Genomic DNA, 57,376 nt, shown 5'->3' with positions numbered 1-57,376 from the left:
CGTTGGTTGCTCCCTCACGCGCAATTGTAGTTGCTTGCCAGCCGGAAAGCGCGCACCACATCAGTAGGTGGCGCGGCCGCCCGAGACGTCGAAGACGGCAGCCGTCGTGAACGAGCATTCCTCCGAGGCGATCCAGCAAATCAGCGCCGCCACCTCGTCGACCTCGCCAAAGCGCGCCATCGGTATCTTGGAGAGCATGAAATCGATATGCTCCTGGCTCATCTGCTTGAAGATCGCCGTGCGCACCGCCGCCGGCGTGACGCAGTTCACGGTTATCCCGGTCTTGGCCAGTTCCTTGCCGAGCGACTTGGTCAGGCCGATCACCGCAGCCTTGGATGTGCTGTAGGCGGAAGCATTGGGATTGCCTTCCTTGCCGGCGATCGAGGCGATATTGACGATGCGGCCGTAATTGCGCTCCAGCATGTGCGGGACGAGCGCCTTGTTGCAGTAGAAGACGCCGTTGATGTTGATATCGATGACCCGGCGCCAGTCCTCCACCGAATAGTTCCAGGCGGTCATGTTGGGACCGGTGATGGCGGCGCTGGTGATCAGGATGTCGACCCCGCCAAGCGCCTCGATCGTCGACCGCGCCGCGCGATCCACCGCGGCCGGGTCGGCGACATCGATGGTCTGGCCATGCAGCGCCGGGATCGAAGCCCTGGCCGCTTCGATCTGGGCGGGATCGCGGTCCCAAACCGAAACGCGCCCGCCTTCCTCGACCAGCCTCTGTGCGACGGCGAGGCCGATGCCGGATGCGCCGCCCGTAATCACCGCCGAGCGTCCGGCAAACCGTTCCGCGAAAATCGTCGGCATCTCATTTCCCCTGTCCTGGCGCAAATCGGCTCCGCTCGGCGAAACCATGTTCGGGGATGACTGTGAGGTCGCCGCCGGCCAAGTTCAAGCCGGCATGCAACTCGATCGTCTGAGCCAATCCCTGAGACGCGTTATGCCGGGTTCTCCTCGAGCTGCCTCTCCAGCGCTTGCACCATCGCCAGCGCCGGGCCTATCTGTCCGAGCGGAACAGGAAGAACTGCAGGAACAATTCCCGCTCGGTGGTGATGTCGAGTTTCTCATAGATGCGCCGACGATGGTTCTTGACCGTGCCGACGGTGATGCCGAGCCGCTCGGCAATGTTGGCGGTCGGATGGCCGGCCAGGATCAATTGCACGAGTTCCCTTTCTCGGAGCGACAGCTCCGGCCACAGGCTCGCCGGGATTGTGGGTTGCTGGCGCGGCGAGGCCCCGGGGCTGGAGGGCGCCGAGCTGCGCGAGAAATCGCTCCCACGCGTCTTGATGTCGAGCGCGTGCAGCGCTTCGAATGCCGGCAGCCGCTCGGCCAGCAGGGCGATCTCGCTGTCCTTGAACGTCGTGGTCGAACGATCGAGGAAAATGCCGAGGCACCAGTCCCCGCCATCGGCCAGCATGATGCCGACTTCATCGCAGATCTCCGATTGCGCGAGGAAGCCGGCTATGTACTGGCCGCGTTTGGCCTCGTCGTCGGCCAGCCGCTTGAGCGGCATGATGCCCAGCCGGCGCTCGCGCCGCCAGGAAGCGTAGAAGGGGTCGAACACGTAATAATTATCAAGGTAGCGCCGCACCATCTCGTCGGAGAAGCGCCGGTGCTTGACGAATTGCGGTGTCTGCGTCGCCGAGTAGCGCGTCACCGTCACCAGGTCATGCGCGATGTCGGCGCCGATCAGGTCGATCAGGCAGTCGACATGCCTGTCGGTGCCGGTGGCGGCGATCGCCATGGCGAGCGGCGCCCAGATGTTGCCCATGCGCATGCCTCTTTTTCGGTGACGAGCTCCCGCCCGTCATTGTGCCTTTAGGCATATGGCGCGATCCGGTACCGCGAATCTAGCCTGTGGTCATGCTCGGCAAGGGAAGGCGACCCGTGGACCATATCTCTACCAATCCCATCGTCATCGGCATCGACGCCGGCGGCACCATGACTGACACCATCCTTGTCGATCAGGACGGCCGCTTCAAGATCGGCAAGTCGGCGACGACGCCGAAGAATGAGGCCGAGGGGTTCCTCGCCTCGGCCGAGGATGCGGCGGACGCCTGGGGCATCTCGCTCGAGGCGCTGTTCTCGGGCGTCAATGTGGTGCTCTATTCCGGCACCGGCATGCTCAACACACTGCTGTCGCGCACCGGCAGGAAACTCGGCCTGATCACCACCAAGGGCCTTGAGGACATGATCCTGATGGGTCGCGGCCTGCAGGCCTGGGCCGACTATTCCTATGCCGACCGGCTGCACGCGGTGACGCATCATCACCCCGATCCGCTGGTGCCGCGCCGCCGCACTCACGGCGTCACCGAGCGTATCGACCAGTTCGGCGACATCATCCTGCCGCTCTATGAACATGAGGTCCGTGCCGCGGCCAAAAAGCTGATCGCCGACAAGGTCGAGGCGGTCTGCATCATGACGATCTTCTCGCATGTCAATCCAGTGCATGAGAAGCGCATCGCCGAGATCTGCCGCGAGGAGATCGCAGCCGCTGGCGCCGACATCCTCGTCTACAGCAGCCATGAGGTGCGCCCGGTCATCCGCGAGCAGTCGCGGCTGAACTCGGTGCTGATCGAGGCCTACGCCACCTCGCGCGGCCGCAAGCAGCTCAAGGGGATCGAGGACGTCTCGAAGAAATACGGCTTCAGATATGGCGTGCAGACGCTGCTCTCCTTCGGCGGCCTCACCTCGATCAACCATCCGCGCCTGCACGAAACCATGATCTCCGGCCCGATCGGCGGCATTTTGGGCGCGGCCTATGTCGGCAAGCTGATCGGCAATGACTCGCTGATCTGCTCGGATATGGGCGGCACCTCCTTCGATATGGGCGTCATCACGCGCGGCCAGACACGGATCGAGAACGAGCCGCTGATGGACCGGTTCAAGCTCAACGTGCCGACGCTGCATCTCGACACGATCGGCGCCGGCGCCGGCATGATCCTCAAGGTCGATCCGCTGACGAAGAAAGTCTCGCTCGGGCCGGAAAGCGCCGGTGCCGATCCCGGCCCGATCTGCTTCGCCAGGGGCGGCACCGAGCCGACCATCGCCGATTGCGACGCCATCCTCGGCCGGCTGAACCCGCATTATTTCCTTGGCGGCAAGGTCGTGCTGCAGGTCGAGAAGGCTCGGCATGCCTTCGAGGAGAAGTGCTCCAGCCTGCTCGGCGTCGGCGTGGAAGAGGCCGCCGAAGGCATGATCGAGATGCTGGAGGCAGACGCCAACAACGCGCTGCGCCGCGTCATCTCCGGCCAGGGCATCCACCCTTCGGAGTTCACATTGCTTTCCTATGGCGGCTCGGGGCCGCTGCATCTGGCCGGCTGTTCCAGGGGCATCGGCTTCAAGGATATCATCACCTTCCAGTTCGCAGCCGCCTTCTCCGCCTTCGGCTGCACCACGGCGGATTTCATGCGCCGCCATTCGGTGTCGACGCAGATCGACATCGGCGCCCGCGCAAGCGACGATGAGCTAGTCGCCTTCGGCAGCAAGGTCACCGCCGTCTGGAACGACCTGACCAAGGCCGCTGTTGACGAAATGGTCGCCGACGGCCATGCGCTCGGCAAAATCAAGACGGTGCCGTTCCTGATGATGCGCTACACCGGCCAGCTCGAGGATGTCGAGGTGATGGCGCCGCTCTCGGCGGTTCATTCGGCCGACGAGATGCGCAAGGTCATCGACGAGTTCGAAGCGGTCTACGCCAAGGTCAACCATCGCGTCTCGCGCTATGGGGAAGCCGGCTTCTCGATCACCGAGCTCGGCCTCATCGCCACCGCCGACAAGGTCAAGCCCGTGCTGCTCAAGCGCCCGCTCGGCCGCTCCAGCCCCGCATCCGCGCACAAGGGCGTGCGCGAGGCCTATATTGGCGGCCGCTGGCACAAGGCCGATCTCTACGAGATGGATCTCCTGCTGCCGGGACATGAGGTGACCGGCCCGGCCATCATCGAACACCCCGCCACCACGCTCGTCGTCCATCCGCAGGACCGTGTCTTCGTCGACGAATGGACGCTGCTCCACTACTCCCACGCTTGAGAGGGCGAACGCCATGCTGGACAAACCCGCCTCCGCCCTGCGTCTGCGCGAGCGGCTGATCGAATCCGAACGGCTCATGGACGAGACCGGCTGCTATGACGGCATCACCGATCTCGAACTGCGCAACCAGGATCCGCTGAAATTCGAGACGCTGCACACCAAGCTGCGCGCCCACTGCGTCTCGGCGCGCGAGATGGCGCGTCGCATCTCGGCTTCGCCCGGCGTGCGCGAGGTCGGCGAGATGGTCGTCGCCATCTACACGCCCGAGGGCGACGCCATCGCGCTCTCCAACGGCATCATGGTGCATGTGCACACGATGAGCCGCTTTATCAAATGGATGATCAGACAAGGCTACGAGGAAAATCCCCGCATCGTCGACGGCGACATCTTCGCCAACAACGACGCCTTCATCGGCACCGTGCAGGTGCCCGACGTGATGGACGTGGTGCCGATCTTCCACTCGGGCAAACTCGTCGGCTGGGCGGGCGCGGTCTGCCACGAACTCGAGGCCGGCGGCATCACGCCGGGCGGCGACGTGGCGCTGGCACAGGAGCGCTTCACCGAAGGCCTGTTCGTCTGTGCCGAAAAAGTCGGCCAGAACGACGAGTTGCGGCGCGACTACGTGATCCGCTGCGAGCGCAATCTGCGCATGCCCATCTACTGGGTGCTGGACGAGAAGGCCAAGGTCGCCTCCTGCATCGACATGCGCGAAAGCGTCAAGGCGCTGATCGACGAGATCGGCCTCGACTACTGGATGAAGGTGTCGAAGGAATTCATCGAGGAGGGCCGCCGCGCGCAGCTCGCCCGCACGCGGCAACTGACCGTTCCCGGCATCTATCGGGGGCATACTTTTTACGGTCACGTCACCAAGGGCAAGCCGGGCTACCAGCCGCTCGGCGATCCCGACTGGCTCTACAACATTCCGATCGAGATGGAGATCACCACAGGCGGCAAGATCATCATGGATTTCGAGGGCACGCAGCCCTGGGGCTACCATTCCATGAACTGCACGCCGGCCGGCATGGATGGCGGCATGTTCGTGACGCTGACCCAGCACATGAATTTCGAGGGCCTGGTCAATGACGGCGCCTGGATGGCAACGGAGCTGAAGCTGCCGCATGGCACCTGGACCAATCCCGACAATGAGATGGTGGCGACGGCCACGTCCTGGGCGCTGCTCCTGCCGGCCTATGGCGTCTTCCAGCGGCTCCTGTCGAGATCATTCATCGCCCGCGGCTTCGTCGAGGAGGCCTTCGTCGGCCAGGTCAACAGCCCGATGATCGAGATGGGCGGCACCAGCCAGTACGGCACGCTGTTCGGCATGGCGCATTTCGAATGCGCGGCCGCCGGTTCCGGCGCGCTTGCCATCAAGGACGGGCTGGACACCGCCTATGTCGGCTGGAACCCTGAATCCGACATGGGCAACATCGAGATCTGGGAACAGAACATGCCGATGGTCTATATCGGCCGCTCGATCGTTGCCAATTCCGGCGGCGCCGGCAAATATCGCGGCGGCTGCGCCTTCCTGTCGACCTGGCTGGTTTCGAAGACCGACCATCTCCGGCTGGTCACCTCGGAACATTCCTCGCGCGTCTTCGACAATGGCGGGCTCTGCGGCGGCTATCCCGCGCCGACCTGCCAAAAACACCGCGCGGTGCGCGACAGCAACATCTTCGAGCTTGCGCAGAAGGGTGCGCCGCTGGCGCACCATACCGGCACCAATCCTTATCGTTCCGAACTCGAGGTCCGGCTCGAAGGCCAGCACGTGACGATGGAAGGGCCTTATATCACCGCGCCCCACAAGACCGGCGACGTGTTCACCCATTCCTACAATGGCGGTGGCGGCTATGGCGACGTGCTGGAGCGCGACCCGCTCAAGACGGCATCGGACGTCGAGAACGGCTATCTCACCAGAGAAGCCGCCGAAAATGTCTTCGGGATCGTGCTTGACGAGGACGAGGACGGCTATCCCGTCGCCAATCTCGAAGCCACCAAGCGCCACCGCGCCGAGATGCGGTCGCGCCGGCTTGTTCGGGCCAGGCCGGTCTCGGAGTGGATGGCCAGGGAGCGCGAGCGGGTGAAGGCGGCCGATTTCGCGCCCGAGGTGAAGAAGATGTATGCCAGCGCCTTCAAGCTTTCGCCGCGCTTCGCCAGGGATTTTTCAAGCTTCTGGGATGTCGATGCCAAATCGACCTTCGGCGTGGAGTCGGGATCATGACCTCGTACAGCAAGGAAGTCATCGCCGATCTGGTCGCGGGCACGCTGCCCTGGCCGCAGACGCGCCGCATCATGAGTGCCTACAAGGACGACGACCGTTTCTTTAAATACGTCGCGGTGCTTCAGAACCGCGTCGGCTGGAAGGATCCCATCCTGCTCCCCGTGGGCGACCACCTCTTCATCTGCCAGAGCGGCGACGAGCGGGTAACCCGTTGCGAATGCGGCCATTCCTTCGGCGACTACCGCAAGAACTGGAAGCTGAAGGCTTCGATCATCGTGCGCGACACAGAGGAGGCGCTGCGTGAGATCTATCCCAACAGCGACCTGCCGGATCCCGAATGGATGGAAATCCGCGAGTTCATCTGCCCGCAATGCGGCACGCTGCACGAGGTCGAGGCAGCGGCGCCGGGTTATCCCATCGTCCATGATTTCGAACCCGACCTGGAAGGTTTCTACCGCGATTGGCTGGGCAAGCCGCTGGAGCCGATGGACAAGGAAAGCTGATGGCAAGGACACGAGATTCCTCACCGGCTCCGAAATGGGCTTCGATCGAGGCTATCTTGCCGTATGAAGTTCAGATCCTCTCGGGACTGATGGACCGTCCCGTACCGTGCGGAGCCTATGCCCGATGACAAACCTTTCCGGCCGCAGCGCAATCGTCACCGGCGGGTTCTCCGGAATGGGCCTTGCGATTGCGACGGCATTGGCGCAGGCCGGAGCCAATGTCGCCGTCGGCTCCTATATCGCTCCTGCCGGCGCCGAGAGATCCGACGCCGCCTACTATCCCGGCGCCGACGAGATCGAGCGCGTCCGTTCGGATCTCGGCGTCCATGGAACGAGGATTTACGCCGCCCATCTCGACGTGCGCGACAGCGACGTGACGAACCGTTTCGCGGCCGACGCCCAGGCGGCAGTCGGCCCTGTCGACATCCTGGTCAACGCCGCCGGCACCACGGCCGAGCAGCCGGTCTGCGGCCATTCCGACGCGCTGTGGGACAAGATCGTCGACACCAATCTCACCGGCGCCTTCCGCGCCACGCGCGCCGTGCTGCCCGGCATGATCGAGCGCGGCTGGGGTCGCATCGTCAACATCGGTTCGACCGCCGCCTCGGTCGGCTGGAAGGACAATCCTGCCTATTGCGCCTCCAAGGCCGGTCTCCTCGGCCTCACCCGTTGCGTGGCGCTCGAAGGGGCTGCGCATGGCGTGACCTGTGTCATGATCAGCCCGACCTGGGTCGAGACCGAACTGATGCGCCGCAACGTGGCGCAGGTCGTCGAGCGCGAGGGCAAGGGCCGCACGGCCGAGGACGCGATGGCCGAGATCGCCAGGGGCAACCCCCAGCAGCGCATCCTCCAGCCGCAGGAGATCGCGGCGGTGGCCGTGTTCCTCTGCTCGGATATGGCCAAGGGCATCACCATGGAAAACATACAGATCACCGGCGGAGCACTTTGGTAGCGCGCACGGCTGGCTATGGCCTCGGTGGAGGAGGCCGGCACCGAACGAGAACTCCAATTCCGTCCGGCTGTCCCGGACTTGATCTCTCGGCGCTCGCCTGGCTGTAAGACAAGGTGACCGGATTTGCCATTGAGCGCAGGGCGCGATAGGTTATATTGCACTGCACAATGGAGATGCCGTCGATTGCACCCTTCTTACGGAGATGCCTGCCGGCTACCCGGCGGTCCGGGGTAGGCTCGGCGAGAACCTGAGATGAAGATTCCAAAGTCCTTGCTGGTCGATCCCGAGAGGAACTCGGTCTACGGCAGTTTTGCCGTTGCCGTTTCGGTCTGGGCATTCTCCTACTCCGTCATATTCGGCCAGGTGCTGATCCTGGCCTACTATGCGGTGTGGCTGCCCCTCATCATGGTCGACTACAGGCGGTTTCTGCGGCATCTGTCCAGCGCCTGGCTGCCATTGTCGTTCGCGGCCTATGTATGCTTCTCCGTCTTTTGGTCGGACGCTCCCGGAATTACCGCGAGGACGGCCGTCCAGTACTTTTCCCACATCGCCTGCGCCTATGTCGCGGCGCGAGCCGTCAGTGTGCGGACCCTGACGATAGGCGCGCTGGTCGGCATATTCGTCGTCCTGCTCTATTCTCTCAAGGTCGGGGCCTATTCCGAGGACGTCCTTGACGGCACCTACAATTTCGTCGGCGCCTTCGCCTCCAAGAACCAGATAGGCTTCGTCGCCTCGCTCGGCATCTATTTCAGCGTCGTCTTCATAGCCTTCCTCAGGCATGGCCGGCTGAGCCTGTTCCTGACGGTGCCGGTGGTGCTTTTGTCGGCCTATCTGCTGGTCATCTCGCATTCGGCCACCTCGATGGCCTCGACACCGGCGGTGCTGGCGCTGGTGATGCTGCTTGCCATGAGCAAGGTGCTGTCGCGACGCTACCGCCGGGTGATCTTCCTGGTCGGCACCGGCATGCTGGTCGTCACTATCCTAGTGGCGCTGAACCTCGGCCTCATGGACTTCGTCCTCGGCCTGTTCGGCAAGGATTCGACGCTCACCGGGCGCACCTATCTGTGGGAGCAGGGCTGGAACGCCGCGCAGAGGGCGCCCATGCTCGGCGTCGGCTATGCCGCATACTGGGTCCAGGGTTTTGCCGAGGCCGAGCGCCTGTGGAACGAGTTCTACATCACCACCCGCACCGGCTTCCACTTCCACAATACCTACATCGAAGCCCTTGTCGAACTCGGCTTCGTCGGGGCGACGCTGGTTTCGCTGGTCATCCTGCGCACGCTCTACGGCCATGTCTCGACGGTGGCGTTCGGAACATGGCGGGCGGATTCGGTCGTTCTCGCCGGCGTCATGGTGCTGCTCCTGATCCGCTCCTTCGTCGAGGTCGAGATCCTCAACCCCTACATCATGGGTTCCTTCCTGATGTATTTCAGCTTCTTCAAGCTGGCGCGGCTGCCCGTTGCCCGTCCTCGCCGGTCTGCGGCAAGGATCGAGGAGGCGAATGCCGCCAGAGGCTGGAGCGGGCCGGAGCCTGGCACCGACGCGGCTCGATGAATGCGGATCGGTTCCCCGTTTGGGCTTGCGTCAAAACAAGGCGATAGAGCGGCTGGCGATTCGCTCAAACGCCGCCCCGCTCCGGCAATTTCAGGAAAGTGTGTACGGCTTCCCCGGGAAACGCACGCAGCGGTTTTCGTCCGGAATTGCGCAAAAACAATGACATAGAGCAGCTCGCCGTTTCCGTGAAACGGTGAACTGCCCTATTTCAAGCTGCCTACTGGCTCGCCATTGGAGCCAGCTTGACCTTGATCACATCGCCCGGCAGCACGGGCGTGTCTTCCTTGACCGCAATCTCGCTCGTCTTGCCGTCGGCAGCGCGCAGCAGTGAATAGATCAGGGTGGGCTCTTCGTTGGTTGCGCTGGCGGCCACGGTGGCGGGATCGGTGGCCTGGGCCATCAATCCTTTCTGCATGTTGACCCTCAGCGCGGCCTCGTTCAGGTCGGCTTCGGTCTGCTGCCGGTCGGCGGCGAGGCTCGAGCTCAGCGTGTTCTGGGCATCGATGGCATCCTGCGTTGCCTTGCTGATCGCTTGCTTGGCGGTGAGGATGGCCGTTTCGTAGTCCAGGATCTTGCCCTGAAGGTCGGTGACGGACTGCTGCGAATCCAGCAGTCTTGCGTTGGCGACCAGGCCTTTCTGGGCCAGCGGACCGATGCTGGTGAGTTGCTGCTGCGCCAGATCGACCTGCTTCTGCTGGTTGACGATCTTCTTCTGCAGCGATTCGATCTCGGCCTGCAGAACCCCTTTCAGATCGCTGAGCGCCTCGAGCTTCAGCTTCAGCGCCTTCTGGTCAGCCGTGAGGATCGTCATCTCGTCCGCGACGATGGCCTGCAGTCTCGGATCGCCCTCCACCTCCTTCGGCACGTCGAAGCTCGACTTGCCCGCAAGGTCGGCATCGATGCGCGCGCGCTTGACGATCAGTCGAACGCGCTGATCGTCATATATGTCGAAATTGCCTTTGGCGGTGACCAGGTCCTTGCCGAGCTGCGGGCCGTAGTCGGCGCTTCGCCGGATGCCGCCGGCGATGCTGACCGCCTTCAGCACCGTAAGATCGGGCACATAGGGGAATTGGCCGGGGTTCTGCACCTCGCCCGAAATATAGAACGGCCGGAACTGCGCCATTTCGACCGATGCCTCGGGCCGGTCCGACAAAGCGAGCTTGTGCTGCAGCGCCTCGCCGATCGCCGCCGCGACTTCGGCCGTTGTCTTGCCGGATGCCGGCAGTTCGCCGACGAAAGGCACCGACAGCATTCCGGCCGGCCCGACCGTGTATACGCCATTGACCGCCGACCAGTCACGGAACGTGCCTTCGACGGTCTGCCACTCCGCGATACGGATGGTGAGCTTGTCTTGCGATCCGAGATGGTACTCGTCGGCAATGGCGATCCGGGGCAGGGCGAGCGACAGGGCCAGGCAGCTGGCCACGAGCCGCAAACGCCGCGAGCGGCCCGAATGCGGGCCGCTGCAAAAAACTTCGAACATGTCTATCTTCAACTGAACGTTCCGATCCGCTTTGGCCCCACCAGCCCGATGAGCCTGCGCCCGATGCCTGCCGGGAGAGATTCCCCGCGTGCGATCCGGTTCGCGACCGCTCAGTAGCAGCCGCGCGACATCCAGACAGCCGGAACTGTCTTGATGATGATGCGAATATCCTCAAAAAGTGACCAATTCTCGACATAGTGGCGATCGAACGCGACGCGGCTGTCATAGGAGACGTCGTTGCGGCCGCTGACCTGCCACAGGCCGGTCAGGCCGGGGCGGGACTTCAGGTAATACACGGCGGCGCTGCCATAGATCTCCAGTTCGTCGCGCACGACCGGACGCGGTCCGACAAGGCTCATGTCGCCCTGAAGGATGTTGATGACCTGCGGCAACTCATCGAGACTGAGTTTCCTCAGGACCGCGCCGACCCTGGTGACGCGCGGATCGTTCTTCAGCTTGCGGGTGGCTATCCATTCCGCCTTGGCTTCCGGATTGGCCGCCAGATAGGCGGCCAGCACCCTTTCACCGTCAGGGACCATGGTGCGGAACTTGAGACAAGGGAAAATCCGTCCGCCACGCCCGATTCGCCGGTGACCGTAGAAAATCGATCCGCCATCGGAGAATTTGACGAGCAGCGCTATCATCACGAACAGCGGGCTGAGCGCGATCAGGGCGGCCAGTGAACCGGCAATATCGAAACTGCGCTTGATAAGGCCGCCGATCGGCGGTGGAAAATCGACGCCAGCCTGCGAAAACTCCGCTGTGGCCGACTTGGCAACGTCCCTCATGCCAAAACTCCATGCGTTGACCGGATGGTTTACCGCACGATATCAAAAAAATGTTGCAGCGCAACACACAATTTCCCGTACCCTTGAAATAGTCACGTCATGAATTGACTAAATAATAAGCGAGCCCTGCACAAATTTCGGAATATTTAGCACATTTATGACAATAAATGGGCATAGCCGGAAAAATAGAGGCCCTTTTGGGGCAACTTCTGGGCGGCGCGTTCTTTATGCCCCTGAGCCGAGCCCGTTGGTGCTTTATCGTGACGCGATATTCGAGGGTATTCATATAAAATACTATTCAATATTGTAGATTTTACTGAAAAGCACCGAAGTGCCGAAGTTGCACATAATCCCCCGTGTGCGTTGCAGCACGAGCGAGTCGAGCGCAAAAGCTCACCTAAAAATAAATTCGGTTGCCCTTGCGGCCATTTGCCCGCCTTAATAGAATTGCAAATTATACCTGTCAAAGTGGCGGCAGGTTGAAAGGCCGGAAGCAACCGGCCGGGAGCGGGCGACTTAACAAGCCCGCATGACAAGGGACGACGCTCGGGTGGGGCAATGATTTGATATACCCGGGCCGGTTTGTGGGCTGTTGGGTATGTCGCTTCCAAAATTCATCGTTGGGATGATTTTCGCTCTTGCGATCGTCGTCGGCTGGTCATGGCTGGGCGGCGCTTCAATAGGCACGACGCTGCTGCGCGTCATCATCTGTGCCGTGGTCATCCAGGCGGGCTACTTCGTGCTTGTCTATGCCATGATCGTCAGAAGCGCGCCGACGCCGGCCGACAGGACGCGCGAGGCCGAAAGAAAGCTGAGTTCGGCCGAGGTGGCCGAGGGTGAAAAGCTGGGCGGCGCCGGGCGAAGCCTTCACTGACCAAGCCGGGCCGGCCTCAGGCAACGTCGGCGGGTTCGGACTCTGATTGTTCGCCCGAAAGCATCCGGGACAGTCGGCTTCCGGCTTTCGCCTTCAGCTGCCGATAGTGCCCGACTTCGACGATACGGCCGTTTTCCATCGCCACCACCCAGTCGGCGAAGGCGATCATCGATGGCCGGTGCGCGATGGTCAGGATCGTCATCGAGCCGCGCAGCCCGTCTATCGATTGCGCGATCAGCGCCTGGTTTTGCCAGTCGAGCGCGCTGGTCGCCTCATCGAGGATGAGCAGCGAGGGCTTGCGCAGCAAGGCGCGCGCCAGCGCGATCCGCTGGCGTTCGCCGCCCGACAACCGCACGCCGCGGTCGCCGACCACCGTTTCGAGCTTGAGGTCGAGCCGTTCGACGAATTCGGCCGCATGGGCCGATCGCAATGCGGCCCATAATTCATCGTCGCTTGCTTGCTGCGCGGCCAGGCGAAGGTTCGCCGCGATCGTGTCGTGCAAGAGAAACACGTCCTGTGGCACGTAGGCGACCTGGTCGCGCCAGCCCCGGCGATTGGCGGCGTCGATCTCGACGCCATCGACGAGGATCGTGCCGGCTGTCGGCTCGAGCAGGCCGAGCAGCATATCGGCGATCGTGCTCTTGCCTGATCCCGAAGGGCCGATAAGGGCGGTGACCTTGCCGGCCGGAAGGCCGAAGGTAATGTCGCTCACCACCGTCTTGGCGGCGCCGTCCTCATAGGCGAAGGAGACGCCGCGAACATTCAGTCCGAAATCGAGCGATAGCTTTCGAGCGTCCTCGATCCCGGCATGGCCAGGTTCCCGCTCGGCGTCGAAACGCATCTGGAGGCTGCGCATTGCGGCATAGGCGGGCAGGTTGATCAGGACCTGCTGCGCCTGCGTCTGCATGTCCATGAAGCGCGGCGCGATGCGCATGAAGACCAGCAGCAGCACCACGATCTCGGCCAGTGAGAGGTCGAAGCGAACCAGCGCCACATAGATGAACAGGCTCAAGCCGATCACGCTCGCCACCTGGAACAGGGCGGTGCCGGTCGAGCTGTTGCGTACATAGGCGATGTTGTCGGCCTTCATCCTTTCAAGTGTCGCCCGCAACTGCGCGAAATAGGTCGCCTCGACGTTCAGGCTCTTGGCCACCTTGATGCCGCCGAGGAATTCCGAGACCGTCCGGTACTGATCCTGACGGTTGGTGGTCAGGATCTGGCCAAAGGCGGTGGCCCGCGACCGGAATGGCCGCAGCGCGAGGAACATCAGGATGCCGATGATCACGGCGAACAGCGTCATGACCGGCGAAATGAATAGGGAGATCACGAGATAGCCGGCCAAAAGCACGGCGATCTGCACCAGCATCAGCAGCGAGAAGGCCGCGCCCTGGACGCGGTCTATGTCCCCGGTCAGTGCATGGTCGAGGTCGGAGCCGCGCATGCGCGTGAAGACGCCCCACCGTGCCTTGCCGATGCTTTCGAACAGGTTCATGCGCAGGCGGTTGATGAAGTCGAAGAGAAGCCTGGCCATGTAGACCGACTTGAAGCGGTTGAAGGCGGCCTGCAGCACGACCAGCGCGACCAGCATGCACAGCATCGTGGTCAGCTTCAGCGTGCCGTCCGGCACCAGCCAGCGCATGAAATCATTGTCGGGCAGCCGGATCGCGAAGTCCTGGCCGGAGCGCCCGACCAGCTGCAACAGCGGAACCAGCAACAGGATGGAGATGCCTTCGGTCAGGCTGCCCAGGATCAGGAAGAGCAGTGCCGTCCAGGCACGCCGCCCGCCTATCTGGGCGATAACGCCGCCGAACCCGGCGATTTCCCGAAACAATGACGGGCGGAGGAACGATGATTTCGACATCTCCTGCTACCCCTGTCCGGCCATCAGGTCATGCTCGACGAGGCTCACGACCTCGCCGATCCTGTCGAGCCCCGTCGGCACTTCGAGCCTGCACACGCCGACGCGATCGGCGAGCCGTGCGCAGTGCCCGAGATGCGCCGCAGCGAAATCGCCGACCAGGGCGGCTCGGCCGAAGCGCGTGACGTATGAAAATCTGATCACGGCCGGCAAAGCGGCGATGCCGGGCATGGGCGAGATCTCGGCCTTTTGGCCGCGCTCGAGAATGTAGATGCGGGTCGCCGGAACCCTGTCGCGCGAAAATGCCCCGTGCAAGCGGTGTTGGGCCTTGTTGATGGCCGGATGCACCGGCGGCCGTACTTGTGCCCGTTCAAGCGAAATCGCGGCAGCCGCGTCGGCCGCCAGCTTGATCTGGGGAAAACCCGGCACGATCATCGGCTCGTCCGGATGGCTGAGATCGAGCGCCACGACATCGTCGGTAAGCAGTTCGTGTCCGGCACGGATCATGGCGCTTGCCGTCGTCGATTTGCCGGCGCCCTTGTCGCCCATGAAGATGGCGCTTTTGCCGGCAATCGCGACGGCGCTGGCATGCAGCACGAGCAGGCCGCGCTGGTGCAGGATGAGCGCCATCACCGGTCCCAGCAGCGGGAACGCGATCAGCGCGTCGTCGATGCCGGGCGCCGGCTCGACCTCGATGCGGCAGGCGTCGCTGATCAGGAACGCGCCGACGGCGTGCCATGCCAGATATTGCCGATCCGGTTCGAAGCGGAAAATGGTCGCGGCCTCAGGCGAAGGCTTCGGCATATCGATCGCGCCGACGGTGATCAGGATATCCGCCGCTGCCGGTTCGGCCGGCTCCAACTCTGGCAAGGCCACCTCGGAAGCGATGGTCAGGCCGTAGGCCCGATAAAAACGGCGCTGTCCGCGCGGCCAGCCTTGCGCGTGCGGGCCGAGGACAAGCGGCTCGTTCAACGGCGTCATGCGGCACTCCCGGCGCGCTGCACCTGCCGCAGCCAGAGCGACAGCGACGCCGAGCGCCAGACATACTGGACATCGAGCGGCGCCGGCCGGTCGGGCCGGCTGAGCAGCCGGGCATAGGCAGCCTTCACGGCCGGCAGGTTGATATAGGGCTCGATGCGGCCGGCATCCGGGCCGAGCACCTGTTCCAGAAGGTCGCGGTGGTTGCGCAGCATGCCGTTGACGAGATTGCCGGTGAAATCGATCTTGTCGCGCCGCCACTGGACCGCCGCCGGCAGCACGCCTTGCATGGCGCGGCGCAGCACGTAGCGGCCAAAACCGCGGCTGAGCTTCTCCTTGCCCGGCAACCCCAGGCAGAACTCGACCAGCGGCTTGTCCCAGAAGGGATAACGAGGCTCGACCCCGAAATTGGCGGCGGCCTTGTCGAGGACTTCGAAAGCATGCGGCACATAGCCGTTGGAAAGAATCCAGCGGTGGGTCAGCGCCTCGCTGGCGCTGACGTCGGGCGGCTTGTAGCCGGCTCGGTGAACCCGCTCGATAAGCTCGGTGCGGCCGGCAAGATCGGCATTGATCAGGTCGCGCCAGCTTCCGCCTTGCGAAGCCTGGGCCGGCTTTCGCAGCCTGTGCAGGAGCCGGTTCGCGGTGTGCCTGAGCCTGGCCACACGCCAGGCGGGTCCGTAGATGGTCAGGAACTGGAAGTACATGCCGAGCATGCCGTCGCCATAGGTGTTGGAAGCGCTGCGGATCTCGCGCCACAGCTCCAGCCACCTGCCTGCATTGGCAAGCTCGTGCAGATGGCCGTGGCCCTGCGATACGACTTCGTCCCCGCCATGGCCGTCGAGAAGCACCTTGACGCCGTTGGCGCCCGCCGTCCTGTAGACGGTCCGGGTGAGCGTAAGGCCCGGCGCCAGGAACGTTCCTTCCTGCTCTTCCAGCACCCGTTCGAATTCCGCGAACGGCGCGTAGTTGCCGACCGGGATCAGCGTGCCATCGACGCGCTCTTGTTCCAGCACCGCGTCGATGAAGGGGGTTTCGTCCATCGCCGAGCCGCGTTCGAAAACCAGCGAAAAGGTGGGCAGCCTCGGCTTTCCCTCGGACAGGTTTTGCCGGCCCGCCACGCAGGCGATCGAGGAGGAGTCCAGGCCGCCGCTCAGCATGGCCCCGACCGCGGCGCTTCCGCGCATGCGGTTGCGCACGGACTGCGAGAAGAGGTGGGCGAATTCCTCGGCGGCGTCCGCGCGCATTGGCCGCGACGACGGCTCGATCTGCCAGTATCGCTGCAGCGTCACGCGCTGCCCCGTCACAGTGAGGCTATGGCGCGCCGGCAGGCGGAAAATATCGGTGTAAGGCGTCGCTTGCGGATCGTCCGGCAGCCCGGCCAGGAAACCCGAGATCTGATGTTCGCTGAGGCGGGCGCCGGCGCCGGTGACGCCAAGGATCGGGCCGATCTCGGAGGCAAAGAAAAAGCGCTGCCCGTCCGCGTGATAGTAGAACGGTTTGACGCCGAAATGATCGCGCGCGCAAAACAGCACCTGCCGCTCGGCATCCCAGATGGCGAAGGCGAAATCGCCTTGCAGGTGCACGGGACAGGCTTCGCCCCAGCGCAGATAGGCCCGCATCAGGAGCACAGCGTCGGCAGCCGATGCGTCGCGGACGCCGAGCCGTGCCATCAGCTCGTCGCGATTGTCCAGGCGGCAATCCGCGGTGACGGCCAGTTTGCCGCCCGCCATCGTCAGCGGGCCGGGGCCGGCTTCATCGGTCGTGTTGAGCCAGGCATGGCCGAGCGCGACAGCCTTGTCGGTCCACCATGAACTGCCGTCGCGGGCGCGATGACGCATGCGGGCCAGCATGCGCTGGATCTCGGCTGCGGGCTCCGGCGCCTCGTGCCCGTGCAGGATACCGGCCACGCCACTCATCGGTCATTGACCATAGTCGACGAGAGGGACGAACCTGTCTATCGAGCCGCCAAGGACGACATGGTTGCCGCTGATCAGCCATGCATGCGCCTTCAGCTGCTGGCCGGTGTCGCGCTCGATGCCGATGCGGATCTTCGAGGCATTGCCCTGGCGGGCGAGGATGTACTGGCCGGCGAGCGCCTGGGTGAGGCAGCTCGCGCGCGGCACCAGGCGGGCCGCAGCGGCAACGCCCCAGGCGACACGGCGCAGCTCTCCCGTGCTGGCGCATTCACGTGCCTCCAGCCGGGTGACGATGCCGCGAAGGCGGTTGTAGGAGAACAGGGTCAGCCCCAGCCGAACGGCCGCGACCACCAGCAGGCAGCGGCAGAGGAACAGCATTTCCGGGCCGCTCAGGGAGAGAGCCCGAAGCCGCCGCCGGTGCTTCGTCTGGCCGGGACTTTTCTCTGTCGCAGGTTCTTGCCGCAAAACCGTGACCCGCTTTTGCGGAACCTGCCTAGACAGGTTCCTCATGATGCAGCCTCGCAAGTCCGCTATCGGCCAGACCTTTCAACAGCGCGTCGACATCGGCCTTGCAGCGCTCGGCGTCGACATCATAGCGCGCGAGCACGGCACGGCGGATTTCAGCAACTGGTTTCGGCTCCTGGATCAACTCCCAGATGAACGTGCCTACCCCGTTGAGGCTGTAGTAGATGTTGGATTTCAGGTTGAGAAGCGCCAGGCCATTGCCGAATTCGCAGGCAACCGCTTCCTTGGTCGCACTTACGCGATCGTGGTCAGATGGGTTCCAGTTCATCCGAAAACCTCGTTTGCTACACACTGTCCGCAATGCGTGCCGACAATTCTGGCGATGAAGAAAGGCCGGGTCAGGCAATGAAGAGAAGCCGGGATTTTCACCCCGACTCCCTTTATGGTTCTTGGATTCCAGAGGCCCAACGTGTCCCTCCAGAATCAGGACAGGTTCAGGAGAACGTCAGGTCGCCAATCGGCGTGTGCGCAGGAAATGCTGCGTCGAGCGCCGTGTTGCCGCCACCGCCCTGAGTGATGGTTTCAATCGAACCATGAACCGTCAGGCTGGGCGTTTCGTACTCCTGCTTTTCAACATTCTGTTCCATTTTACACTCCATCAAGGACTGGAAACGGCCTGTCGATTGCCGGCGGCACTTTCATGCTGCGATGCAATAGCTGCATGGCAGCATTTATGAGTCAAGCCTGATTTACCGCGTATTAATCAATTATGGACCGCGCGCGCAGACACAGCCGTGAGTAACGATCTCAAGCTTTTGCCTTCATCGCCTCGACATCCCTGCATATGGGCCTAATGCACTAGGTCAGCATAAGAAATTGATTTGCATATATAAACTTTTTAGGCCCTGTCACTTCAAGGCATAGCGCCAATAATGCCGTAGCACCGGGTCTCCCGGTAAGGTTTGCTACGGAACGCCGAAAAAGCCACTGGTCCCTTGTGGTCCAGTGGTTCTCCTGACCGTTCTCCCGAGCCGGTTTCGATAAAGGTCGGTGGCTGGATTTTTGCGCTGCAAAAGGAAAAACTGGACGGCGCCAAGGTTTTTGGCGATGCTTTGCTTCGCACCTGCAGCATAGGCGTCGCGCCGATCGCTTCTGGAGAACCGTGCGCCCGATGGCCCTGACCGAACGTTCATATGAGCGACTGCGCGCCGCCGATTGCGCCAGCGAGATCGCCTATGTGCAGGCCTGTCTGCGGCTGTTCTTCGCGGCGCGATCCGGCGCCGCGCCCGGCGATGCCTCCGCCCTCTCTGTGGCCAATGTCACCGACATAGCCAGGTTGAACAAGGTCGCGACCTTTATCCTCAAGGTGCTGTCGAGCGCACCCGCGAACGGGCCGCCGGCCCAGCTCTCCCAATGGCTCGACGCCTACCGCCGGAAGACCGTTTCGATGAACGCGTCCTGCATCATGGATTCGATGGCGATCCAGGCGGCGCTGCGCGACAGGCAGATCGATTTCGTTTTCCTGAAAGGTCCCTTCCAGCAGCTTCTGCTTTACGACGATCATTTCATGAAGCCTTCGGGCGATGTCGACATATTGGTGGCGCCGGCCGGGTTTTTCAGGGCGCGCGAGGCGCTCCGCTCGATCGGATACGAGATTGCCGGCAAGTCGCGCTCCGTCTGGTGGGTCCGTTTCCTCGGCGAACAGCACATGATCCGCGGCGACGCGCCGACGCAATCCACTGTCGATCTGCATTATCGGCTCCAGCAACCCGGCTCGCCCAGCCCACGCGACGCGGATGGCTTCCTGCGGCGCAAACGGCAGGTCGAGATCACCGGCGTCGAGGTGCCGTTCATATCGGCGGCCGACACTCTGCTGTTATCCTGCATCAGCGTCGCCAAGGCGCTTTTCAACCGGGAACCCTGCGCCGGCTATGTCTGCGACGTGCGCGCCAGCGCCAACCGCCTGGACGCAGCCGAGCAGCAGCGCCTGCTCGACGCCGCCGCGGCGCAGGGGCTGGACGACACGCTGCTGCTTGGCCTGCGCGCCGCCGACGTGCTCCTCGGCGGCGCCGGCACGCTCCTGTCGCAGCGCGCCGCGCGGATGCTGTCGCGCATCGGCAATGAGGACCTGCTCAACATGGTCATCGCGCCGTGGCTGTCATCCCTGCGATGGCCGCAGCGGCGCACCGTGTTGTGGGAGTTGTGCGGTCGTGCGCCGGTCCGCTATCTGGCGGAAGCCGGCTGGGCGGCATCGGCCGACATCAGCCGCCGCATCTTCGAACGGCAGGGCAGCCCGTGACGGGAAGCCTGTCGGACGTCGAACACGTACAGGGCGAGGGCAGAACGGAACCTGTGCAAGAGGCAAATTCATGTCGATGACAAAATCAAAGGTCTGCGTGATCATCGCGGCCCGAAACGCGGCGCGAACAATCGCTGTCGCCATCGCGTCCGCGCTGCGCGAACCGGAAGTGGCCGAAGTCGTCGTCGTCGACGACGCCTCCACCGACGACACGGCCCACGTCGCCCGCGCCGCCGATGACGGCAGCGGCCGGCTCGCGGTGATCCGTCTCGACGTCAATCGCGGCCCCTCCTTCGCCCGCAACGCCGCCATCGCGGCCTCGCAATCGCCGTTCATCGCCATTCTGGACGCCGACGACTTCTTTCTCGCAGGCAGGTTTCACAATCTCTTTGCCGGCGCGGACTGGGATTTCGCGGCCGACAACATCATGCTCATCAGGGACGACGCCTTGAGCGATGTCACCCAGATCGTCGCACCGCAGTTCGCGGCCGAGCCGGAATTCCTCGACCTCCAGCGTTTCGTCGAAGGCAACATCTCCAGGCGCAACGTGCGCAGAGGCGAACTGGGGTTCCTCAAGCCGGTGATCAGCCGCGCTTTTCTCGACAGGCACGGCTTGCGCTATGACGAGAGCTTGCGTCTGGGCGAGGATTACGAGCTCTACGCGCGCGCGGTCGCCAGCGGCGCGCGTTTCAAGGTCATCCGCTCCTGCGGTTACGGCGCCATCGTGCGGGCCGACTCGCTGAGCGGCCGCCACAAGACGCAGGACCTGAAGCGTCTGGCCGACGCCGACCTGGCGCTGCTGGCGATCGACAGCCTGCCTGAGGGCTCCAAAGCGGTGCTGCGCCGCCACGAGCGCCACGTGCGCGACAAATACCGGCTGCGCAATTTCCTCGACGTCAAGGCAGAGCGGGGCCTGGCGTCGGCCGCGGCCTATGCCTTCGCAAGCCAATCCAACCTGGTTCCCATCGTCCAGGGCGTGGCGTCCGACAAGCTCGAGGCGCTGTTTCGCCGCGTCGGGTTCGCCTCCCGGCGTCAACATGTGCCGCCAATGCGTTTTCTCATGGCCGGCACCAGCACGGGCAAAGAGCCTTGAATGCGGGCGTCCGGCCGCGCTCTTGTCAGTGCATCGCGCAAACCATTTCGGGCGGATTTATGAGTTTACGAATTGGGTGGTTGCCTACGCGGCCCGGGGATGGCAGTCTATGTTGCGGTGCAGCAATTAAGATGGCCAATGAGCTGGCCTCCGATCGGGCTGCCCGATATTGAACCGGTAAGGGGCTCGGCCGACGGTCGGACCACCACAGGACTTTGAACGCATGGCCTCGATATTCGGCTTCAGATCAAGGAATCCGGCCCGCGACCGGCAGACCGACATTTCGCGCCTCGATCGCCTGGCGAAGCTGTTCGAGCAGATCGCGGCGGAGATCGAGGCGGAGCGAAACGGGCTGGAGAATCGCTACAAGGCGACGGCCGCCAACGCCGCCTTTCTGGTCGAGGCCATGGAGAACGGCTCGGCGTCTGCGCGCCGTTCCGCCGAGGTCGATGAACTGACGACCTCGATCTTGAATTGCGAGCGCCGCATCGCGGCGCTGTCGCGCCAGAACGGCATGGTCCGGGAGCTTCGTCGTTCGCTGGATATGGTTTTCGATGAGGATGGGTCGTCCGATGTGACGGCCAGCCAGAGGCTCGCCAAACCGGCAGGCGCCGGCAGAGGGTGAAGGCTGAACGGTGGATTTGGCGCGAGGCGGGAAAGCAGCTTGGGGAGGGGCTGACGAGAGAAAGAAAGCGCCGTTTGGCAACGGCTCGAATGGCTACTTTGGGTTGGGGATGCACAGCGCAAAGGTTGAGTTTCGTATGAATGCGGATCCGAGAACCACGTTCACCGTCGCAGTTCGCGGCATGTCGTCAACGCGCCAGGCCAGGCAAGCCCGCCCGGGTTCCACCGGACGCAGGGCTGCCCTGGTCGCGCTGGCCGCTCTCGCTGGCCTGTTCGCCGGGCCGGCGCCATCCTGGTCCCAGGATCTGAAGTCGGCGCCCTCATTCGTCGATGATTTCACCAGTTTCAACCGCCAGCGCTGGTATGTCTCCGATGGCTGGACGAATGGCGGCCATCAGAATTGCACCTGGGCGAAGGGGCAGGTCAGCCTAGCGGACGGTGTGCTGTCGCTGGGCTTCGAGAAGCAGAAGACGAAGGACCGCGACTACGCTTGCGGCGAAATCCAGACCAAGCAGCGCTTCGGCTATGGCACCTATGAGGCGCGCATGAAGACCGACACCGGCGCCGGCCTCAACGCGGCTTTCTTCTCCTATATCGGCCCGTCGGACAAGCAGCCCTGGGACGAGATCGACTTCGAGATCCTGACCAAGGACACGTCCAAGGTTCAGGTCAATGCCTACATCGCCGGCAAGGGCAAGAACGAGAAGCTGGTCGACGTGCCGGGCGGCACGGAAAAGGCCTTCAACGACTACGCCTTCGTCTGGCAGAAGGACAGTTTGCGCTGGTACGTCAACGGCCAGCTGGTGAACACCATCACCGATCCGGCAAAGCTGCCCAGCCATGCGCAGAAGATCTTCTTCAGCCTCTGGGGCAGCGATACGATGACCGGATGGTTGGGCGCATTCGCCGATCCGGGCCGCAGGCTTTCGTTGCAGATCGAGCGCGTCGCCTTCACCGCGCAGGGCGAACCCTGCCAGTTTCCGGAATCGCTGGCATGCAGCGTAAAGTAGAACCTATCGGGAAAGTCGATTTGAACCGGCCGGGCCGACCACGGTCCGCTGCCCTGGACAGGAACAAAACAGAATGAATTTGACGGTGTTTGGTATCGGCTATGTCGGTCTCGTGCAGGCTGCTGTGCTTGCCGAAGTGGGCCACCAGGTCGTCTGCGTCGACATCGACGCCAACAAGGTCGAGCGGCTCAATCAAGGTCTCGTCCCGATCTTCGAGCCGGGCCTCGAAAGCATCGTCAGGGAGAACCACGCCGCCGGCCGCATCAAGTTCACCACCGACGCGGCCGCCGCCGTCACGCATGGTGAAATCCAGATGATCGCGGTCGGCACGCCTCCCGGCGAGGATGGCTCGGCCGATCTCAAATACGTGCTGGCGGTCGCCGAGGCGATCGGCCGGGAAATGGATGCGCCCAAGATCGTCGTCGGCAAGTCGACCGTGCCGGTCGGCACCTGCGAGAAGATCAAGGCCAGGATCGCCGAAACGCTGAAGAAAAGAGGCCGCGAGGACCTGAGCTTCGACGTCGCTTCCAATCCGGAATTCCTCAAGGAAGGGTCGGCCGTCGCCGATTGCATGAGGCCGGACCGCATCATCGTCGGCACATCGAGCGAGGCCACCGAGGCGGTGATGCGCGAGCTCTACGCGCCCTTCAACCGCAACCACGAGAAGATGATCGTGATGGACGTGCGCAGCGCCGAATTCACCAAATACGCGGCCAATTGCATGCTCGCCACCAAGATCAGCTTCATGAACGAAATGGCGAACCTGGCCGAACAGCTCGGCGCCGACATCGAGGAGGTGCGCAAGGGTATCGGCAGCGATCCGCGCATCGGCTACCACTTCATCTACCCGGGCCTCGGCTATGGCGGCTCCTGCTTTCCCAAGGACGTGCGCGCCCTGATCAAGACCGCCGAAGGCGTCAAGTTCGACGCCAAGCTGCTGCGCGCCGTCGAGGAGCGCAACAACGAGCAGAAATCCGTGCTGTTCGACAAGGTGAACCGCTATTTCAAGGGCAACCTCAAGGGCAAGACCTTCGCGCTCTGGGGCCTGGCTTTCAAACCCAACACCGACGACATGCGCGAGGCGCCCGCCCGCACGCTGATGGAGGCACTCTGGAACGTCGGCGCGACCGTGCAGGCCTATGATCCCGAGGCGATGCAGGAATGCCAGGCCATCTACGGGCTGCGCGACGACCTGCTTCTGTGCGGCACCAAGGAAGCGGCGCTGCGCGGCGCCGATGCGCTGCTGATCGCCACCGAGTGGAAGAGTTTTCGCGCGCCGTCCTTCGACGCGCTGAAAGACGCGCTGACCACGCCGATCATCTTCGACGGCCGCAACCTCTATGATCCCAAGGTCATCGCCCGCCATGGCATCGAATATCACTCGATCGGCAGGATCGCGGCATGAGGGCGGGTTTGGACAATCCAATGTGGGATCGCCGCGATCGGCCGGTGCGATGGCCATGACGAACGCGAAAGACCCGGAAAGGAGTTGCGGCTGATGGTGCTGGACGTAAAGCCGGAGCAGATCACGAAGGACCACTTTGACGTTGTTGCGATCGGTTCCGGTTTCGGTTCGGCCTTCTTCCTGCACGAATTCACGAAGCGGCGCAAGGCGCGTATCCTGCTCCTGGAATGGGGCCGCCACAACACGCATGAATGGCAGCTCAAGCAGAACGTCAACACCGACATCGAGGACGAGTCGACCTACAAGACCAATTCCGACAAGCCCTGGAACTACACGATCGGGCTGGGCGGCGGCACCAACTGCTGGTTCGCGCAGACGCCGAGGTTCCATCCCAACGACTTCAGGCTGAAAAGCACTTACGGCATCGGCAATGACTGGCCGATCGGCTATGACGACGTCGAGCCGTTCTATTGCGACGCCGAAGACATCATGTCGATCTCGGGCGATCCCGACATGGCGGCGATGCTGCCGCGCTCGAAGCCCTTTCCGCAGCCGCCGCACCGCATGTCGACGCCCGACCGGATGATGAAGGCGGCGCAGCCCGGCCAGCATTTCGTCATGCCGACCGCGCGCGCCCGCGTGCCGACCGCGCAGCGCACCTCGTGCTGCGCCAACCTCAGATGCTGGCTCTGCCCGGTCGATGCCAAATTCACCGCCAATAACGGCCTGATGCATGTCTTCGAACATCCCGACGTGTCGGTCTGCCTCGGTTCGGAAGTGCGCCGGCTCGACCATGTCGGCGGGACCGTCCGCTCGGTCACCTTCGTCCACGCCGGCAAGGAATATCAGGTCAGCGGCGACCTCTTCGTCCTCGGCGCCAATGCCATCCAGAGCGCGGCGATCATGCTGCGCTCCGGCCTGGGAGGCGAATTCGTCGGCCGCGGCCTGCATGAATCCTATGGCTGGAATTTCGAGGTCTACCTCGACGGTGTCGACAATTTCGACGGCAGCACCATCACCACCGGCTTGAATTTCGGCCTCTATGACGGTCCGCACCGGTCCGAGCACGCCGCGGCGCTGGTCTATTTCGAGAACCGCTGGCAACACGGCATGCGCGCCGAGAAGGGGCGGTTGCGCCAGGCGCTGCCGCTTGTCGTGGTGACCGAGAACCTGCTCGACCATGAGAATTTCGTCACGCTCGACGAGAACGACAACGCCTTCGTCAGCTTCAAGGCGCCGTCGGACTACGCGGTCAAGGGCATGGCGCGGGCGCTGGAGAAACTGCCCGGGCTGCTCGCCCCGCTGCCGGTCGAACAGCTTTTCGATCGCGGCATCCGGCCAACCGAATCGCATGTCCAGGGTACGCTCCGGATGGGAACGGGCCCGGCCGATTCGGTGGTCGACAGCGGCATGATTCATCACCAGCTCAGGAACCTGGTCGTGGTCGGCACCAGCACATATCCGAGCTGTTCATGCGCCAATCCGAGCCTGACCGCGGCAGCGCTGTCCCTGCGGGCGGCGAGCCGGATGGCGTGAGAGGAGCAAACCAGATGATAGAGATCTCGCGACGCTCCGCACTGGCCGTCATGGCGGGCGGGGTGGTATCGACCGGCATTGCCTACGCGGCAGTGTCCTCGTTTTCGGATGAGGATCTGGTGCGCGTCACGCTCGAGAAATATTTCGGCAAGCTCAACATGCGCATCGAGCATTTGCAGCAGTTCGTCCTGGCGTTCCGCGACAGGAACCCATGGATATTCCCGAGCAAGAAACTCAGCGACGCCGTCACCTTGCTCGAGGAGACAAGGCTGGGCAAAGCCCGCGCCTTGCTGCCGGAGCAGAAGAAGCAGGACCTGCTGCATTTCGACCGCTGGCTGATCGCCGAATTCCACATGCTGACCGACTACGCCTGGCGCAGTTCGCCGGGCGATCCGATCCGGTTCACCGGATGGCAGCCATGCACCAATCCGTTCGCCAATCTCGAGCAACAGAGTGCCTGAGGCGGTGCCGGAGCAAGCTCTCGGGCCACATTGAACGAAACGCGAAAGAACCAGGAGCCAGGACCATGAAAGTTCTTTTTGCAGGCGGCAACGGATACACGCCCGAATTCAGCGGCGGCGTCCAGTCGAGCACCCATCATCTGGCCGAGCAGTTGATCGAGCACGGCCATGAGGCGGCCGTACTGGCCGCCCTGTTCGGCGACGGTGTCTTCGGCTTCAAGGCGCGCGCCAAGATGAAGCTGCTGCGTCAGCCGGCGGTCATCGACAGTTTTCCCGGTTATCCGGTGGTGCGGGCCTGGTTCCCGTGGAAGGCGGCCGACTTTGCCGTCCGCAGATTGAAGCCGGACGTGGCCGTCGTCCAGTGCCACAAGTCGGTTCCGGTGGGCAAGGCGCTCCAGGCCGAAGGGGTGCCGCTGGTCGTCTATCTCAGGAACGTCGAGTTCCATGAACTGGGCGGCGATCTGCGCGAGCTGCATTCGGCGCTCTACATCGCCAATTCGCAATTCACCGCGCGCGCCTACAAACAGAAGTTCGGCATCGATGCGGCGGTGCTGCCGCCGACCATCAATGCCGCCCTCTACAGCACGCCGACCACGGGCCAGTTCGTCACCTTGATCAATCCGTACGAGGAGAAAGGCTTCGAGCTCGCCGTGCGCATCGCCGGCGCCTGCCCCGAGATTCCGTTCCTGTTCGTGGAGAGCTGGAAGCTTGCCGACGATCATCGCGCCCGCATCGAGCAAACCATCGCCCCGTTCTCCAACATCAGGCTGGAGAACCGCACCGGCGACATGAAGACCGTCTATGGCCGGACCAGGATCCTGCTGGCGCCCAGCAAATGGGAAGAGGCCTGGGGCCGTGTGGCCTCGGAAGCCCATTGCAGCGGCATTCCCGTCATCGGCTCGCGGCGCGGCGGCCTGCCCGAAGCGATCGGCCCGGGCGGCGTGGTGCTGGATTACGATGCGCCGCTCGCCGACTGGATCGCGGCCGTCAGGCTGCTGTGGAACGACCGCCAGGAATATGACCGGCTCTCGGCCACGGCGCGCAGCTTCTCCGAGCGTCCGGAGCTCGATCCGGACCGCCAGTTCCTCACCTTCTTTTCCATATTGGACAAGGCCACACAGCGGCGTTCGCGACAAGCGGCGTAGCCAAGGCTCAGGCTGGCACCGGCCCCGGCAGCCCTGTAATAGGAATTTTTTCTTGACAGGGTGAAGGCAGCTATGGTAGATTTTTGGTCATGGTGCTGAGTTGCGCCGGAAACCCGCCGCACAGGCGGGTTTTTCGTTTGATGCTTCTCGACCGGCGCGCCGGCGAACACTCCGAAGGAACCCGTTAATCTGGACTCGAAGCCTTGGCGGATCAGGCCAGGCGCTTGACCCGGCTTTTCAGCGTCTCGTAGCCGCGGGCGCCGAGCAGGGCGCGGGCAAGGGCCTTGGCGGCGCCCTTGCGGCCTTCCTGTGACTTGGCCTGTCGCAACCTGGCCGGCAGGTTGCGCGCCGCCTGGCCGAGCGCCGGGAGCGACAGCGCGTTGGGAAAGCTGACCATGTGCGTTTCGACGCACAGCACCGGTTTGCCCGACAGCTCGGTGATCCTCAGCGCCTGCTCGTGCTCGCTCTCGATGAACAGGATGGCATCGGATTTGCGGTAGAATTCGGCCTTGAAACTGCCATGCGCGCCAAGCCGCTGGCGCTCCGCCTTGCTCGGCAGGTCGAGCATGATCAGATGATCGTACTTGATCTCGTGCTTGGCCAGCCATGCCTCGGTCAGCGCGCGGTATTTCTCCAGCCGGCTGGTCACCAGCCAGCCGATCTTGCGGGTCGCTGTATGGAGCGGCCGCGCTTCGCTAAGGAATTTCTCGTAGGCCGGACCATCGTCGTTTTCCGCCTCGGTCGGATCGAGGCACAGCACCCCGTCTATGTCGACGCAGCATTGCGCCAGGAATTTGTGATGCATGAAGTTCCACTGGAACATGCGCGGATGCGGCACGACCTCGAAGACGACATCGGTCTCGGCATGCTGCGGCTCAAGCCCGAACACGGCGGCAAAGATGTAGTCGGCCTCGATGCCGGCACCCTCTATGCGGGCGCGGGCGTCGCGCATGGCGTTGCCGCCGGAGACGCTGTCGTCGATCACCAGCACCTTGCGCATTTCCGCGACCTTGCGGTCGAGCACCGCACGGCGCTTGGTGATGCCCGATGTGTAGACGCGACCCTCGAGGAAGGAGTCCAGGTCGGTCATCGGTATGTTCGCCGCGAGGCTGACCAGCGTCGCTGCCAGCACCCCGCTTCTGGGGACGCCGACCACCAGGTCGATGTCGCGCGGCAACCGGTGAAGGTTGCTCACGATCGCGTCGTTCATGTCTGAGATCGATCGGTAATGCATGGATCAGGCCTGCTCGGGTGAACGGTAAGGGTCGAAAGCGCCGAAATTATTGCGCCTCGCGCGGTGCTGCCGCCGGCGGCCGTGCCGGCAGCATTTTCAAGGCCTCGCGCAAGGCTTCACGGCCGGCTGCGAAGGCCAGCGCGATGACGATGGTGATGAGATAGGCAAGGATGGCGCCGCTGGCCAAGGCAATGACAGGCTGCTGCGGCAGCAGCGGCTTGACCAACCAGACCGCCGCCAGCGCCAGATGCGCGCCGAGCACGAACGGCGTCGCGGCGCGAAGAACGTGGCTTGCCCGCAACGGCCCGCTCCTGCCGACATAGAGCCACAGGAAAGGCGTGCGCAGATATTCGCTGACGGCATAGGCGATCGCCACGCCGAGCGCGCCATAAGGCAAGCCCAGCACGAAAGCGAGCACCGACGTCACCGCCGTGATGATGCCCCAGCGCATGAAGTCGCCGGAACGGCCCTGGCTGACGAACAGCCATCCGGCCGGATTGTTGAGCGGCTGCAGCAGCCCGGCGAAGCCAAGCGCCAAGAAAATGCCGGCGCTCGCGCGCCACTGCTCGCCGAGCACGAAGGGGATGAGTATGTCCGACATGGCGGTGGCGAAAGCGACGCCGGGGAGCGCCACCAGCAGGATCAGCGGCATGACGCGAAGATAGGCGCTGCGGTAGCGGTCGGGCTCGTCCTTCAGCCTGGAAAGAGCCGGCACCATCACCTTCGACAGCGGGTTCGTGATCTGGCTCAGCGGGAACAGGAGCAGCTTGTAGGCACGGTCATAGAGGCCGAGCTGCGCCTCGCCCCAGTATTTTCCGATCAGCACGTTGTCGAGATTGCGGGCGAAGAAGTTGGCGAAGTTGAAGCCGGTTATGCCGGCGCCGAAATTGATCAGCTCGCTGATTCCGGCGACCTTGCGCGGCAGGCTGGGCCGCCAGCGCGAACTGGCCCAGTAGCACAGCGTCGGCAGCACGGCTCCGGTCAACGTGCCGGCGAAAAGTGCCCAGTAGGAGCGGTCGATGAAGGTCCAGGCGATCGACACGGCAAGACCGGCCACGGCGCCTGCGACATCGATGACGGCCAGGCGGCCGAACTGCATGCGGCGGGTCAGCAGCGCCAGATGCTGCGCACCGAGGCCGTAGGCCATGATCTGCAGCCCCAGCGCCGCCACCAGGCCAGCCACGCGCGGTTCGCCGTAGAAGGCGGCGACCAGTGGTGCCGCGCCGGCAAGCACGCAGGCCAGGATCGCGCTGACGGCGACATTGATCCAGAACAGGTAGTTCACCTCGTCGTGCCGTATGCCCGATTTCTGGATGGTCGCCTGGGTGAGGCCGAAATCCTGGAACAGCGCGATGAAGGCCAGCACCGGCGCGCACATCGCCACGACGCCAAAATCCTGCGGCAACAGGAGACGCGACAGCACGATGACGGAAATGATCTGCGTGGCGACCCGCACGGACTGCGACAAGGCCGTCACGACCGCGCCACGCCCGACCGATTTGCGCAGCGAGCCTTCTGGCGGATCGAATGGATTGGCTTCCAAATTCAGGATTCCTGATTCTTGTGCAGGTTCCGACCAGGAACCCTGCAACCGCCGCCGCGGCCAAATTACGGCATTTATTTTGCAGTGCAACAAAAAACGTGGATTTTGCTACGCTGCACCAAAAATGTTGCGATGCAGCAAGACCTGTACTAGGTTCCCCGTGGGTGGGCCAACAGCGGTCGAGTTTTCATGCTGAATGTCTTGTACCTTGTGCATGACGTTTCCGACCCGGCAGTGCGCCGGCGGATTACAATGCTCAGGGCAGGTGGCGCCCAGGTCACGCTCGCAGGCTTCCGTCGCACGGCAAATCCCATTGCCGACGTCGAGGGATTGCGGCCGCTGGATCTCGGCGCGACGCGTGACGGGCGATTCGCCCAGCGTCTGACGGCAGTCGCCAAAGTGGCGGTTTCGATCGGCACCAGGCTCCGCGGCATGCCGAGGCCCGATCTCATCATCGCGCGCAATCTGGAAATGCTGGCGCTCGCCCGCCGCGCCAACACGGCATTCGGCGCCGCGGTGCCGATCGTCTATGAATGCCTCGACATCCATCGCCTGATGCTCCGCAGCGATGCGGTCGGCAAGGCGCTGCGCGCCACGGAACGTTACCTTGCCAGGGACGTAAAGCTGCTGGTGACCAGTTCGCCCGCATTCACCGCCAATTATTTCGAGCCGTTCGGCCAGGTGGCGGCGCCGGTCGAACTGGTCGAAAACAAATATTTCGAGGCAGCGGCGATCCTGCCGGCCGAGCATGAGATGGCCGAGGCGCCTGTCGCACCACCCTGGCGCATCGGCTGGTTCGGGGCATTGCGCTGCCGCCGCTCGCTCGAACTCCTGGCCGATTTCTCGCGCCGCGCCGACGGCCGGTTCGAGATCGTGCTGCGCGGCCGCCCGGCATTGACCGAATTCCCGGATTTCCACGCCTTCGTCGAGGCGGAGCCCTGGCTTTCGTTTCGCGGACCCTACCGCAACCCGGAGGACATGGCGGCGATCTACCGGGACGTGCATTTCTCCTGGGCGATCGATTTCTTCGAGGCAGGCCAGAATTCCGAATGGCTGCTGCCCAACCGTCTCTATGAAGGCTGCCGTTTCGGCGCGGTGCCGATCTCTATGGCCAATACGGAAACCGGGCGGTTCCTCGGCCGGCAGGGCATCGGCATTCTGTTGCCCGAAGCCTCACCCGACGCACTCCAGGCCGCCATCGGCAAGATGGAGGAACGCCGCTTCGCCACGTTGAAGGAGCGCGTTCTGTCGCGCAACCCCAAGATATGGAGCTATGATCGCAGCGATTGCCGGGCGCTGGTCGAGAAGCTTCGCAGCCTGGCGGCCATACGCGAACCCTTCGCGGCCGAGGCCTTGGCATAGGATGGAGATCGCCCGATGATGCATGCGCTCCCCTCCAGCCTGATCGTGATTCCCTGCCTCAACGAGGCAGCCCATATCGGTGTGCTGCTCGACCAGCTCAGCCCCGCGGCGGCGAGGCTCGGCGCCAGGATCGTCGTTGCCGATGGCGGCAGCACCGATGGTACCCCGGCCATTGTCGGCGAACGCGCGAAAGAGGATCCCCGCATCATCCTGCTCCACAACGAAAAGCGCATCCAGAGCGCGGCGATCAATCTTGCCGTCGCCAGATTCGGCGATGGTGCCGAATATCTCATCCGCATCGATGCCCATGGCGGCTACCCCGCCGACTATTGCGACCGGCTGGTCGAGGACGCGCTGGCCACGGGCGCCGATTCGGTCGTGGTTTCCATGCTGACCAGCGGCAGCGGCACCGTACAGAAGGCGGCCGCGGCGGCGCAGAACTCAAAGCTCGGCACCGGCGGTTCCAAGCACCGGCATCTGTCCGCCGGAGAATGGGTCGATCACGGCCATCATGCGCTGATGCGGATTTCTGCCTTCCAGGCCGTCGGCGGCTATGACGAGACGTTCAGCCATAATGAGGACGCCGAGCTCGACTACCGGCTGAGGCAGGCCGGCTACAGGATCTGGATGAGCGGCAGGACGCAGATGGTCTACTATCCGCGCGCGTCGCTCAGCGGCCTCTATTTCCAGTATCTCGGCTACGGCCGCGGTCGCGCCAAGAATGTCCTGAAGCACCGCGTCATCCCGAAGGTCCGGCAGATGGTGCCGCTGCTGGTGTTCCCGGTGGTGGTGCTCGCGGCCTTTTCCTTCGTGCACTGGCTGGCGGCGATGCCGCTTTTGATTTGGGCGTCGGTGTGCCTCGGCTATGGCCTGTGGACGGCGGTAAGCCAACGCAATGCCGACATCGCGCTTGCCGGCGTCTCGGCGATGGTCATGCATTTCGGCTGGTCCGTCGGTTTCTGGCTGCAGCTTCTCGGCCTCGGTGCACGACGCGGGGTCGCGTGATGGCGGCTGCAGGCAAGAACCGCCGCATCGACATCGGCGTGTGCACGTTCCGCCGGCCGGAACTGGCCGACACGCTGCGCTCGCTCGATGCCATGGACAGGCCGGCCGGTTTCGATGTCCGTGTCATCGTCGCCGATAATGACGACACGCCGAGCGCCAGGGATCTGGTGACGGCGCTGGCGCGGGAACTGACGCTGCCGATCAGCTATCACCACTGCCCGGCGCGCAACATCTCGATCGCCCGCAACGCCTGCCTTGACGCCAGCACGTCGGATTTCGTCGCCTTCATCGACGACGACGAGACGGCTTCGCCACGCTGGCTTGCCGAGCTCGTCGCAACAGCCCAGGCAAGTGGCGCCGCCGCCGTGCTGGGCCCGGTCAAGGCGCGCTATGGCGCCGATGCGCCGGACTGGATGCGGCGTGGCGATTTCCATTCGACCTTGCCGGTATGGGTGCGCGGCGAAATCCGCACCGGCTACACCTGCAACGTGCTGCTCGACATGGGTTCGGACAGCCTGCGCGGGCGCCGCTTCAGCCTGGCGCGTGGCCAGACCGGCGGCGAGGACACCGAGTTCTTCGACCAGATGCACAAGACAGGCGGCACGATCGCCTTTTCTCCGGAGGCTTGGGTGGACGAGGTCGTGCCGCGGACCAGGGCCGCGTTCGACTGGCTTGGCCGCCGCCGCTTCCGCGTCGGGCAGACGCATGGCCATCTCCTCGGGCGCAATGCGAGCGGCATTGGCCTGCTCAAACAGGTCGGCATTGCCTCAGCAAAGGCAGCCTATTGCTTCGCCGTGGCGTTTCCCTTCCTTGCCAGCCCCGTGCGGCGGAACCGCAGCGTGCTGCGCGGCATTATGCATGTCGGCGTGGTCAGCGGCCTTGTCGGCATCCGCGAGATCCGTCTCTACGGCCAGCCCTCGCCACAGCAAGGAGGCAAGCGTGCAGCCTGACGTCAGCTTCGTCCCGGACGTTTCCTTCGTCATCGCAGCCTACAACGCCGAGGCGACCCTCGACCGGGCGATCGCCAGCGCCATCGCGCAAAAGGGTGTCAGCGTCGAGGTCGTCGTCGTCGACGACAAGTCGCGCGACGCGACGCTCGACGTGGCAAGGGCCTATCCGCAGGATATCGTGCGCGTCGTGGCGCTTGCGCAGAACAGGGGGCCCGGCGGCGCCAGGAATGCCGGGCTCGAGGTTGCCCGAGGCCGCTGGGTCGCGGTCCTCGATTCCGACGACGCGGTCTATCCCGGCCGCATCGCCGCCATGATCGCGCGGGCTGAAAGGGCGGGCGCGCAAATCGCCGTCGACAACCTCCAGGTCGTCCGCGAGGACGGCGTGATCGAGGATGCGATGTTCCCGACACGTTATCTGGAGGAATTGGGCGAGATCTCGCTGGCCAGCTATATCGCCGGCAACGTCGTCTTCGAATCGAAGTTCAATCTCGGCTATCTCAAACCAATCTTCGAGCGCCGCTTCCTGGAAGAAAACGGACTTCGCTACGACGAGGACCTGGTCATCGGCGAGGATTACATATTCCTGGCCAACGCTCTGGCCAGGGGCGGCAGGTGCGTGGTCGAGCCTGACATCGGCTATGCCTATCACATCCGCAGCGGCTCCATTTCGCGCGTGCTCGAGCCTCATCATGTCGAGGCGATGCGCAAGGCCGATGCAATTTTCGCTCAAAGCCATCAGATGGACGCAGCCGCGCAAGCGGCCTTCGCCAGGCGCAGCCGCAGCCTGCGCAAGGCAGCCTCGTTCCTGTCGATGGTCCAGCACATCAAGGCGCGGTCCCCGCTCAAGGCGATCCGGACGGCGCTCAGCGATCCGGCGGCGGTCAGGCATATGGGCATGCCGATCGCCGTGCGGTTGCGACGAGTAGCGGCACAATTTGCCGTAGGGGCGGGGAGGTGAAGATGCAGGCACATGGAGGGATTTTCCTGGCCTGCGAATGGACTGAAGTCGATCTCCTCAGAAGGAATTTGCGATGAAGAAAATCAGGAAGGCCGTGATACCGGTGGCGGGGCTTGGAACGCGGTTCCTGCCGGCGACCAAGTCGATGCCGAAGGAAATGCTCCCCGTCGTCGACCGGCCGGTCGTGCAATACGCCGTCGATGAGGCCTTCGAGGCCGGCATCGAGCACATCGTGTTCGTGACCGGCCGCAACAAGGCGGTCATCGAGGATTATTTCGACCTGCATCCGGAATTAATCGGAACGCTGGAGCAGAGCGGCAAGAAGGCGCAGTTGCAGTCGCTGGAAAGCCTGCTGCCGGTGGCCGGCGCCACCAGCTTCATCCGCCAGCAATCCCCGCAGGGCCTTGGCCACGCCGTCTGGTGCGCGCGCGAGGTCATCGGCAACGAGCCCTTCGCCTTGCTTTTGCCTGACATGGTCTCGTTCGGGGGCCGCGGCTGCCTGGCCGAGGTCACCGACCTCTATGCCGAAACCGGCGGCAACGTCATTGCGGTCGAGCGCTGTGACCCGACCGAGACCAACAAATACGGCATTGTCGGCCGCGGCGCCGATATTGGCGGCGGTTTCGAGGTGACGGCGATGGTCGAGAAGCCGGCGCCGGCCAATGCGCCGTCGAATTTCTACATCAACGGCCGCTATATCCTGCAGCCCGAGATCTTCGCCCTGCTCGGCAACCAGCAGCGCGGCGCCGGCAACGAGATCCAGCTGACCGACGCCATGGTCCGCCTGGCGCAGGAGCAGTCCTTCTTTGCCCAGCCTTTCAAGGGCCGCATGTTCGACTGCGGCTCGAAGGAGGGCTTCATCCAGGCCAATATCGCCTTCGCCTTGGCGCGCGACGACATGAAGGGTCCGGTTTTCGAGATGCTCCAGGAGTTCGTCCGGTCGCATGAACGACAGGAAGAAGCCGCATAATGCCCATGTTTCGGGAGCATTGTCAGACGGCTGACGGTGCGATGCGCGGAAGGCCCGGTGGCGTCCGGCATGGAACTTGCGTTGCTTTTTGGCAATGCTCCCGATCTTCGAAGTGCCTGGGAGCCAAGGCATGATCCCGGAAAGCGTAAGGCGGTTTTCGGAAAAGATCATGTTCAAACAGTGAGATAGAGCCCATCCCGATGATTGGGATGGACGGGCTCTGGAATTGGACCGAAGATGAACTATGCCAACTTTCCTCTCGACAAGAGGATGCCATTGCCGAATTCGGAAGCAGGAGACGGCGAAGACTTCATCGATGTCGAGCGGCTGCTTGGCATGGCAGCGCGGCAGGCCAAGGTGGTTGTCCTGGGCGCGGTCATTGGTCTTGTTTTGGGCCTGCTCTATCTGCAGACCACGCCGCCCAAATACCAGTCGGTCTCGAGCGTGCTGATCGATGAGGGACTGAACAAGATCGTCGACGACATTTCGGCGGCGTCGACGACCATGCAGACCGATTCGGCCATCCTGAGCCAGATTGAAATCCTGACCTCGACGCGGCTTGCCGCCGTGGTCGTCGACAAGCTGAAGCTCGACCGCAACGACGCGTTCATGAACCCGCCCCAGTCGGCGCTCGCCCAGGGCATCGGCCTGATCCGCGGCCTGATCCAGTATGTTCGCCCCAGTCCTCCCATGCCGGGCGTCGGCGACGTCACCAAGCTCGACCCCGCCACCCGCGATGCGCTGATCGCGACCTCACGTCGCGACTACGCGATCCTCAAATTGCAGAACGAGGTGCAGGCGGAGCGCATCGGGCGAAGCTATGTCATCGCGCTCGGCTACCAGGCGACGGACCCGGCACTGGCGACCGCGATTACCAAGGCCTATGCCGATGCCTATCTCGCCGACCAGCTCGACGCCTCCTTCGATGCCACCGAGCGCGCCGCGGTCTGGCTGCAGGGCCGGCTGACGGAACTGCGCGAAAGCTCGCAGGCGGCATCGTTAGCGGTCGAGAAATTCAGGGCCGAGCACGGACTGTCCGCCAACAGCGACGGCCAGCTGATGAGCGCCAAGCAGCTTGCCGACCTCAACGCCCAGCTTATCGTTGCGCAGGCCGATACGGCCCGGGCCAGCGCCCGCTACCAGCAGTACAAGTCCATCGTCGAAAGCGGCTCGGAGAACGCCTTCAAGGATGCCGCCATATCGAGCGACCAGCCGAGCAGCTCGGTCATCGCGGCGCTCAAGACGCGCTATCTCGCCGTCGCCAAGCGGCAGCAGGATGTCGAGGCCAATTTCGGGCCGCAGCATCCGCAGGCGGTGGCGCTCGCCAAGGAGAAGGCCGACATATCGGCGCAGATATTCGGCGAGCTGAAGCAACTGACCGAAAGCTATCGCAACGAATATGAAGTGGCGCTGGCGCGCGAGACCGCGCTCAGGGCCAATGTCGCCGCGGCGCAAGGCAAGAGCGCCATCGACAACCAGTCGCAGGTCAAGCTGCGTGAACTCGACCAGAAGGCGACGGCGCTCTCCACGCTCTACCAGACATTCCTCGGCCGCTACGAGGAAGCCGCCCAGCAGCAATCCTTCCCGGTCGGCAAGATCCGCATCATCTCGGATGCATCGATGCCGCTCAGCGCCTCCAGCCCGCGCACGATGGTGGTGCTGGCGCTCTCGCTTGTGCTGGGCACGTTGATGGGTGCGGGGTTCGGCGGCCTCAACGAATTCAACGAACGTTTCTTCAGGACCGGCGAGGATGTCCGCGACCGCGTCGGCCTCAAATTCCTCGGTTACCTGCCTGTCATCGGCGGCAAGACCGCCAGGGAGGAAAAGCCGGCCGACCCGGATCTCAAAACCGCCAAAACGCCGGCCGCCGTCGAAAAGCGCGCGCGCATGCGCGTCAGCGTCGATGCTCCGGCGTCGATGTTCTCCGAGACGCTGCGCAGCGCAAAGATCGCCTTCGACGTCGTCATGGAAGGGCAAGGCAGCCGCGTCATCGGTGTCATCTCGGTCCTTCCCGGCGAAGGCAAGTCGACGGTCGCGGCCAATCTGGCCGGACTGCTCGCCGCCAATGGGGCCAGGACGCTGCTGATCGACGGCGACCTGCGCAATCCGGGCTTGAGCCGCAGCCTCGGCATGGAGGCCGAGCAGGGACTGATGGAAGCGGTGGTGAGCGGCCAGACCTGGCAGTCGGTCGGCAAGATCGACCGGCAGACCAAGCTGGCGATCATTCCGGCCGTGCTGCGCGGCAATTTCTCGCATACCAGCGAGCTTCTCTCCTCGGCCGGCATGCGGCGCTTCATCGACAACGCCAAGGAGACGTTCGAATACATCGTCGTCGATCTGCCGCCGCTGGGGCCGGTAGTCGACGCCAAGGCCTTCGCGCCGCTTGTCGACGGCTTCGTGCTGGTCACCGAATGGGGCCGCACGCCGCGCGCGATGGTGAGGTCGATGCTCGAATCCGAACCCTATGTCGCCAACAAGATCGTCGGCGCGGTGCTGAACAAGGTCGATCTCAAGAAGCTCGCCAAATACGGCTCGTTCGGAGCGTCTGAAAAATTCTTCGGCCAGTACTCGAGCTATTATCTCGACAAGACCGAAGTGCGCAGCAAGACAACCGTCTGACATCGGCCGTGGCGATTTCCGTGCCTGAGTGACGAGGCAGGTCATCGCCCATGCGGCCGCGGCGGGCTACAGTGGGGGTCTAAACCCGGGCATTCATTCGGCAGGCAGTGTCAGCCTGCGCGGCCAATAGCGGCTGGCCACCAAAAGGCTGAGATGGACGACAACTATTCCGAGGATGCCTGCCAAAGCCTTCAGCGAGCCGTCTGAAAGGCGCGCATGGCGACCGGGTTCGAAGAGTTGCATCAGCTCCAGCGTAGCGGCTACGACAACGACGATAGTGACAGTTCCAGCCAGGCGGTTTGGAAAGCCGAGCCCCATTGCCACGCCGAACAGAACATAGGCGAGGGCGCGTTCGAAATTTGCGTCACCCAGATGAGGCCGCATCTGAATTGGCGACAGCGTCGCGAAGACAATGACGGCGAGCAAAGCAAGGGCGGCAATGCGAGAGATAAGGGTCATTGCCGTTCGTAAAGCGAACAAGCCGGCGAAACAAGTACGGGCATTCAAGCAGCCACGCCCGATCCAAAGACGCCATGGTAGCCCGTGACGATGCACTTCGATGAAGCCGCGTTGCTGCCGCTGGACGGCGCGGCCATTGCGATAGTCCGCCTCTACGCGGCCTTGAGCCGGTAGCGGAACACCGTGTGGTCGAGCAGCAGCCGGATGCGCGGTTCGGCTTCGGTCGCCACCAGCCAGCTTGCCGCGATCATGGTCGCGCCGACCGTTGCCATCGACAGGAGATAGGGAAATCCCGCGCGGACCATCGCGCCGAGCATCGCCGCGCCGATGACGTCGTGGATCAGATAGAGCGGGTAGGTCATCAGGCCGATCCGGCGCCAGCCGCTCCAGCTGAGGTCGAGCCGCAGCGACCACGCCATCAGGGCGATGGCGACCAAGAAGACGAGGATCGGCGGCGCATAGGGCATCGCGGCGCCGACCTTGGCGCTGTGGACATCGACCGAGCTGGCGATTTGCAGCACGCTCCCGCCCAGGAACAGCATGCAGAAGGCCAGGCGCGAGGCCGTCACCGCCTTGAACCGCATCAGCCAGATAAGCACGCCGACGGCGAAAAAAGAGCCATGGTGCACCAGGACGAGCTGCAGCCAGCGCGTCTCGGCGAGGTCGGACCAGCCGAGCGGATAATACAGGCACCAGAACAGCGTGCTGACAAGGCCGATCAGGACCGCCACCGTCTCCATCAGGTGAAAGCGGCCAAGCCGCAAGAGGATCCAGACAACTGCGTAGAAGGCGATCTCGATGCCGAGCGTCCAGTAGACGCTGTCCACCCAGGGACCATAGGGCGCGAAAAGGCCGGTGCGGACGAGCCTGACCACGGCATCGGTCGGCCAGCTCAGACCGATGAGCAGCAGCACCGCCGCGGTGACCGGTGCGCAGATCCAGACCGCCGGGGCCAACCTCTTCACCCTTGCCTCGAAAAACCGCAGCGGCGTCGAATTCTCGGCGCTGAAGGCGATGACGAAACCGCTGATGACGAAGAATATCTGCACGCCGACCCAGCCGGAGCCGACGAAGGCCATTTCGGGATGGGGCGGGATGCCGCCGGTCGCGCGCGCCGAAACGCCGTCAGGGAATGCCCATACCCAGAAGCCATAGTGATAGAACATCACCATGACGGCGGCCAGGAAACGCAATATGTCGACGCCGCCGAATGTGATTTTTGTCTGCTGAGCCATGCGACCTCGTCGAAGGCCCCCCACTCCGACTGTAGGGCGCATTGCTGCATTGCACAATAAAAGATTGCGCGCCGCAGGTAAGACATCTGCTCCGGACGGCCTCACTCAATCGGGTATGGCGCCCGGCGCTGCCATACGTGATTGAACAGCCTGTTAAACCCCGATCCCGCGCGCTCTCATCGCCGCCGTGATCTCGTCGAGGATGGCCGGGTCGTCGATCGTCGCCGGCATTGTCCAGTCTTCCTTGTCGGCGATCTTCTGCATGGTGCCGCGCAGGATCTTTCCCGACCGCGTCTTCGGCAACCGCTTGATCGTCACCACCGTCCTGAAGGCGGCGACCGGGCCGATGCGTTCGCGCACCAACCCCACCACTTCGCTCTCGATGAGGCCGCTCTCGCGCGAGACACCCGCGTTGAGCACCACGAAGCCTAGCGGAACCTGGCCCTTCATCGCGTCGGCGATGCCGACGACGGCGCATTCCGCGACATCGGGGTGCGTTGCCAGCACCTCTTCCATGGCGCCGGTCGACAGCCGGTGGCCGGCGACATTGATGATGTCGTCGGTCCGGGCCATCACATAGAGGTAGCCGTCCTCGTCGATCATGCCGGCGTCCGCGGTCTTGTAGAAGCCGGGGAACTCGTCGAGATAGGCCTGGCGGAAGCGGGCGTCGGCGTTCCACAGCGTCGGCAGGCAGCCCGCCGGCAGCGGCAGCTTGACCACGACATTGCCGAGCGTGCCGCGCGGCACCTCGTGGCCGGCATCGTCGAGCACGCGGATGTCGTAGCCGGGCATCGGCACGCCGGGTGAGCCGTATTTCACCGGCAGCAGGCCGAGCCCCGCGGGGTTGATCGTCATTGGCGAGCCGGTCTCTGTCTGCCACCAATGGTCGATGACCGGCACGTTCAGTTTCTGCTCCGCCCATTTGATGGTTTCGGGGTCTGCGCGCTCGCCCGCGAGGAACAGCGTGCGGAATTTCGACAGGTCGTATCTGCCGACGAATTCTCCTTTCGGATCCTGCCCCTTGATGGCGCGGAACGCCGTCGGCGCGGTGAACAGGGCGACCACGCCATGCTGCGCGATCACCCGCCAGTAGGTGCCGGCATCGGGCGTGCCGACCGGCTTGCCTTCGAACAGGATGCTGGTGCAGCCATGCAGCAGCGGCCCGTAGACGATGTAGGAATGGCCGACCACCCAGCCGACATCGGACGCCGCCCAGAACACTTCGCCGGGCTTGACGCCGAACTCGTTTTCCATCGTCCATTCGAGCGCCACCATGTGGCCGCCATTGTCGCGAACGATGCCCTTGGGCTGGCCGGTCGTGCCCGACGTGTAGATGATGTAGAGCGGGTCCGTGGCAAGCACCGGAACGCAGTCAACATTGGCCCCGGCCGCCCGCTCGCGCGCGACCGCGTCCGCATAGTCGATGTCGTAATTGTCCCTGAGCTCGCAGCGCAGCTGGTCGCGCTGCAGGATCAGGCAGGCGTCCGGCTTGTGGCGGGATATCTCGATCGCCTTGTCGAGCAGCGGCTTGTAGGCAACGACGCGGCCGGGCTCCAGCCCGCAGGAGGCCGAGATGATCAGCTTCGGCCTGGCGTCGTCGATGCGGGTGGCGAGTTCATGCGAGGCAAAACCGCCGAAGACGACCGAATGCACGGCGCCGATGCGGGCGCAGGCAAGCATGGCGATGGCCGCTTCCGCCACCATCGGCATGTAGATGATGACGCGGTCGCCCTTGCCGACGCCACGGTTCTTCAGCACCGAGGTCAGCGCCACCACTTCGCGTTTGAGCTCGGCATAGGTGAATGTCTTCACGCTGCCGGTGATGGCGCTGTCATGGATCAGCGCGATCTGGTCGGCACGCCCGCCGGCGACATGCCGGTCGAGGGCATTGTAACACGTGTTGCAGGTGGCGCCGGTAAACCAGCGGCCATAAACGCCGGCTTCCGCGTCGAACACCTTGTCGTAAGGCGTGTACCAATCGATGGCGCCAGCAGCGTCCGCCCAGAACTTTTCCGGATCGCGCTTCCAGCCCTCATAGACCTCGTGATAGCGTGAAGCCATCCGTTTCCTCCCCAGGAAGATTTGCCGTCCAGGCAATAGCCTATGCTGTTTTTTCCGGCGATGTCTTCCCTCAATTCGTCTGATCCGGTCCGGTCCTGGCCGCAAAGGTGCGACATCGTGGCCCTCCGGGAAGGAAAAGCAACGGTCCGGCCCGGGCGTTCCTATGTGGCCGTGTGCACCGGCGCGTCCGCCGGTGGTCTCGTCGTCGGGCATGGTCACCGCGATCGAGCAGCCGTCTTCCGGGTCAGTCGATCCTTTTTGTGCTCACCATCACCGGCCGGATCGGCGGCGCCGGCGGCAGCAGGTCGCGAATGTCGGCGAAGGGAAACATCGGCTCGAAGCGGAAGGCTTCCGCCTGTGATCCCGGCGCGCCGTTGCACTGGCCCGCGCGGAAAAAATTCTGCGTGCGGGCGATGTCGACGAAGCGCTCCGGGTCCTGCGACTGGTGCAGGCGGATCGCCTTGGCCTTGATCTCGGCCCGGGCTGATATGTCGACATAGTGGGTCGGGGAGAATCCGGTGCCGCCCATCGTGTCGGCATGCAGCACCGGCACGGCGAACGAGGCCGCGATGCGCACGGCATCCGACAGCGCGCGGTGGTCGGCGTGATAGTCGTTGGGCGCATGTGTGATCACCAGATCCGGTCCAGTTTCGCCAATCAGCGTCTTCAGCGCGCCGATCAGCGCGGCATCCGCCACCAGCCCGCCGTCGGGAAAGTCGAGGAAGCGCGGCGCTGCCCCGAGCAGCGCGGCCGCGGCCGTTGCCTCCTCGCGACGGACACGGGCGAGAACCGCGGGATCGCTCTTGCCGCCCCTGGCACCATCCGTGGCCACGGCAAAAGTCAGTTCTGCGCCTTGCGCCGCATAGGCCGCCATCGTACCGAACATGAATATCTCGATGTCGTCTGAATGCGCGCCGAGCGCCAGTATTTTCAACGCTTCTCTCCCCGGAAATGGAAAAACGTGACGAACGGAATCCTGCTCGCCCTGATCGCCTATGCAAGCTATTCGGGCAGCGACGCCATTGTCAAAAGCCTGGGCGGGCAGTTCACGGTGTTCGAGATCGGTTTCTTCTCGATATTGTTTGCCGGCTGTTTTCTCTTCTTCACCCGGCCGGCGGACGAGCGTTGGCGTGATTTCTGGCGCACCAAACGACCCTGGGCGGTGCAGGCGCGCGCCTGGGCGGGTATCGCCTCGGGCGTGCTCAGCGTCTATGCCTTCACCACCATTCCGCTGGCCGAAGTCTACGCGCTCGTCTTCCTGGCGCCGCTCTGCGTCACCATCCTCTCCACGGTCGTCCTCAAGGAAAAGGTCGGGCCGTGGCGCTGGCTTGCGGTGGTCGCCGGCTTTGCCGGCGTCATGCTGGTGGTGAGACCGGGTTTTCGCGAACTCAATCTTGGACACCTCGCCGCTTTCGGCGTTGCCTTCCTCGCTGCCGCGAGCGTCATCCTGATGCGCTCGCTGGCAAAGCAGGAAAAGCGCACGACCATGCTCGGCGTGCTGATCGGCTACGGCCTGTTGTTCAACGGCACCGGCATCGCCGCCACCTCGTTCACGCTTCCCGACGCAAGGCAGCTTGCATGGCTGATAATGGCCGGCGCCTTCACCGCTTGCGGGCAGTTGCTGCAGCTGCTGGCCGTCAAATACGCGCCCGCCAACCGGATCGCGCCGACGCATTATTCGCAGATGGTCTGGGCGGTCATCCTCGGTGCGCTGTTCTTCCGGGAATATCCCGACTGGCTGTCGCTGGTCGGCCTCGCGGTCGTCGGCGGGTCCGGCCTGCTCACCATGGTACGCGAGCAAGTGCGGTTGGGCACGGTGCGCTGGAACCCGTTTTCGCGCACCCGGCTTTGATCTGGCGACGGTTGCATGGCGACCATGAGCGCTGATATGCGGGCCTGATGACGACAAAACCCTTGCCGGAGCTTCCGGTATCCGCCGTGCTGCCGGCGTTGGGCGAGGCGCTCGGCTCCGGCAAAAGCGCCGTGCTGGTCGCGCCGCCAGGCGCCGGCAAGACGACGCTGGTGCCGCTGGCGCTGCTCGATGCGCCATGGCTGGGCACGGGCAAGATCGTGTTGCTGGAGCCGCGCCGGCTCGCCGCCCGCGCCGCCGCCCGCCGCATGGCCGAACTTCTGGGCGAGGAACCCGGCGCCACGGTCGGCTATGCCATGCGCATGGAGAACCGCACTTCGGCCCGGACAAGAATACTGGTCGTCACCGAAGGTGTGCTGGCGCGGATGATCCTTGACGATCCCGAACTGCCCGGAATCTCGGCCGTGATCTTCGACGAATTCCACGAGCGCTCGCTCGACGGCGATTTCGGCCTCGCTTTGGCGCTCGACGTGCAAGGCGCGCTGCGGCCGGACCTGCGTCTGCTGGTCATGTCGGCGACGCTGGACGGCGCCCGTGTCGCGAAGCTGTTGTCGGGTGCGCCGGTGATCCAAAGCGAAGGCCGTGCCTTTCCCGTCGACATCCGCTACGACGAACGGCCGCCCGGTATCGCAATCGAAGATGCCATGGCCAAGGGGATCCGCGACGCTCTTGCCGACGAAAGCGGCAGCGTGCTTGCCTTCCTGCCCGGCCAGCGCGAGATCGAGCGCACCGCCCAGCGGCTGGCCGGCAAGGTCGGCGCCGACACCGATATCGTGCCGCTCTACGGCATGCTCGACGGCAAGGCGCAGGACGCGGCGATCAGGCCGGCGCCAACGCGCCGCCGCAAGGTGGTGCTGGCCACGTCGATCGCCGAGACCTCCATCACCATCGACGGCGTGCGGGTCGTCATCGATTCCGGCCTGTCGCGGCTGCCGCGCTACGAGCCGGCCAGCGGTCTGACGCGGCTGGAGACGGTGCGCGTCAGCAAGGCCTCCGCCGACCAGCGCGCCGGCCGTGCCGGGCGCACGCAACCCGGTGTCGCCATCCGGTTGTGGCGGGCCGAGCAGACTTCAGCACTTCCCGCCTTCACCCCGCCGGAAATCCTCGAGGCCGACCTTTCCGGCCTGCTGCTCGACTGCGCCGCCTTCGGCGTTGCCGATCCGACGAGCCTCGCCTTCCTCGATCCGCCGCCGGCGCCGGCGCTCAACGAGGCAAGGGCGCTGCTCCGCGCGCTCGATGCCATCGACGAGGCGGGGCGGCTGACGGAAGCGGGCGCCGCGATGCGCAAGCTCGCCCTGCCGGTGCGGCTGGCGCACATGGTCGCCGAGGCGGCCCGCGGCGGCCATGCCGGCGAGGCGGCCATGCTCGCGGTTCTGCTGACCGAGCGCGGGCTGGGCGGTGACGGCGCCGATCTCGAACGCCGGCTGATGCGCTTTCGCCAGGAAAGATCGCCGCGCGCCACCGCCACGCGGCAACTCGCCGAGCGGCTGGCGAGGCAGCTGGGCGGAGCGAAAAACAGCGAAGCCGTTTCCGCTGGTCCTCTCCTCATCCATGCCTGGCCCGATCGTGTCGCCAAGGCGCGCGGCGAGCGCGGGCGTTTCGTGCTGGCCAACGGCTCCGGTGCCATGCTCGACGCTGCCGATCCGCTTGCCGGCGAGCCGTTTCTGGTTGTCGCCGACCTGCAGGGCAAGGCGCAGAATGCACGCATCGCGGCGGCGGCGGCGATCAGCGAGGACGATATCCGTTCAGCACTGGCGGACAGGATCGAAACACGCAGGCAAACCAGCTTCGATCGCGAGCGCCGGGCCGTGCGCGTGCGCGAAACCGTGCGCCTGGGCGCCATCACGCTCGCCGAGCGCGTGCTGCCTCCGCCAACCGGCAGCGAGGCCGACCGCGCCATGCTTGACGCGTTGCGCGAACATGGACTTTCGCTGCTGAGCTGGAGCAAGGAGGCCGAGACGCTGCGCCAGCGTCTGTCGTGGCTGCACCGCGGACTTGGGACGCCGTGGCCCGATATGTCGGATACGGCACTTCTCGATCGCCTCGACGACTGGTTGCTGCCGTTCCTCTCCGGCGCGGCATCCTTCGCCGCCATCGATCCGGGTGTTATCTCGGCCGGGCTGACGGCGCTTGTACCGCACGATTTGCAGCGCCGGATTGACGTGCTTGCGCCGACACATTTCGACGTCCCGTCCGGCAGCCGCGTGCCGATCCGCTATGACGGGGAATGGCCCGTTTTGGCCGTCCGCGTCCAGGAACTGTTCGGCCTCGACCGGCACCCTGCAATCGCCGGCGGCACCGTGCCCCTGACGCTCGAACTGCTGTCGCCCGCGCACCGGCCGATCCAGACGACGCGCGACCTGCCCGGCTTCTGGCGCGGCTCCTGGGCCGATGTGCGCGCCGACATGCGCGGTCGCTACCCCAAGCATGTATGGCCGGAAAATCCTCTGCTCGCCGCCGCCACCAGCCGCGCCAAGCCGCGCGGGACGTAGTTGCTTGCCGATTGGCGCAAACGCCATCGCTTCGTCATCCACGGGCGGAGCAAGGAGCGTGGCGACGCAGCGCAGACCCGAGGATCCATGCCGAGACTTCCGCGTGCTGCTGCGGTGCAGAAATTCTTCTCCGCCGCACTCTCCGGCCAAGCTCGCGGCATGGATCCCAGGGTCTTCGCGCCGCTGCGCGGCTGCTCCGCCCTGGGATGACGAAATCGGGGAAGCTTCGCCCCTTCGATCACGGTGCAGCACCACCTAGCGCTCGCCGTCCCGCGGCTGTATTTCATGGCCATGATCAACGTGTTGCGTTCTCCCGATTTCCAGCAGAGCCAGAGACTGCGCCTCAACACGCTGATCCGGCTGCGCTGGCTTGCCATTGTCGGCCAGAGCGTGACGGTGCTTTTCGTCGCCTATGGCCTGAAATTCCCGCTGCCGGTCAGCCTCTGCTTTGCCCTGATCGCCTGCTCGGCCTGGATGAACCTGTTTCTTGCCTTCCGGTTCCCGGCCGCGCATCGGCTCACACCGTTCGCGGCCTTCGGCATCCTGATCTTCGACAGCCTCCAGCTTGCCGGCCTGCTCTACATGACCGGCGGGCTAACCAATCCGTTCTCGCTGCTGATGACCGTGCCCGTGGTTATTTCGGCGACGTCGCTGCCCTTGCGCCTGACCGCGGTGCTTGGGGGGCTGGTGATGACGGCTGCGACCTTGCTGGTCTTTTTCCACTTGCCATTGCCCTGGCATGAAGGCGCGCCGCTGGCGATGCCCTTCATCTATGTTGCCGGCATATGGATGGCGGTGCTGTCTTCGATCGCCTTCACCGCCATTTACGCGTTCCGCGTGGCCGCGGAAGCCCGCCTCCTGGCCAATGCGCTCGCCGCCACCGAACTGGTGCTCCAGCGCGAGCAGCATCTTTCGGCGCTCGACGGGCTGGCCGCCGCCGCCGCGCATGAGCTCGGCACGCCGCTCGCCACCATCACGCTTGTCGCCAAGGAGATGGAGAAGGCGCTCGGCAAGGACGCCAAATACGGGGAGGATGTGACGCTGCTGCGCTCCCAGAGCGAGCGTTGCCGCGAGATACTCAAGCGCCTGACCAGCCTGTCGTCCGAGGGCGAGGCGCATCTGTCCCGCCTGCCGCTGACCTCGCTGGTCGAGGAGGTCACCGCGCCGCACCGCGACTTCGGCATCTCGATCAAGCTCAGGCCGGGCGAGCGCAGCGGCCCCGAGCCGGTCGGGCGCCGCAATCCCGGCGTCATCTACGGCCTTGGCAATTTAGTGGAGAACGCCGTCGATTTCGCCCGCGAGAGCGTCACCGTGCGCTGGAGCTGGGACGAGGCCACCGTCACCTTCTCGATCATCGATGACGGTCCCGGCTTTCCGCCCGAGATCATCGATCGCATCGGCGAACCCTATATGTCGACACGCCAGGGCACGGAGGCCGGCGGCGGACTGGGGCTGGGCCTGTTCATCGCCAAGACATTGCTCGAACGATCGGGCGCCACGCTCGACTTTCGCAATTCGAGCGGACTGGGCGAAGGGGCCATGGTGCGGATTTCATGGCCGAGAAATGTTTTCCTGAACCCGGAATCGGCGCCCGCGACGATGTTTGACACCGCGTAAATTGGACAATCGCCACGCAAAACTATATCTGCGTAAAATTAAGGCAGCAGGAATTTCAAGACGATGACAGGCGATGAAAACAGTGGCGCAATGGTTGAGGGCGAGGACACCTCGCTTCTGATCGTCGATGACGACAAACCGTTCCTGACCCGTCTGGCCCGCGCCATGGAAACCAGGGGGTTCGTGGTCGAAACGGCCGAGAGCGTCGAGGAGGCCGTCGGCAAGGCACGCGCCAATCCGCCCGCCTACGCGGTGGTCGACATGCGGCTTGGCGACGGCAACGGCCTCGACGTCGTGGCCGCCATCCGTGAGAAGCGCGAGGATTCCCGCGCGATCATCCTGACCGGCTATGGCAACATCGCCACCGCGGTGACGGCGGTGAAGCTCGGCGCCGTCGACTATCTGTCGAAGCCGGCCGACGCCGACGACGTCTTTGCCGCGCTCACCCGCACGGCCGGCGAGCGCGCCGCACCCCCGGAAAATCCGATGTCGGCCGACCGCGTGCGCTGGGAGCACATCCAGCGTGTCTATGAAATGTGCGAGCGCAACGTCTCCGAGACCGCGCGCCGCCTCAACATGCATCGCCGCACCCTACAGCGCATCCTGGCCAAGCGCGCGCCGCGCTAGGAGTGCGCGCGCTGAGCAATTCCTTCGGACCGGTTTCTGCTTACGGGGGAGCATCCATTGTCGAACTCGGCCCCGCCCCTCATTGCCCTGCCGGGCATTTCTCCCCGTATAGTGACGGGGAGAAAGAGGCTGGCCGCAGCGCTGGCGCCCATTCCGTAACGCCGGTGATTGGCGAAACCGGCGAAGAGCGCCCCTCTCGCCGTCACTATACGGGGAGAGGATGCCGGCAGGCAGGTGAGGGGCAGCGCCAGCGTTTGGAAAGGCAATGGAGGGTGACATGCGGGACTTGAAACAGCGGCCGGTTTCCGTCTTGCGCGAATTTCTCGACAGCGAGGCGGCCGGCGGCATCATGCTGATGGTAGCGGCGGCATTGGCCTTGATCGTCGCCAACTCACCGCTCTCCGGAACCTATTTTGCCGTCCTCCACGCCTATCTCGGCCCGCTCAGCGTGTCGCATTGGGTCAATGACGGGCTGATGGCGGTATTCTTCCTGCTCGTCGGCCTGGAGATCAAGCGCGAGATGCTGGACGGCCAGCTCTCGACCTGGCCGCGCAGGGTGCTGCCCGGCATCGCGGCGGCCGGCGGCATGGTGGTGCCGGCGCTGGCCTATGTCGCCATCAACCGTGACAATGCGGGCGCGCTGTCCGGTTGGGCGATCCCGACCGCCACCGACATCGCCTTCGCGCTCGGTGTGCTATCGCTGCTTGGCAGCCGCGTGCCGGCCTCGCTGAAGATCTTTCTCACCGCCCTTGCCATCATCGACGATCTCGGCGCGGTCGTCATCATCGCGATCTTCTATACGAGCGGCCTGTCGCTTGCCTATTTGGGCGCCGCCTTCGCGGTCATCGCCGCGCTTGTCGTGCTCAACCGCATGCGGGTGATGAGCCTCGTGCCCTACCTCGTGCTCGGTGCGATCCTGTGGGTGCTGGTGCTGAAGTCGGGCGTGCATGCCACGCTTGCCGGCGTGGCGCTGGCGCTGACCATTCCGCTCGAACGCACCGCCGGCATCGAACACGATCTCGACCACTCGCCGCTGCACCGGCTCGAGCACGGCCTGCACGCAATAGTGCCCTTCGTCGTCATTCCCATCTTCGGCTTCGCCAATGCCGGCGTTTCGCTGGCGGGCCTCAGCGTCGGCGCGCTGTTCGAGCCGCTGACGCTCGGCGTCGCCGCCGGCCTCGTCGTCGGCAAGCTGGTCGGCGTGTTCGGCTCCTCCGCGCTCGCCATCCGCTTCGGTCTCGCCGACCTGCCTGCCAATGCCGGCTGGCTGCATATGATCGGCATCTCGCTGCTGTGCGGCATCGGCTTCACCATGAGCCTGTTCATCGGCCTGCTCGCCTTCGCCAGCGACGTGGCGCTGCAGGACGCCGTCAAGGTCGGCATTCTCGCCGGCTCCCTGGTCGCGGCGCTGCTCGGAGCGGCGGTCCTGCTGATGGCGCCGGCGGCGAGTGGGGCGGATGAGGGCGAGGAGTAGGGCGGTCCACAGGCGCAGGTCCTGTGAGGCAGCCTATTCGCTCTCCCCCTCCAACGCCGGCACGGCCACTCCGGCGAGTTCCGCCGCCAGCAGCCGCGCGGCGCCGGCCCGCGCGATGCGCAGCATCAGCGCCTTGCGCGTCGCCGCCGCCATGCGGTGCTCGGGCGCCTCGCGCAAAATCTCGGCGCCATAGCCGTCGGAGAGGATGAAGCCGCATTCTTCGGGAAAAATCTCCGCCGGCACGCCGGGATGGGTGGCGAAGAAAAAGCGGTCGGAGTGCAGCCGGTAGTCGGGCCATTTGCGGTCGACGCGAAAATCCTCGATCGAGGATTTGATCTCGATGATCCAGATGTCGCCCTGGCGGGTCAGCGCGACAAGGTCGGCGCGGCGGCCGGTCGCCAGCGACAGTTCGGGCAGCACGTGCGCACCCATTTCGCGGAGCAGCCGCTGTACCCCGCGCCGCACCAGCATGGCGCGTTCGGACTGGCGACCGTCGATGAGCGGGTTCAGGGGAATCGGTGAGATGATTGGCATGACGGGACCATGCCAGATTTTGTTCACGATTTGAACCCGTATCGCTCATTTGGTGGCCACCCGAATCAATGGGTGCTCGATCGCATGAGCAGGCACGGAGAACCTTCATCGACGGAAGGCATCCAATGATCAGAACCGTACCGTATGGTCACCTTCACTTTCCGTGATGAGTGAACGTGGCGGGACGACCTTACCGCGCGGGATAAGTCCCGCGTTCATGAGCGACCAGGCCCCGTCCTCTCGATCGTAACCGGCACGCCCTGGCGCAACGAGTTGCTGACCGTCGAAACCATGCTGGCACGGTCAATGATCCTTTGGGGATCGGACCCATCCAAAGTCTCGCAGGAAACCGTCATCCTTGCCGCGGCCGCCAGCAAGGGCTTGCCGTCGAGGTCAAGCCTCACCGAGACGGCGATCCTGCCGAGTTTCACGCCGATCTCGTCGGCTACATAGCGAAGGTCGTTGCAGAAGCAGCCGCCAATCGCCAGCGCCAGCAATTGGCCGCCATTGAAGCCCAGGCCCATGCCGCCGGCCTTGCCCTCGGGTCGGTCGACGACGATCGTGTGGCCGCCGGCCCAGCCCATGGCGGCTTCGGTACCTTCGACATTGCGCAGTTCGACAGTCATCGAGACCATCGGCATCCTCCCCCCGTAGTCGAGAGGCTTCGGTGCCTTCGACCAGCACGGATCTATGCGACCGTGGCGGCTTTATCGCCGAGCGGCGCGGTTCCCGCAATGTCATCGATGATCGGGCAGTCCGGCCGGTCGTCGCCATGGCAGGCCTGGACGAGCTTCTGCAGGGTCGATCGCATCGACTGCAGCTCGCGCACCTTCTCCTCGATCGCCCTGACATGGGCGGTGGCGATCTCGCGCACGTCGTGGCTGGCGCGGCCGCGGTCCTGGTAGAGCGCCATCAGCTGGCGGCAATCGTCGATGGAAAAGCCCAGGTTGCGGGCACGGCGCAGGAAGGTCAGCCGATGGATGTCGTCGCCCGAATAGTCGCGATAGCCGTTGCCGGCACGCGCAGGCGCTATCAGGCCGATTTCCTCATAGTAGCGGATGGTCTTGGCTGGCAGACCGGAACGCTGGGCGGCGTCGCCGACATTCATGGTTGTTCCTCGATTCCTGCTGGCCCGAGAGTCATGGCCATTGAATTTCCTTCACAATCCGGTGAAGGCTGTTGCCGAAATGCCGCAGTTGCTGGCTTACCGGCAGGTGAGGTCTTGCATATAGGCATCGCGTACTTGGCAAGCAAAGCAAATGCCAGCATGAATGATGGCAAGAAAGCGGCCGACTCGTGCCGCGGATGTTTGGCGGGGCACGGATCACCTCATGCGCATGAAGTCGCTTGCAGTCATTGCCGCACTGGCGCTGTCCACCGCACTCGCCGGTTGCAGCACCATTGGCGGGCAGATATTCTCCAACGACTATGGCGCGGTGACCGACGCCGGCTACCAGCTGCCGCGCATCCCGATCGAAAAGGTGCCCGCGAAGTATCACCGGCAGGAGGTGAACTACGACACCAAGGAAAAGCCGGGCACCATCATCGTCGATACGCAGAACAAGTTCCTCTACTTCGTCGAGGGTGACGGCCGGGCAATTCGCTACGGCATCGGCGTCGGCCGCGAGGGCTTCGAGTGGCATGGCACCGCCCGTGTCGCCATCAAGCGCGAATGGCCGACCTGGACGCCGCCGTCTCAGATGATCAAGCGCCAGCCAGAACTCGCCAAGTTCGCCGGCGGCATGGAGCCGGGCCTGAAGAACCCGCTCGGCGCGCGCGCGCTGTACCTGTTCAACAAGGGCGGTGACATGGGCTATCGCCTGCATGGCAGCCCGGAATGGAACTCGATCGGCAAGGCGATGTCGTCGGGCTGCATCCGGCTGATGAACCAGGACATCATCGACCTTTACGACCGCGCCGAGGTCGGCGCCAAGGTCATCGTTCTCTGACCGTGACCGCGAGGTTCATGGTCAAAACCGTTCGTACGCGGACCGTCCAGGCAACAACGGACGTCCCCAACAAAAAACCGGGCAATTCGGCCCGGTTTTTTGTTGCTTGCATTTGAGAAACGTCGCCGCGCTCGGCGAACGCGCGGTCAGGCGACCTGTTCGACCTGCTGGACCTCGGGAACGAAGTGGCGGAGCAGGTTCTGGATGCCGTGCTTCAGCGTCGCCGTCGATGACGGGCAGCCGGCGCAGGCGCCCTTCATGTGCAGGAACACGGTGCCGTTCTCGAAGCCGCGGAAGGTGATGTCGCCGCCATCCTGGGCCACTGCCGGGCGCACCCGCGTGTCAAGCAGCTCCTTGATGGTGATGACGAGTTCCTCGTCGGCCTTGTCGTAGAACTCACCGGTCTGGCTGGTCTCCGCGGCCGGGCCGGCATTGGCCATGACAGGCGCGCCGGACATGAAATGCTCCATGATGGCGCCCAGGATCGCCGGCTTCAGATGCTGCCAGTCGGGGCCGTCCTTGGTGACGGTGATGAAGTCGTAGCCGAAGAAGACGCCGGTGACGCCCGGTATTTCGAACAGCCGGCCGGCCAGCGGCGAGGCCGTCGCCGCACTACCGGCATCGCGGAAATCGGCGGTGCCTTCCAAGAGCACTTCCTTGCCGGGCAGGAATTTCAGCGTCGCCGGGTTTGGCGTCGATTCGGTCTGGATGAACATGGCCGTCTCCGTGCCCGTCTCGGGCAGATAGTTTGGAATAATTCTAAATAAGCTCTATCGGCTGGACATTCAAGCGAAACGCATCGCCCGAATGGCTGGCTGGCGGAATGTTTTTGCTGGCTGGGGATCGAAATCCCTGGCGGGCTTCAGGCGAGGCTGTCGATTTCCTCGTCCGAAAGGTTTTGCGGCACCACGGTCACCGGGATAGGGAAGGCGGCGCCCTTGCCGGCCACGGCGCCGACCAGCGGCCCGGGCCCTTCCTTGCCGGCGCCGGCCGCCAGCACCAGGATGGCGATATCCTGGTCTTCCTCGATCAGCTTGTGGATCTCTTCGGTGGGCTTGCCCTCGCGCACCACCATCTCCGGTTCGATGCCGAGTTTCTGGCGCACCTTGTTGGCGTAGCTGTCGAGCGCGGTACGTGCGGTGGCGGTCGCCTCCTCGCGCATGATCTTCTCGACGCCCAGCCAGTGCTGGAAATCGTCCGGTTCGATGACGTAGAGCAGCACCAGCACGCCGCTGGTGCTCAGCGCCCGCTTCGAGGCGTAGGCGACGGCGCGCTCGCATTCGGGCGTATCGTCGATGATCGCCAGGAACTTGCGGCGATGTCCGGCTTCGCGGCTGAGGCGTTTGGAGACCATGTCTATTTACTCGATGTCATTTCGGCCGCAATCTGCCACTGCGGCTGACCGGCGGCAAGCCGCCGGTCTTTGGCCGGTATGGTGCGGGGCATAACGATGCGGATCAGTCCTGCAGCAGCCCGATGATGTCGCGAACCGTCTTCATCGTCGCTTCCGCCAGTACGCCGGCGCGCTCGCCGCCGTCCCTAAGCACCGCGTCGACATAGGCGCGGTCATCGGAAATGCGGCGCATTTCGGCGGCGACCGGCGCCAGTTTTTCGACTGCCAGGTCGGCCAGTGCCGGCTTGAACACCGAAAACTGCTGGCCGCCGAACTCCTTCAGCACCGCCTCTTTCGATATGTCGGCAAGGCCCGCATAAATGCCGACCAGGTTTTCCGCTTCCGGCCGGGTGGCGAGGCCATCCACTTCGCTCGGCAACGCTTCCGGATCGGTCTTGGCCTTGCGGATCTTCTTGGAGATGGCCTCGGCATCGTCGGTCAGATTGATGCGCGACAGATCCGACGGGTCCGATTTCGACATCTTCTTGGAGCCGTCGCGCAGGCTCATGATGCGCGCCGCCGGCCCGCCGATGACCGGCTCGGTGATCGGGAAATAGCCGTTCACCGTCTCCTCGCCTATCCTCATCTCGACGCCGACGCCAAGACCGGCGATGCGGTCCGAGAAGTCGTTGTTGAATTTCTGGGCGATGTCGCGCGTCAGTTCCAGATGCTGCTTCTGGTCCTCGCCGACCGGCACATGGGTGGCGCGGTAGAGCAGGATGTCGGCCGCCATCAGCGAGGGATAGGCAAGCAGTCCCAGCGAGGCGTTCTCGCGGTCCTTGCCGGCCTTGTCCTTGAACTGCGTCATCTTGTTCATCCAGCCGATGCGCGCCACGCAGTTGAAGATCCAGGCGAGCTCAGCGTGCTGCATGACCCGCGACTGGTTGAACACGATGTGCTTCTTCGGATCGATGCCGGAGGCCAGGAATGCCGCCGTGATGGAGCGCGTCTGGTCCCTGAGATCGTCATAGACCAGCTGGGCCGTCAGCGAATGCAGGTCGACGACGCAGTAGATGCAGTCGGACGTGTCCTGCAGAGCGACGAATTTCTTGATGGCGCCGAGATAGTTGCCGAGATGCAGATTGCCGGTCGGCTGGACACCGGAGAAGACGAGTGGCTTGAAGGCGGACATGGTTTCCTCGTGGCTTGTGGAGGGCCGTATAAGCGTGATTCCGAAAAGTTGCAGACTTTTCGGAGCCAATCACGCGGCTGGAAACCGCGTGCGGCGAAAGTCTTGCGACGGCGCGCTTATGGACGAACATGACGCTGCGATCAAGACTGCTATTGCAGCCGGCCTACTCGTCCAACTCGGCCTTTGCGGCTGATGGTGTCGCCTTGCCCGAGCCGCGCCTCACATTGCGGCGGATCATGCCGAAATCGGCGCCGCCGCTGGCAAAGGCCGTGACGAAGTAGAGCAGCGCCCCGCCGGCCACCAGCCCCAGCAGCGTCGTCGCCTTGACGACCAGCGGCGAGCCGGAGCCGAGCCTGGCGCTCAGCCAGTGTTCGGCGAAATAGAGGGCGACGCCCATCACCGCCGCCGACAGCACCAGACGCGGAATGCGCTTCAAGAGCGGCACGTCGCGGCCCCAATGGCCGCGCCGGATCAGCACCCCGAGCAGCATCAGCGCGTTGACCCAGCCGGCCACCGCCGAGGCCACGGCGATGCCGGGCGCGCCCATCCTCGGAAACAGCGTCAGCGCGGTGGCGACGTTCACCGCCACCGAAATGGCGGCGAAGATCATCGGCGTGCGCGTGTCCTCGCGGGCGAAATAGCCCGGGGTGAACGCCTTGATCAGCACGAAGGCCGGCAGGCCGAGCCCGAAGATCGCCAGGATCGCCGCCACAACAGGCGTCGAATGGTTGGCGGCGAACGCGCCGCGCTCATAGACCAGCCGCACGATCGGTTCAGACATGACCCAGAGCGCCACCGCAGCCGGCAAGGTCATGAACAAGGTGAATTCGACCGAGCGGTTCTGCAGATTGGCCGCCTCGATCAGATTGCCCGACTTCAGCGCCCGCGACAGTTCCGGCAACAGCACGATCGCAACGGCGACGCCGACCACGCCAAGCGGCAGCTGGTAGACGCGGTCGGCATAGGCGAGCGAGGAGACGGCGCTGTCCTGCGCCGACGCGATCGCGGTGCCGATCAGCTGGTTGATCTGGGTGATGCCGCCGGTGATCGCCGCCGGCAGCGCCAGGATCAGGAGCCGCTTCACGTTCGGCGTCATCTTCGGCCGGCGGAAACCGATCGAGATGCCGGCGTTGCGAACCGCCACCCAGACGATGGCGAGCTGCACGAGGCCCGCCGCCAGAACGCCCCAGGACAGGCTGAAGCCGACGGCCTGCGCATCCAGCCCATGATACCAGGCATAGCCAAGCACGCTGATCAGGATGATGTTGAGGAAGGCAGGCGCGACCGCCGCGGCGAAATAGCGGCGCAACGAGTTCAGCATGCCCGCCATCATGGCGGCCAGCGACATGCAGATGAGATACGGGAACATGATCGTCGCCAGCGTGACGGTCGTCTCGAACTTGCCCGGCGTGTCGGCGAAACCCGGCGCCACCAGGTAGCGCACGATCAGCGGCATCGCCAGTTCCATGGCGATGGTCAGCGCCAGCAGCGCCGTGAACAGCACCCCGAACACTTCCTCCGAGAAGCGCTTGGCGCCGTCGGTGCCGTGCGTCTCGATTTCCTTGGCGAACAATGGCACGAAGGCGGCATTGAAGGCGCCTTCGGCGAACAGCCGGCGAAAGGTGTTGGGAAACTGGAAGGCGGCGTTGAAGGCGTCCGCCACCGGTCCGGTGCCCAGTGCCGCCGCCATCAGCATCTCGCGGCCGAAACCGAGCGCGCGGCTCATCAGCGTGCCGGAAGCGACCGTTGCGAATTTCTTGACGAGGCTCATGCGTTTGGAGACTGCCTGCGCGATTGGGACAAAGTGATGGTGGCGCTCACTCGGCGGCCGCCTTGGTCCTGCTGCCGCGTTCGGAGGCCGTGCCCTCGAGCGTCGCCGTCAGCCTGTTGCGGATGGTCGTGGTGCGTGAGGGGCTGTCGATCTTCTGGCCAGTGAGGTCGGTGACGTAGAACGTGTCGATCACCTTTTCGCCGAAGGTGGTGATGTGGGCTGACGCGATGTCGAGCGACAGGTCGGACAGTGTTCCGGTGATCTCCGACAACAGACCCGGCCGGTCCAGCCCTTCGACCTCGATCACCGAAAATCGGTTCGACAGCGTGTTGCGAATTTCGGCGCGCGGCGCGATCCGGAAGACCTTGGCGCCGCGCTTGGGCTTGGTGCGCTTCTCGATCATCTCCGGCAGCCAGCTCTTGCCCGACAGCACGTCCTCGATCAGCCGCCCGACGCGCTCGGCGCGCCGGCGCTCGTCCTCGTCGCGGTCGAACTCCCTCGAGATCAGGATCGTGTCCAGCGCGCGGCCGTCCGAGGTGGTGAATATCTGCGCGTCGACGATGTTGCCGCCGGCCGCCGCACAGGCGCCGGCGATCACCGACAGCAGGCGCGGATGGTCCTGCGCCAGCACGGTGATCTCGGTCACCGCCTCGAACTGGTGCGTCTTGACCATGGTGGCAAGCTTGTTGCCGGCCGCATCCGCCTCGCGGATGAATTCGGCATGGCGAAGCTGGTCCGGCAGGTCTACGGTCAGCAGGTAGTTCTCATAATGCAGGCCGACATAGCGCTCGCGGACCTTGTCTGGCCAGCCGGCGAGCGCTTCGGCCAGGCGCTCGCGCGCGGCGGAAGTGCGTTGGGCGCGCGACACTTCCGAGAAGCCGCCGGTGAGCAGCAGTTCGGTCTCGTAGTACAGCGTGCGCAGCA

General features: G+C 64.2%; 50 protein-coding genes (1 of these 50 only partly in view). 26 read left to right on the top strand and 24 right to left on the bottom strand.

What is annotated here, in order from left to right; translation table 11 throughout:
• Positions 1-60 precede the first annotated feature (60 nt).
• Together LB532_RS16765 and LB532_RS16760 are read right to left on the bottom strand one after the other, a co-directional pair.
• Complete coding sequence (locus tag LB532_RS16765) at positions 61-813, bottom strand: SDR family NAD(P)-dependent oxidoreductase (protein WP_140643718.1); 753 nt, start codon at positions 811-813, stop codon at positions 61-63.
• 190 nt (positions 814-1,003) lie between these two features.
• Positions 1,004-1,783 carry a helix-turn-helix domain-containing protein gene (locus LB532_RS16760; protein ID WP_140643716.1) on the bottom strand — a complete coding sequence of 260 codons (780 nt, stop codon included), beginning with the start codon at positions 1,781-1,783 and terminating at the stop codon, positions 1,004-1,006.
• A gap of 110 nt (positions 1,784-1,893) precedes the next feature.
• Between LB532_RS16760 and LB532_RS16755 the strand changes: the two genes are divergently transcribed.
• From LB532_RS16755 to LB532_RS16735, 5 genes are all read left to right on the top strand, one after another.
• A complete protein-coding gene (locus LB532_RS16755) occupies positions 1,894-4,035 on the top strand; it encodes a hydantoinase/oxoprolinase family protein (protein ID WP_224556989.1) in 2,142 nt (713 codons plus the stop codon).
• A gap of 13 nt (positions 4,036-4,048) precedes the next feature.
• A complete protein-coding gene (locus LB532_RS16750) occupies positions 4,049-6,253 on the top strand; it encodes a hydantoinase B/oxoprolinase family protein (RefSeq protein ID WP_140643713.1) in 2,205 nt (734 codons plus the stop codon).
• Positions 6,250-6,756 (top strand): acetone carboxylase subunit gamma, encoded by a 507-nt coding sequence (locus tag LB532_RS16745; protein WP_140643711.1) that lies wholly within the window; start codon positions 6,250-6,252, stop codon positions 6,754-6,756. The genes LB532_RS16750 and LB532_RS16745 overlap by 4 nt, the downstream gene beginning before the upstream one ends.
• A gap of 124 nt (positions 6,757-6,880) precedes the next feature.
• Entirely contained in the window at positions 6,881-7,708 is an 828-nt protein-coding gene (locus LB532_RS16740) for an SDR family NAD(P)-dependent oxidoreductase (RefSeq protein WP_140643710.1), read from the top strand.
• Between the two features lie 252 nt (positions 7,709-7,960).
• Entirely contained in the window at positions 7,961-9,262 is a 1,302-nt protein-coding gene (locus tag LB532_RS16735) for an O-antigen ligase family protein (protein ID WP_140643709.1), read from the top strand.
• A 217-nt stretch (positions 9,263-9,479) separates the two neighbouring features.
• Here the strand turns inward: LB532_RS16735 and LB532_RS16730 are convergent, their stop codons facing one another.
• Together LB532_RS16730 and LB532_RS16725 are read right to left on the bottom strand one after the other, a co-directional pair.
• On the bottom strand, positions 9,480-10,745 hold the full coding sequence (locus LB532_RS16730) for a polysaccharide biosynthesis/export family protein (RefSeq protein WP_181169573.1): 1,266 nt from the start codon (positions 10,743-10,745) through the stop codon (positions 9,480-9,482).
• A 110-nt stretch (positions 10,746-10,855) separates the two neighbouring features.
• Positions 10,856-11,533, bottom strand: a complete 678-nt coding sequence (locus LB532_RS16725; RefSeq protein ID WP_140643706.1) for a sugar transferase — start codon at positions 11,531-11,533, stop codon at positions 10,856-10,858.
• A gap of 598 nt (positions 11,534-12,131) precedes the next feature.
• On the opposite strand from LB532_RS16725, the gene LB532_RS16720 reads away from it, so the two are divergent.
• Positions 12,132-12,407: an exopolysaccharide production repressor exox gene (locus tag LB532_RS16720; RefSeq protein WP_140550285.1), complete on the top strand. Its 276-nt coding sequence runs from the start codon at positions 12,132-12,134 to the stop codon at positions 12,405-12,407.
• 16 nt (positions 12,408-12,423) lie between these two features.
• Here LB532_RS16720 and LB532_RS16715 read toward each other — a convergent pair whose 3' ends face one another.
• The 6 genes from LB532_RS16715 to LB532_RS16690 all read right to left on the bottom strand — a co-directional run bounded on the left by LB532_RS16715 (position 12,424) and on the right by LB532_RS16690 (position 18,271).
• Positions 12,424-14,268: an ABC transporter ATP-binding protein gene (locus tag LB532_RS16715; protein WP_140643704.1), complete on the bottom strand. Its 1,845-nt coding sequence runs from the start codon at positions 14,266-14,268 to the stop codon at positions 12,424-12,426.
• Positions 14,269-14,274: 6 nt separating this feature from the next.
• Positions 14,275-15,246 carry a serine kinase gene (locus LB532_RS16710; RefSeq protein ID WP_140643702.1) on the bottom strand — a complete coding sequence of 324 codons (972 nt, stop codon included), beginning with the start codon at positions 15,244-15,246 and terminating at the stop codon, positions 14,275-14,277.
• Positions 15,243-17,159 (bottom strand): lasso peptide isopeptide bond-forming cyclase, encoded by a 1,917-nt coding sequence (locus tag LB532_RS16705; RefSeq protein WP_140643700.1) that lies wholly within the window; start codon positions 17,157-17,159, stop codon positions 15,243-15,245. The genes LB532_RS16710 and LB532_RS16705 overlap by 4 nt, the downstream gene beginning before the upstream one ends.
• Positions 17,160-17,162: 3 nt before the next feature.
• Entirely contained in the window at positions 17,163-17,537 is a 375-nt protein-coding gene (locus tag LB532_RS16700) for a lasso peptide biosynthesis B2 protein (protein ID WP_224556987.1), read from the bottom strand.
• A gap of 115 nt (positions 17,538-17,652) precedes the next feature.
• A complete protein-coding gene (locus LB532_RS16695; protein WP_140643696.1) occupies positions 17,653-17,952 on the bottom strand; it encodes a PqqD family protein in 300 nt (99 codons plus the stop codon).
• Positions 17,953-18,118: 166 nt separating this feature from the next.
• Positions 18,119-18,271 carry a lasso peptide gene (locus LB532_RS16690; protein WP_140497189.1) on the bottom strand — a complete coding sequence of 51 codons (153 nt, stop codon included), beginning with the start codon at positions 18,269-18,271 and terminating at the stop codon, positions 18,119-18,121.
• 524 nt (positions 18,272-18,795) lie between these two features.
• Here LB532_RS16690 and LB532_RS16685 point away from each other — a divergent pair.
• The 8 genes from LB532_RS16685 (at position 18,796) to LB532_RS16650 (ending at position 27,197) form a co-directional block, all read left to right on the top strand.
• Positions 18,796-19,923, top strand: coding sequence for a nucleotidyltransferase family protein (locus tag LB532_RS16685; protein WP_140643695.1), 1,128 nt, complete (start codon positions 18,796-18,798; stop codon positions 19,921-19,923).
• Between the two features lie 70 nt (positions 19,924-19,993).
• Positions 19,994-21,016, top strand: coding sequence for a glycosyltransferase family 2 protein (locus LB532_RS16680; protein ID WP_140643693.1), 1,023 nt, complete (start codon positions 19,994-19,996; stop codon positions 21,014-21,016).
• A 223-nt stretch (positions 21,017-21,239) separates the two neighbouring features.
• Entirely contained in the window at positions 21,240-21,641 is a 402-nt protein-coding gene (locus tag LB532_RS16675) for a hypothetical protein (protein WP_140643691.1), read from the top strand.
• A 181-nt stretch (positions 21,642-21,822) separates the two neighbouring features.
• A complete protein-coding gene (locus tag LB532_RS16670; protein ID WP_181169571.1) occupies positions 21,823-22,650 on the top strand; it encodes a family 16 glycosylhydrolase in 828 nt (275 codons plus the stop codon).
• 73 nt (positions 22,651-22,723) lie between these two features.
• Positions 22,724-24,055 (top strand): UDP-glucose dehydrogenase family protein, encoded by a 1,332-nt coding sequence (locus LB532_RS16665; protein ID WP_140643688.1) that lies wholly within the window; start codon positions 22,724-22,726, stop codon positions 24,053-24,055.
• A gap of 93 nt (positions 24,056-24,148) precedes the next feature.
• The gene (locus tag LB532_RS16660) at positions 24,149-25,591 is read left to right on the top strand and encodes a GMC oxidoreductase (RefSeq protein WP_224556985.1); all 1,443 of its coding nucleotides are present in this window, start codon (positions 24,149-24,151) and stop codon (positions 25,589-25,591) included.
• A gap of 14 nt (positions 25,592-25,605) precedes the next feature.
• A complete protein-coding gene (locus tag LB532_RS16655; protein WP_140497175.1) occupies positions 25,606-26,052 on the top strand; it encodes a hypothetical protein in 447 nt (148 codons plus the stop codon).
• Positions 26,053-26,117: 65 nt separating this feature from the next.
• Positions 26,118-27,197, top strand: a complete 1,080-nt coding sequence (locus LB532_RS16650) for a glycosyltransferase (RefSeq protein ID WP_140643686.1) — start codon at positions 26,118-26,120, stop codon at positions 27,195-27,197.
• Between the two features lie 211 nt (positions 27,198-27,408).
• On the opposite strand, the gene LB532_RS16645 is transcribed toward LB532_RS16650, so the two are convergent.
• Positions 27,409-28,431 carry a phosphoribosyltransferase family protein gene (locus tag LB532_RS16645; protein ID WP_140643684.1) on the bottom strand — a complete coding sequence of 341 codons (1,023 nt, stop codon included), beginning with the start codon at positions 28,429-28,431 and terminating at the stop codon, positions 27,409-27,411.
• Positions 28,432-28,477: 46 nt separating this feature from the next.
• Positions 28,478-29,974 carry a lipopolysaccharide biosynthesis protein gene (locus LB532_RS16640; RefSeq protein WP_140643683.1) on the bottom strand — a complete coding sequence of 499 codons (1,497 nt, stop codon included), beginning with the start codon at positions 29,972-29,974 and terminating at the stop codon, positions 28,478-28,480.
• 189 nt (positions 29,975-30,163) lie between these two features.
• Between LB532_RS16640 and LB532_RS16635 the strand changes: the two genes are divergently transcribed.
• The 6 genes from LB532_RS16635 to LB532_RS16610 all read left to right on the top strand — a co-directional run bounded on the left by LB532_RS16635 (position 30,164) and on the right by LB532_RS16610 (position 37,838).
• Positions 30,164-31,336 carry a glycosyltransferase gene (locus LB532_RS16635; RefSeq protein ID WP_140643681.1) on the top strand — a complete coding sequence of 391 codons (1,173 nt, stop codon included), beginning with the start codon at positions 30,164-30,166 and terminating at the stop codon, positions 31,334-31,336.
• Between the two features lie 15 nt (positions 31,337-31,351).
• A complete protein-coding gene (locus LB532_RS16630; RefSeq protein ID WP_140643680.1) occupies positions 31,352-32,341 on the top strand; it encodes a glycosyltransferase family 2 protein in 990 nt (329 codons plus the stop codon).
• A complete protein-coding gene (locus tag LB532_RS16625) occupies positions 32,341-33,291 on the top strand; it encodes a glycosyltransferase (RefSeq protein ID WP_140643679.1) in 951 nt (316 codons plus the stop codon). Before LB532_RS16630 ends, LB532_RS16625 begins: the two co-directional genes overlap by 1 nt.
• Positions 33,281-34,249, top strand: coding sequence for a glycosyltransferase family 2 protein (locus LB532_RS16620; RefSeq protein ID WP_140643677.1), 969 nt, complete (start codon positions 33,281-33,283; stop codon positions 34,247-34,249). Before LB532_RS16625 ends, LB532_RS16620 begins: the two co-directional genes overlap by 11 nt.
• A 73-nt stretch (positions 34,250-34,322) precedes the next feature.
• Entirely contained in the window at positions 34,323-35,219 is an 897-nt protein-coding gene (locus tag LB532_RS16615; protein WP_140643675.1) for a UTP--glucose-1-phosphate uridylyltransferase, read from the top strand.
• A gap of 237 nt (positions 35,220-35,456) precedes the next feature.
• Positions 35,457-37,838, top strand: a complete 2,382-nt coding sequence (locus tag LB532_RS16610; protein WP_140643673.1) for a polysaccharide biosynthesis tyrosine autokinase — start codon at positions 35,457-35,459, stop codon at positions 37,836-37,838.
• 93 nt (positions 37,839-37,931) lie between these two features.
• Here the strand turns inward: LB532_RS16610 and LB532_RS16605 are convergent, their stop codons facing one another.
• The 4 genes from LB532_RS16605 to LB532_RS16590 all read right to left on the bottom strand — a co-directional run bounded on the left by LB532_RS16605 (position 37,932) and on the right by LB532_RS16590 (position 42,527).
• A complete protein-coding gene (locus LB532_RS16605) occupies positions 37,932-38,297 on the bottom strand; it encodes a VanZ family protein (RefSeq protein WP_181169569.1) in 366 nt (121 codons plus the stop codon).
• A gap of 152 nt (positions 38,298-38,449) precedes the next feature.
• The gene (locus tag LB532_RS16600) at positions 38,450-39,532 is read right to left on the bottom strand and encodes an acyltransferase family protein (RefSeq protein WP_140643672.1); all 1,083 of its coding nucleotides are present in this window, start codon (positions 39,530-39,532) and stop codon (positions 38,450-38,452) included.
• Between the two features lie 153 nt (positions 39,533-39,685).
• Entirely contained in the window at positions 39,686-41,593 is a 1,908-nt protein-coding gene (locus LB532_RS16595) for a propionyl-CoA synthetase (protein WP_140643670.1), read from the bottom strand.
• A 244-nt stretch (positions 41,594-41,837) separates the two neighbouring features.
• A complete protein-coding gene (locus LB532_RS16590; protein ID WP_140643669.1) occupies positions 41,838-42,527 on the bottom strand; it encodes a PIG-L deacetylase family protein in 690 nt (229 codons plus the stop codon).
• Between the two features lie 27 nt (positions 42,528-42,554).
• Between LB532_RS16590 and LB532_RS16585 the strand changes: the two genes are divergently transcribed.
• From LB532_RS16585 to nhaA, 5 genes are all read left to right on the top strand, one after another.
• The gene (locus LB532_RS16585; protein ID WP_140643668.1) at positions 42,555-43,445 is read left to right on the top strand and encodes a DMT family transporter; all 891 of its coding nucleotides are present in this window, start codon (positions 42,555-42,557) and stop codon (positions 43,443-43,445) included.
• A 47-nt stretch (positions 43,446-43,492) separates the two neighbouring features.
• Entirely contained in the window at positions 43,493-45,955 is a 2,463-nt protein-coding gene (hrpB, locus tag LB532_RS16580) for an ATP-dependent helicase HrpB (RefSeq protein ID WP_140643666.1), read from the top strand.
• Positions 45,956-46,240: 285 nt separating this feature from the next.
• Positions 46,241-47,572: an ActS/PrrB/RegB family redox-sensitive histidine kinase gene (locus LB532_RS16575; protein WP_140643664.1), complete on the top strand. Its 1,332-nt coding sequence runs from the start codon at positions 46,241-46,243 to the stop codon at positions 47,570-47,572.
• A gap of 63 nt (positions 47,573-47,635) precedes the next feature.
• The gene (locus tag LB532_RS16570) at positions 47,636-48,199 is read left to right on the top strand and encodes an ActR/PrrA/RegA family redox response regulator transcription factor (RefSeq protein WP_140497143.1); all 564 of its coding nucleotides are present in this window, start codon (positions 47,636-47,638) and stop codon (positions 48,197-48,199) included.
• 277 nt (positions 48,200-48,476) lie between these two features.
• A complete protein-coding gene (gene nhaA / locus LB532_RS16565) occupies positions 48,477-49,673 on the top strand; it encodes a Na+/H+ antiporter NhaA (protein ID WP_140643662.1) in 1,197 nt (398 codons plus the stop codon).
• A gap of 33 nt (positions 49,674-49,706) precedes the next feature.
• Here nhaA and LB532_RS16560 read toward each other — a convergent pair whose 3' ends face one another.
• The 3 genes from LB532_RS16560 to cueR form a co-directional block, all read right to left on the bottom strand.
• Positions 49,707-50,207, bottom strand: coding sequence for an MmcB family DNA repair protein (locus LB532_RS16560; protein ID WP_140550491.1), 501 nt, complete (start codon positions 50,205-50,207; stop codon positions 49,707-49,709).
• 215 nt (positions 50,208-50,422) lie between these two features.
• Positions 50,423-50,842, bottom strand: a complete 420-nt coding sequence (locus LB532_RS16555; RefSeq protein WP_140643661.1) for an OsmC family protein — start codon at positions 50,840-50,842, stop codon at positions 50,423-50,425.
• A gap of 53 nt (positions 50,843-50,895) precedes the next feature.
• Positions 50,896-51,315 carry a Cu(I)-responsive transcriptional regulator gene (gene cueR, locus LB532_RS16550; RefSeq protein ID WP_140643659.1) on the bottom strand — a complete coding sequence of 140 codons (420 nt, stop codon included), beginning with the start codon at positions 51,313-51,315 and terminating at the stop codon, positions 50,896-50,898.
• A 223-nt stretch (positions 51,316-51,538) separates the two neighbouring features.
• Between cueR and LB532_RS16545 the strand changes: the two genes are divergently transcribed.
• Positions 51,539-52,156, top strand: a complete 618-nt coding sequence (locus tag LB532_RS16545; protein ID WP_140643658.1) for a L,D-transpeptidase — start codon at positions 51,539-51,541, stop codon at positions 52,154-52,156.
• 146 nt (positions 52,157-52,302) lie between these two features.
• Here the strand turns inward: LB532_RS16545 and LB532_RS16540 are convergent, their stop codons facing one another.
• From LB532_RS16540 to LB532_RS16520, 5 genes are all read right to left on the bottom strand, one after another.
• Positions 52,303-52,872: a NifU family protein gene (locus LB532_RS16540; RefSeq protein WP_140643656.1), complete on the bottom strand. Its 570-nt coding sequence runs from the start codon at positions 52,870-52,872 to the stop codon at positions 52,303-52,305.
• Between the two features lie 146 nt (positions 52,873-53,018).
• Positions 53,019-53,510 carry a universal stress protein gene (locus LB532_RS16535; RefSeq protein ID WP_140497131.1) on the bottom strand — a complete coding sequence of 164 codons (492 nt, stop codon included), beginning with the start codon at positions 53,508-53,510 and terminating at the stop codon, positions 53,019-53,021.
• 103 nt (positions 53,511-53,613) lie between these two features.
• On the bottom strand, positions 53,614-54,681 hold the full coding sequence (gene trpS, locus LB532_RS16530; RefSeq protein WP_140643654.1) for a tryptophan--tRNA ligase: 1,068 nt from the start codon (positions 54,679-54,681) through the stop codon (positions 53,614-53,616).
• A 163-nt stretch (positions 54,682-54,844) separates the two neighbouring features.
• Entirely contained in the window at positions 54,845-56,452 is a 1,608-nt protein-coding gene (murJ, locus tag LB532_RS16525) for a murein biosynthesis integral membrane protein MurJ (protein WP_140643652.1), read from the bottom strand.
• 46 nt (positions 56,453-56,498) lie between these two features.
• Positions 56,499-57,376, bottom strand: the 3' end of a protein-coding gene (locus LB532_RS16520; protein WP_140643651.1) for a [protein-PII] uridylyltransferase. 1,924 nt of this gene lie beyond the right edge of the window; the window shows 878 of its 2,802 coding nt (coding positions 1,925-2,802); its start codon lies off the right edge, out of view; the stop codon is at positions 56,499-56,501.

The organism is Mesorhizobium sp. ESP-6-2 (assembly GCF_020164675.1).
Lineage (GTDB): Bacteria > Pseudomonadota > Alphaproteobacteria > Rhizobiales > Rhizobiaceae > Mesorhizobium.
This window is presented reverse-complemented; position numbering and strand designations above follow the sequence as displayed.

What these genes read in the sequence shown, in the direction of transcription:
- LB532_RS16735 (WP_140643709.1), top strand. Translation starts at nt 7,961, where the DNA reads ATGAAGATTCCAAAGTCCTTGCTGGTCGATCCCGAGAGGAACTCGGTC.
- LB532_RS16700 (WP_224556987.1), bottom strand. Translation starts at nt 17,537, where the DNA reads ATGCTGTTCCTCTGCCGCTGCCTGCTGGTGGTCGCGGCCGTTCGGCTG.
- LB532_RS16730 (WP_181169573.1), bottom strand. Translation starts at nt 10,745, where the DNA reads ATGTTCGAAGTTTTTTGCAGCGGCCCGCATTCGGGCCGCTCGCGGCGT.
- LB532_RS16595 (WP_140643670.1), bottom strand. Translation starts at nt 41,593, where the DNA reads ATGGCTTCACGCTATCACGAGGTCTATGAGGGCTGGAAGCGCGATCCG.
- LB532_RS16655 (WP_140497175.1), top strand. Translation starts at nt 25,606, where the DNA reads ATGATAGAGATCTCGCGACGCTCCGCACTGGCCGTCATGGCGGGCGGG.
- LB532_RS16635 (WP_140643681.1), top strand. Translation starts at nt 30,164, where the DNA reads ATGCTGAATGTCTTGTACCTTGTGCATGACGTTTCCGACCCGGCAGTG.
- LB532_RS16560 (WP_140550491.1), bottom strand. Translation starts at nt 50,207, where the DNA reads ATGCCAATCATCTCACCGATTCCCCTGAACCCGCTCATCGACGGTCGC.
- LB532_RS16665 (WP_140643688.1), top strand. Translation starts at nt 22,724, where the DNA reads ATGAATTTGACGGTGTTTGGTATCGGCTATGTCGGTCTCGTGCAGGCT.
- LB532_RS16630 (WP_140643680.1), top strand. Translation starts at nt 31,352, where the DNA reads ATGATGCATGCGCTCCCCTCCAGCCTGATCGTGATTCCCTGCCTCAAC.
- LB532_RS16725 (WP_140643706.1), bottom strand. Translation starts at nt 11,533, where the DNA reads ATGAGGGACGTTGCCAAGTCGGCCACAGCGGAGTTTTCGCAGGCTGGC.
- hrpB (WP_140643666.1), top strand. Translation starts at nt 43,493, where the DNA reads ATGACGACAAAACCCTTGCCGGAGCTTCCGGTATCCGCCGTGCTGCCG.
- LB532_RS16610 (WP_140643673.1), top strand. Translation starts at nt 35,457, where the DNA reads ATGAACTATGCCAACTTTCCTCTCGACAAGAGGATGCCATTGCCGAAT.
- LB532_RS16625 (WP_140643679.1), top strand. Translation starts at nt 32,341, where the DNA reads ATGGCGGCTGCAGGCAAGAACCGCCGCATCGACATCGGCGTGTGCACG.
- LB532_RS16570 (WP_140497143.1), top strand. Translation starts at nt 47,636, where the DNA reads ATGACAGGCGATGAAAACAGTGGCGCAATGGTTGAGGGCGAGGACACC.
- nhaA (WP_140643662.1), top strand. Translation starts at nt 48,477, where the DNA reads ATGCGGGACTTGAAACAGCGGCCGGTTTCCGTCTTGCGCGAATTTCTC.
- LB532_RS16760 (WP_140643716.1), bottom strand. Translation starts at nt 1,783, where the DNA reads ATGCGCATGGGCAACATCTGGGCGCCGCTCGCCATGGCGATCGCCGCC.
- LB532_RS16680 (WP_140643693.1), top strand. Translation starts at nt 19,994, where the DNA reads ATGTCGATGACAAAATCAAAGGTCTGCGTGATCATCGCGGCCCGAAAC.
- LB532_RS16685 (WP_140643695.1), top strand. Translation starts at nt 18,796, where the DNA reads ATGGCCCTGACCGAACGTTCATATGAGCGACTGCGCGCCGCCGATTGC.
- LB532_RS16710 (WP_140643702.1), bottom strand. Translation starts at nt 15,246, where the DNA reads ATGACGCCGTTGAACGAGCCGCTTGTCCTCGGCCCGCACGCGCAAGGC.
- LB532_RS16745 (WP_140643711.1), top strand. Translation starts at nt 6,250, where the DNA reads ATGACCTCGTACAGCAAGGAAGTCATCGCCGATCTGGTCGCGGGCACG.
- murJ (WP_140643652.1), bottom strand. Translation starts at nt 56,452, where the DNA reads ATGAGCCTCGTCAAGAAATTCGCAACGGTCGCTTCCGGCACGCTGATG.
- LB532_RS16720 (WP_140550285.1), top strand. Translation starts at nt 12,132, where the DNA reads ATGTCGCTTCCAAAATTCATCGTTGGGATGATTTTCGCTCTTGCGATC.
- LB532_RS16555 (WP_140643661.1), bottom strand. Translation starts at nt 50,842, where the DNA reads ATGGTCTCGATGACTGTCGAACTGCGCAATGTCGAAGGTACCGAAGCC.
- LB532_RS16690 (WP_140497189.1), bottom strand. Translation starts at nt 18,271, where the DNA reads ATGGAACAGAATGTTGAAAAGCAGGAGTACGAAACGCCCAGCCTGACG.
- LB532_RS16695 (WP_140643696.1), bottom strand. Translation starts at nt 17,952, where the DNA reads ATGAACTGGAACCCATCTGACCACGATCGCGTAAGTGCGACCAAGGAA.
- cueR (WP_140643659.1), bottom strand. Translation starts at nt 51,315, where the DNA reads ATGAATGTCGGCGACGCCGCCCAGCGTTCCGGTCTGCCAGCCAAGACC.
- LB532_RS16575 (WP_140643664.1), top strand. Translation starts at nt 46,241, where the DNA reads ATGGCCATGATCAACGTGTTGCGTTCTCCCGATTTCCAGCAGAGCCAG.
- LB532_RS16765 (WP_140643718.1), bottom strand. Translation starts at nt 813, where the DNA reads ATGCCGACGATTTTCGCGGAACGGTTTGCCGGACGCTCGGCGGTGATT.
- LB532_RS16705 (WP_140643700.1), bottom strand. Translation starts at nt 17,159, where the DNA reads ATGAGTGGCGTGGCCGGTATCCTGCACGGGCACGAGGCGCCGGAGCCC.
- LB532_RS16675 (WP_140643691.1), top strand. Translation starts at nt 21,240, where the DNA reads ATGGCCTCGATATTCGGCTTCAGATCAAGGAATCCGGCCCGCGACCGG.
- LB532_RS16600 (WP_140643672.1), bottom strand. Translation starts at nt 39,532, where the DNA reads ATGGCTCAGCAGACAAAAATCACATTCGGCGGCGTCGACATATTGCGT.
- LB532_RS16605 (WP_181169569.1), bottom strand. Translation starts at nt 38,297, where the DNA reads ATGACCCTTATCTCTCGCATTGCCGCCCTTGCTTTGCTCGCCGTCATT.
- LB532_RS16645 (WP_140643684.1), bottom strand. Translation starts at nt 28,431, where the DNA reads ATGCATTACCGATCGATCTCAGACATGAACGACGCGATCGTGAGCAAC.
- trpS (WP_140643654.1), bottom strand. Translation starts at nt 54,681, where the DNA reads ATGTCCGCCTTCAAGCCACTCGTCTTCTCCGGTGTCCAGCCGACCGGC.
- LB532_RS16715 (WP_140643704.1), bottom strand. Translation starts at nt 14,268, where the DNA reads ATGTCGAAATCATCGTTCCTCCGCCCGTCATTGTTTCGGGAAATCGCC.
- LB532_RS16740 (WP_140643710.1), top strand. Translation starts at nt 6,881, where the DNA reads ATGACAAACCTTTCCGGCCGCAGCGCAATCGTCACCGGCGGGTTCTCC.
- LB532_RS16545 (WP_140643658.1), top strand. Translation starts at nt 51,539, where the DNA reads ATGCGCATGAAGTCGCTTGCAGTCATTGCCGCACTGGCGCTGTCCACC.
- LB532_RS16615 (WP_140643675.1), top strand. Translation starts at nt 34,323, where the DNA reads ATGAAGAAAATCAGGAAGGCCGTGATACCGGTGGCGGGGCTTGGAACG.
- LB532_RS16750 (WP_140643713.1), top strand. Translation starts at nt 4,049, where the DNA reads ATGCTGGACAAACCCGCCTCCGCCCTGCGTCTGCGCGAGCGGCTGATC.
- LB532_RS16650 (WP_140643686.1), top strand. Translation starts at nt 26,118, where the DNA reads ATGAAAGTTCTTTTTGCAGGCGGCAACGGATACACGCCCGAATTCAGC.
- LB532_RS16660 (WP_224556985.1), top strand. Translation starts at nt 24,149, where the DNA reads ATGGTGCTGGACGTAAAGCCGGAGCAGATCACGAAGGACCACTTTGAC.
- LB532_RS16670 (WP_181169571.1), top strand. Translation starts at nt 21,823, where the DNA reads ATGTCGTCAACGCGCCAGGCCAGGCAAGCCCGCCCGGGTTCCACCGGA.
- LB532_RS16535 (WP_140497131.1), bottom strand. Translation starts at nt 53,510, where the DNA reads ATGGTCTCCAAACGCCTCAGCCGCGAAGCCGGACATCGCCGCAAGTTC.
- LB532_RS16540 (WP_140643656.1), bottom strand. Translation starts at nt 52,872, where the DNA reads ATGTTCATCCAGACCGAATCGACGCCAAACCCGGCGACGCTGAAATTC.